Annotated in this window: 47 protein-coding genes and 7 pseudogenes (1 of these 54 running past the window's edge); 27 read left to right on the top strand and 27 right to left on the bottom strand. The window is 69.2% G+C overall.

The window, feature by feature from the left end:
- The 11 genes from JF597_RS18095 to JF597_RS18045 form a co-directional block, all read right to left on the bottom strand.
- A protein-coding gene (locus JF597_RS18095) for a radical SAM protein (protein ID WP_293995801.1) crosses the window boundary here: on the bottom strand, nt 1-900 show its 5' portion. The gene continues 276 nt to the left of window position 1, outside the view; only the first 900 of its 1,176 coding nucleotides appear in the window; the start codon lies at nt 898-900; the stop codon falls past the left edge of the window.
- Nucleotides 901-938: 38 nt separating this feature from the next.
- Nucleotides 939-1,820: a UTP--glucose-1-phosphate uridylyltransferase gene (locus JF597_RS18090; protein WP_293995799.1), complete on the bottom strand. Its 882-nt coding sequence runs from the start codon at nt 1,818-1,820 to the stop codon at nt 939-941.
- Nucleotides 1,821-1,832: 12 nt separating this feature from the next.
- Entirely contained in the window at nt 1,833-3,056 is a 1,224-nt protein-coding gene (locus tag JF597_RS18085) for a nitric oxide synthase oxygenase (protein WP_293995797.1), read from the bottom strand.
- A gap of 180 nt (nt 3,057-3,236) precedes the next feature.
- A complete protein-coding gene (locus tag JF597_RS18080; protein WP_293995795.1) occupies nt 3,237-3,911 on the bottom strand; it encodes a sterol desaturase family protein in 675 nt (224 codons plus the stop codon).
- Entirely contained in the window at nt 3,911-4,750 is an 840-nt protein-coding gene (locus JF597_RS18075) for an SDR family oxidoreductase (protein ID WP_293995793.1), read from the bottom strand. Before JF597_RS18075 ends, JF597_RS18080 begins: the two co-directional genes overlap by 1 nt.
- A 36-nt stretch (nt 4,751-4,786) precedes the next feature.
- The gene (locus JF597_RS18070) at nt 4,787-5,338 is read right to left on the bottom strand and encodes a flavin reductase family protein (protein WP_293995791.1); all 552 of its coding nucleotides are present in this window, start codon (nt 5,336-5,338) and stop codon (nt 4,787-4,789) included.
- The gene (locus JF597_RS18065; protein WP_293995788.1) at nt 5,335-5,832 is read right to left on the bottom strand and encodes an SRPBCC family protein; all 498 of its coding nucleotides are present in this window, start codon (nt 5,830-5,832) and stop codon (nt 5,335-5,337) included. Before JF597_RS18065 ends, JF597_RS18070 begins: the two co-directional genes overlap by 4 nt.
- Nucleotide 5,833: 1 nt before the next feature.
- The gene (locus tag JF597_RS18060; protein WP_293995786.1) at nt 5,834-7,096 is read right to left on the bottom strand and encodes an aminotransferase class III-fold pyridoxal phosphate-dependent enzyme; all 1,263 of its coding nucleotides are present in this window, start codon (nt 7,094-7,096) and stop codon (nt 5,834-5,836) included.
- Complete coding sequence (locus JF597_RS18055) at nt 7,093-8,187, bottom strand: SDR family oxidoreductase (RefSeq protein ID WP_293995784.1); 1,095 nt, start codon at nt 8,185-8,187, stop codon at nt 7,093-7,095. Before JF597_RS18055 ends, JF597_RS18060 begins: the two co-directional genes overlap by 4 nt.
- Before the next feature lie 126 nt (nt 8,188-8,313).
- Nucleotides 8,314-9,450 carry an acyl-CoA dehydrogenase family protein gene (locus JF597_RS18050; RefSeq protein WP_293995782.1) on the bottom strand — a complete coding sequence of 379 codons (1,137 nt, stop codon included), beginning with the start codon at nt 9,448-9,450 and terminating at the stop codon, nt 8,314-8,316.
- Between the two features lie 250 nt (nt 9,451-9,700).
- Nucleotides 9,701-10,171, bottom strand: a complete 471-nt coding sequence (locus JF597_RS18045) for an SRPBCC family protein (RefSeq protein WP_293995780.1) — start codon at nt 10,169-10,171, stop codon at nt 9,701-9,703.
- 346 nt (nt 10,172-10,517) lie between these two features.
- On the opposite strand from JF597_RS18045, the gene JF597_RS18040 reads away from it, so the two are divergent.
- Both JF597_RS18040 and JF597_RS18035 read left to right on the top strand, forming a co-directional pair.
- Nucleotides 10,518-11,222 (top strand): response regulator transcription factor, encoded by a 705-nt coding sequence (locus JF597_RS18040; protein ID WP_293995779.1) that lies wholly within the window; start codon nt 10,518-10,520, stop codon nt 11,220-11,222.
- A gap of 27 nt (nt 11,223-11,249) precedes the next feature.
- Nucleotides 11,250-12,734, top strand: coding sequence for a HAMP domain-containing sensor histidine kinase (locus JF597_RS18035; RefSeq protein WP_293995777.1), 1,485 nt, complete (start codon nt 11,250-11,252; stop codon nt 12,732-12,734).
- 1 nt (nt 12,735) lies between these two features.
- On the opposite strand, the gene JF597_RS18030 is transcribed toward JF597_RS18035, so the two are convergent.
- Together JF597_RS18030 and JF597_RS18025 are read right to left on the bottom strand one after the other, a co-directional pair.
- Nucleotides 12,736-13,968 (bottom strand): nucleotide disphospho-sugar-binding domain-containing protein, encoded by a 1,233-nt coding sequence (locus JF597_RS18030; protein WP_293995775.1) that lies wholly within the window; start codon nt 13,966-13,968, stop codon nt 12,736-12,738.
- 78 nt (nt 13,969-14,046) lie between these two features.
- Nucleotides 14,047-15,657 (bottom strand): MFS transporter, encoded by a 1,611-nt coding sequence (locus JF597_RS18025; RefSeq protein WP_293995773.1) that lies wholly within the window; start codon nt 15,655-15,657, stop codon nt 14,047-14,049.
- 448 nt (nt 15,658-16,105) lie between these two features.
- Here JF597_RS18025 and JF597_RS18020 point away from each other — a divergent pair, with 448 nt between their 5' ends.
- The 7 genes and pseudogenes from JF597_RS18020 to JF597_RS17990 all read left to right on the top strand — a co-directional run bounded on the left by JF597_RS18020 (nt 16,106) and on the right by JF597_RS17990 (nt 23,672).
- Complete coding sequence (locus JF597_RS18020) at nt 16,106-16,957, top strand: class I SAM-dependent methyltransferase (protein WP_293995771.1); 852 nt, start codon at nt 16,106-16,108, stop codon at nt 16,955-16,957.
- Between the two features lie 612 nt (nt 16,958-17,569).
- Nucleotides 17,570-18,034 (top strand): hypothetical protein, encoded by a 465-nt coding sequence (locus tag JF597_RS18015; protein WP_293995769.1) that lies wholly within the window; start codon nt 17,570-17,572, stop codon nt 18,032-18,034.
- A gap of 97 nt (nt 18,035-18,131) precedes the next feature.
- Nucleotides 18,132-19,262: a PLP-dependent cysteine synthase family protein gene (locus JF597_RS18010; RefSeq protein WP_293995767.1), complete on the top strand. Its 1,131-nt coding sequence runs from the start codon at nt 18,132-18,134 to the stop codon at nt 19,260-19,262.
- Nucleotides 19,259-20,539, top strand: coding sequence for an MFS transporter (locus tag JF597_RS18005; protein WP_293995765.1), 1,281 nt, complete (start codon nt 19,259-19,261; stop codon nt 20,537-20,539). Before JF597_RS18010 ends, JF597_RS18005 begins: the two co-directional genes overlap by 4 nt.
- Before the next feature lie 209 nt (nt 20,540-20,748).
- Nucleotides 20,749-21,321 carry a hypothetical protein gene (locus tag JF597_RS18000; protein WP_293995763.1) on the top strand — a complete coding sequence of 191 codons (573 nt, stop codon included), beginning with the start codon at nt 20,749-20,751 and terminating at the stop codon, nt 21,319-21,321.
- A 129-nt stretch (nt 21,322-21,450) separates the two neighbouring features.
- On the top strand, nt 21,451-21,900 hold the full coding sequence (locus JF597_RS17995; protein WP_293995761.1) for a hypothetical protein: 450 nt from the start codon (nt 21,451-21,453) through the stop codon (nt 21,898-21,900).
- Between the two features lie 108 nt (nt 21,901-22,008).
- Nucleotides 22,009-23,672 (top strand): annotated as a pseudogene (locus JF597_RS17990) (multicopper oxidase family protein).
- Between the two features lie 778 nt (nt 23,673-24,450).
- On the opposite strand, the gene JF597_RS17985 reads toward JF597_RS17990, so the two are convergent.
- Together JF597_RS17985 and JF597_RS17980 are read right to left on the bottom strand one after the other, a co-directional pair.
- Entirely contained in the window at nt 24,451-24,822 is a 372-nt protein-coding gene (locus JF597_RS17985) for a BlaI/MecI/CopY family transcriptional regulator (RefSeq protein WP_293995759.1), read from the bottom strand.
- A 611-nt stretch (nt 24,823-25,433) separates the two neighbouring features.
- The gene (locus JF597_RS17980) at nt 25,434-25,823 is read right to left on the bottom strand and encodes a metalloregulator ArsR/SmtB family transcription factor (protein WP_293995757.1); all 390 of its coding nucleotides are present in this window, start codon (nt 25,821-25,823) and stop codon (nt 25,434-25,436) included.
- 147 nt (nt 25,824-25,970) lie between these two features.
- Between JF597_RS17980 and JF597_RS17975 the strand changes: the two genes are divergently transcribed.
- Both JF597_RS17975 and JF597_RS17970 read left to right on the top strand, forming a co-directional pair.
- On the top strand, nt 25,971-27,950 hold the full coding sequence (locus JF597_RS17975; protein WP_293995755.1) for a heavy metal translocating P-type ATPase: 1,980 nt from the start codon (nt 25,971-25,973) through the stop codon (nt 27,948-27,950).
- Nucleotides 27,947-28,345: a (2Fe-2S) ferredoxin domain-containing protein gene (locus JF597_RS17970; RefSeq protein ID WP_293995753.1), complete on the top strand. Its 399-nt coding sequence runs from the start codon at nt 27,947-27,949 to the stop codon at nt 28,343-28,345. Before JF597_RS17975 ends, JF597_RS17970 begins: the two co-directional genes overlap by 4 nt.
- An 81-nt stretch (nt 28,346-28,426) precedes the next feature.
- On the opposite strand, the gene JF597_RS17965 is transcribed toward JF597_RS17970, so the two are convergent.
- Nucleotides 28,427-28,570, bottom strand: a complete 144-nt coding sequence (locus JF597_RS17965; RefSeq protein WP_293995751.1) for an undecaprenyl-diphosphate phosphatase — start codon at nt 28,568-28,570, stop codon at nt 28,427-28,429.
- Nucleotides 28,571-29,014: 444 nt separating this feature from the next.
- A pseudogene (locus JF597_RS17960) lies at nt 29,015-29,203 on the bottom strand (pirin family protein); the annotation flags it as partial.
- Between the two features lie 290 nt (nt 29,204-29,493).
- Between JF597_RS17960 and JF597_RS17955 the strand changes: the two are divergent.
- The 5 genes and pseudogenes from JF597_RS17955 to JF597_RS17935 form a co-directional block, all read left to right on the top strand.
- Nucleotides 29,494-29,616 (top strand): annotated as a pseudogene (locus JF597_RS17955) (ABC transporter permease); the annotation flags it as partial.
- Nucleotides 29,617-30,385: 769 nt separating this feature from the next.
- Complete coding sequence (locus JF597_RS17950; protein WP_293995749.1) at nt 30,386-31,213, top strand: ZIP family metal transporter; 828 nt, start codon at nt 30,386-30,388, stop codon at nt 31,211-31,213.
- A 104-nt stretch (nt 31,214-31,317) separates the two neighbouring features.
- Nucleotides 31,318-31,865: pseudogene (locus JF597_RS17945) on the top strand (2,3-dihydroxybenzoate-AMP ligase); the annotation flags it as partial.
- Nucleotides 31,862-32,242, top strand: coding sequence for a hypothetical protein (locus JF597_RS17940; RefSeq protein WP_293995747.1), 381 nt, complete (start codon nt 31,862-31,864; stop codon nt 32,240-32,242). The pseudogene JF597_RS17945 and the gene JF597_RS17940, both read left to right, overlap by 4 nt.
- Entirely contained in the window at nt 32,176-32,754 is a 579-nt protein-coding gene (locus JF597_RS17935) for an ABC transporter transmembrane domain-containing protein (RefSeq protein WP_293995745.1), read from the top strand. Before JF597_RS17940 ends, JF597_RS17935 begins: the two co-directional genes overlap by 67 nt.
- A gap of 163 nt (nt 32,755-32,917) precedes the next feature.
- Here JF597_RS17935 and JF597_RS17930 read toward each other — a convergent pair whose 3' ends face one another.
- Nucleotides 32,918-33,757 (bottom strand): AraC family transcriptional regulator, encoded by an 840-nt coding sequence (locus JF597_RS17930; protein ID WP_293995743.1) that lies wholly within the window; start codon nt 33,755-33,757, stop codon nt 32,918-32,920.
- 207 nt (nt 33,758-33,964) lie between these two features.
- On the opposite strand from JF597_RS17930, the gene JF597_RS17925 reads away from it, so the two are divergent.
- From JF597_RS17925 to JF597_RS17905, 5 genes are read left to right on the top strand one after another with little or no spacing between them, the layout of a single operon-like run.
- Nucleotides 33,965-34,975, top strand: a complete 1,011-nt coding sequence (locus JF597_RS17925; protein WP_293995741.1) for a nuclear transport factor 2 family protein — start codon at nt 33,965-33,967, stop codon at nt 34,973-34,975.
- A 60-nt stretch (nt 34,976-35,035) separates the two neighbouring features.
- A complete protein-coding gene (ygiD, locus tag JF597_RS17920; protein ID WP_293995739.1) occupies nt 35,036-35,842 on the top strand; it encodes a 4,5-DOPA dioxygenase extradiol in 807 nt (268 codons plus the stop codon).
- 8 nt (nt 35,843-35,850) lie between these two features.
- Nucleotides 35,851-36,789 carry a protein-ADP-ribose hydrolase gene (locus tag JF597_RS17915; RefSeq protein ID WP_293995737.1) on the top strand — a complete coding sequence of 313 codons (939 nt, stop codon included), beginning with the start codon at nt 35,851-35,853 and terminating at the stop codon, nt 36,787-36,789.
- Nucleotides 36,786-37,694 carry an NAD-dependent protein deacetylase of SIR2 family gene (locus JF597_RS17910; protein WP_293995735.1) on the top strand — a complete coding sequence of 303 codons (909 nt, stop codon included), beginning with the start codon at nt 36,786-36,788 and terminating at the stop codon, nt 37,692-37,694. Before JF597_RS17915 ends, JF597_RS17910 begins: the two co-directional genes overlap by 4 nt.
- Nucleotides 37,691-38,071 (top strand): nuclear transport factor 2 family protein, encoded by a 381-nt coding sequence (locus JF597_RS17905; RefSeq protein ID WP_293995733.1) that lies wholly within the window; start codon nt 37,691-37,693, stop codon nt 38,069-38,071. Before JF597_RS17910 ends, JF597_RS17905 begins: the two co-directional genes overlap by 4 nt.
- A 186-nt stretch (nt 38,072-38,257) precedes the next feature.
- Here JF597_RS17905 and JF597_RS17900 read toward each other — a convergent pair.
- Both JF597_RS17900 and JF597_RS17895 read right to left on the bottom strand, forming a co-directional pair.
- Nucleotides 38,258-38,464: pseudogene (locus JF597_RS17900) on the bottom strand (hypothetical protein); the annotation flags it as partial.
- Nucleotides 38,465-38,537: 73 nt separating this feature from the next.
- On the bottom strand, nt 38,538-39,002 hold the full coding sequence (locus tag JF597_RS17895) for a MarR family transcriptional regulator (protein WP_293995731.1): 465 nt from the start codon (nt 39,000-39,002) through the stop codon (nt 38,538-38,540).
- 120 nt (nt 39,003-39,122) lie between these two features.
- Between JF597_RS17895 and JF597_RS17890 the strand changes: the two genes are divergently transcribed.
- Nucleotides 39,123-40,274 (top strand): luciferase family protein, encoded by a 1,152-nt coding sequence (locus tag JF597_RS17890; protein ID WP_293995729.1) that lies wholly within the window; start codon nt 39,123-39,125, stop codon nt 40,272-40,274.
- A 178-nt stretch (nt 40,275-40,452) separates the two neighbouring features.
- Here JF597_RS17890 and JF597_RS55570 read toward each other — a convergent pair.
- The 5 genes and pseudogenes from JF597_RS55570 to JF597_RS17870 all read right to left on the bottom strand — a co-directional run.
- A pseudogene (locus JF597_RS55570) lies at nt 40,453-40,590 on the bottom strand (aldehyde dehydrogenase family protein); the annotation flags it as partial.
- Between the two features lie 113 nt (nt 40,591-40,703).
- Nucleotides 40,704-41,126: an aldehyde dehydrogenase family protein gene (locus JF597_RS17885; RefSeq protein WP_293995727.1), complete on the bottom strand. Its 423-nt coding sequence runs from the start codon at nt 41,124-41,126 to the stop codon at nt 40,704-40,706.
- Between the two features lie 476 nt (nt 41,127-41,602).
- Nucleotides 41,603-42,205 carry an ester cyclase gene (locus JF597_RS17880; RefSeq protein ID WP_293995725.1) on the bottom strand — a complete coding sequence of 201 codons (603 nt, stop codon included), beginning with the start codon at nt 42,203-42,205 and terminating at the stop codon, nt 41,603-41,605.
- A 126-nt stretch (nt 42,206-42,331) separates the two neighbouring features.
- Nucleotides 42,332-42,964 (bottom strand): prephenate dehydrogenase/arogenate dehydrogenase family protein, encoded by a 633-nt coding sequence (locus tag JF597_RS17875; protein WP_293995723.1) that lies wholly within the window; start codon nt 42,962-42,964, stop codon nt 42,332-42,334.
- A gap of 835 nt (nt 42,965-43,799) precedes the next feature.
- Nucleotides 43,800-44,573 (bottom strand): FadR/GntR family transcriptional regulator, encoded by a 774-nt coding sequence (locus JF597_RS17870; protein WP_293995721.1) that lies wholly within the window; start codon nt 44,571-44,573, stop codon nt 43,800-43,802.
- Between the two features lie 170 nt (nt 44,574-44,743).
- Here JF597_RS17870 and JF597_RS17865 point away from each other — a divergent pair, with 170 nt between their 5' ends.
- Nucleotides 44,744-47,911 (top strand): right-handed parallel beta-helix repeat-containing protein, encoded by a 3,168-nt coding sequence (locus tag JF597_RS17865; protein ID WP_366916415.1) that lies wholly within the window; start codon nt 44,744-44,746, stop codon nt 47,909-47,911.
- A gap of 1,760 nt (nt 47,912-49,671) precedes the next feature.
- Here JF597_RS17865 and JF597_RS17860 read toward each other — a convergent pair.
- Nucleotides 49,672-51,495: a glycoside hydrolase family 3 N-terminal domain-containing protein gene (locus JF597_RS17860; RefSeq protein WP_293995718.1), complete on the bottom strand. Its 1,824-nt coding sequence runs from the start codon at nt 51,493-51,495 to the stop codon at nt 49,672-49,674.
- A 69-nt stretch (nt 51,496-51,564) separates the two neighbouring features.
- Nucleotides 51,565-52,866: an MFS transporter gene (locus JF597_RS17855; RefSeq protein WP_293995716.1), complete on the bottom strand. Its 1,302-nt coding sequence runs from the start codon at nt 52,864-52,866 to the stop codon at nt 51,565-51,567.
- 91 nt (nt 52,867-52,957) lie between these two features.
- Between JF597_RS17855 and JF597_RS17850 the strand changes: the two genes are divergently transcribed.
- From JF597_RS17850 to JF597_RS17835, 4 genes and pseudogenes are all read left to right on the top strand, one after another.
- On the top strand, nt 52,958-53,650 hold the full coding sequence (locus JF597_RS17850) for a TetR/AcrR family transcriptional regulator (RefSeq protein WP_293995714.1): 693 nt from the start codon (nt 52,958-52,960) through the stop codon (nt 53,648-53,650).
- Nucleotides 53,637-55,199 (top strand): MFS transporter, encoded by a 1,563-nt coding sequence (locus JF597_RS17845; protein ID WP_293995712.1) that lies wholly within the window; start codon nt 53,637-53,639, stop codon nt 55,197-55,199. The genes JF597_RS17850 and JF597_RS17845 overlap by 14 nt, the downstream gene beginning before the upstream one ends.
- Before the next feature lie 181 nt (nt 55,200-55,380).
- Nucleotides 55,381-55,683, top strand: coding sequence for an MFS transporter (locus JF597_RS17840; RefSeq protein ID WP_293995710.1), 303 nt, complete (start codon nt 55,381-55,383; stop codon nt 55,681-55,683).
- A 129-nt stretch (nt 55,684-55,812) separates the two neighbouring features.
- Nucleotides 55,813-56,439: pseudogene (locus JF597_RS17835) on the top strand (IS5 family transposase); the annotation flags it as partial.
- Nucleotides 56,440-56,579 lie beyond the last annotated feature (140 nt).

The following is a 56,579-nucleotide window of genomic DNA, read 5'->3' as shown; positions in this document are numbered from 1 at the left end:
CTCCAGTTGCGGCTGGTAGCGGATACGCGCCCGCCAGACCCGTCCGGTCAGTCTTCTCATCGATTCCCTGAGCACGTCGATGAGTTCGGGCTTCAGCCGGTAGGTGTAGGAGTGCCAGGTCGGCCTGGTGCCCGCGGCGGGCGGGTTCAGCCAGGAGAAGGACTCCTCGTACAGCCGGTCCATGGACTGGGCCACCGCCGGGCTGATGTACCAGGGGAACTGGAAGTACACGCTGTTGACGCCGAGGTCCTCGGCCCACTCCATGAACTCGTACATCCCGGGCACGGTCTCGTTGCCGACCATGCAGGAGACGGAGATCTCCCCCTGGTACTCGCCCGCGCGCTGCAGGTCGAGCAGGGCGCGTATGTTGCGGACGGTGCGCGGGAAGGTGCCGCGGCCGCGCAGTGCCTCGTGGTCGGCGCCCAGGCCGTCCAGGCTGACCAGGAGGTTCAGGCCCGGTCCGAGGGTGAGCAGATGGGGCAGATTGCGCTCCAGCAGAAGGCCGTTGGTGCACATCACGACGGTCCGGGGAGTCCGGGCGAGCAGTTCCGCGACCTCGCCGAAACGGGTGTGCATGAGGGGCTCGCCGCCCCACAGGAACACCTTGGCCCGCTGGTCGTCGGTGGCCCGCAGGACCTTGTCGACGATGTCCAGGTCCAGTTCGGTGCGCTGTTTCTCCTTGCTGTAGTCGTGGAAGAAACCTTGGTCGTTCCACTGATAGCAGTGCTCGCAGCGCAGGTTGCACCGATAGGTGAGCTGCATGCTCACTTCACGCGGTACAGGGGTCGCGTAGCCCGCGTACCGAGCCGTGTGGCGGCGGCTCTCGGCCCGCACGGCGACGGTGTGGCGGAGGTCCTCGAACTCTTTGGCGTTCAGTGTTCGGGCTGTCCGTGGGTGCATGACTGTGTCTCTCGGTGCGGGGACGAATACGGCACGGTTCACGGTTCGCCGGCGAGCCGGCGCAGGTGGGGGCCGTACTCGGGGTCTGACAGGGCGGTCGCGAACTGGGCGGTCAGGTAGGCCAGCCGGTTGCCGGTGTCGTACCAGCGGCCCTGGAGGACCTGTCCGTAGACGGCGTGGCTGCCCGCGTGGGCGCTGATGGCGTCGGTCAGGTAGAGCTCGCCGGTGCGCCGCTCGTACCACCGCTCGGCCTGGTCGCGCAGTTCGTCGATGATGCCGGGGGTGATGACGTATCCGCCGATGGCCGCGTAGGCCGAGGGGGCGTCCTGCGGCTCGGGCTTCTCGACGAGACCGGTGATGCGCAGGAGTCCGCCGCCCAGGTCGTCCTTGACCATGGGCACTCCGTAGTGCCGGGAGTCGGCTGGGTCGATCGGCATGAGGGCGAGCACGGGGCAGCCGGTCTCCTCGTAGGCCTTGATCAGCTGCCGTGCGCGCGGCACCTCGGCGACGAAGACGTCGTCGGGCCACAGGACGAGCATCGGCTCGTCGCCGTGGTGCTGCGCGGCGTTGAGGACGGGGGTGCCGTTGCCGTACGGGCCGTCCTGGTCGAGGTAGGTGATGCGGCCGAGCCGGGACAGCTCGCCGACCTCCTCCACCGCGTCCGCGTAGGCGGATTTGCCGTCCGCCCGTAGCCTGGCGACGAGGGTGGGGGCGGGCCGGAAGTGCTCCCGGATCAGGTCCTGGCCGCCCGCGGTGACGATGGTGATGTCCGTGATGCCGGAGGCGACGAGCTCGCGGACGGTGTGCTCGATCACGGGTCTGTCGCCGACCGGCAGCATCTGCTTCGGCATCGCCTTCGTCAGCGGAAGGAGACGGGAGCCCAGGCCGGCGGCGGGAAGGACCGCCTTGCGGATCATCATGACACCTGCCGCTCATGGTTGCTGGTCGTGGCCGAACGGGCAGCGGCCCCTGCCTCGCGCCCGGGCGTCGTCGTCGAGGTAGAAGTTGGGGCGCTGGTCGGCCTGGTCGTAGTAGCGGTGGAAGACCGGTGTGATGCCCCCCGAGACCGGTGGGACGATCCAGGTCCAGTCGGCGGGCACCGTCCGGCCTGCTCGTTCTTCCCTGGCCAGGTGGATCAGGAAGCGGCTGGACTCGGTGTGGTGGTCACTGATGCGCGCGCCTGCCTCGGCGAACGAGTGCAGGACGGCGACGTTGAGTTCGACCAGGGCGCGGTCACGCCACAGGGTGGTCTCGTCGCCCGTGTCGAGGCCCAGGCGGGCGGCGACGAGGCCCAGCAGGTTGTAGCGGTCCTTGTCGACGAGGTTACGGGCGCCGATCTCGGTGCCCATGTACCAGCCGTTGAAGGGGGCGAGCGGGTAGTCGACGCCGCCGATGCGCAGGCGCATGTTGGATATGGCGGGCAACGCGTGCCAGCGCAGGCCGAGTTCGGCGAACCACGGGTGGTCCGGGTGGCGGAGGGGGACTTCCAGGACGGCGTCGGCGGGGAGGTCGAACAGCTGCGGCTTGGTGTCGTGGGTGTCGATGACCAGCGGCAGTACGTCGAAGGAGCCACCGGGGCCGTTCCAGCCCATCCGCTGGACCAGCTCTGTGAATTCGGCGTATGCGGCATCGCCGACGACGCCGCCGTCGGGCTGACGGTAGCCGGCGTACCGGATGAGCTGGTCGTTCCAGACCCGGGGGCCGGGGCGGTCGGGGGTGTCGGGGGCGAAGACGGAGATCGTGGGGCGGACGCGCCCGCCGTTGGTGCCGCGGCGCATATGGGTGATCAGGTGCTGGTGGATCTCCTCCGGCGTGCCGGCCTCCCGCCGGTCCACGACCTGCAGGCTGTTCCAGTACAGGCGGCCGATGCAGCGGCTGCTGTTGCGCCAGGCCACGCGGGCGCCGAAGGTCAGCTCGTCGGTGGTGTGGCGGTAGGTGCCGGTCTCCTCGATCTGCCGCTGGACCTGCCGCAGGCGCGTGTGGAGGGTGGTCTGCTGGTCGGGGTGTTCGAGGTGGTGCAAATGTACGAATTCCACTGCCTCGGCCAGGTCCGCCTGACGCGGCGGGGCGGAGGGGCCGCGGAGCGGGGCGGTCGGCTGCAGGGGGGCGTCCGGGGCGGGGGCGAGGCGTGCTGCGAGGGTGTCGGATGAGTTCATTGCCTGGTCCTCGGAGAGGGGGGCGGCGCGGCCCGTGACGACTGGGGCGGGAGGAGCGGCCGGTGGCCGTCCGCCGTACGGGCGTGGGCGCCCGCGCCGGCCACCGGGGCCGGGGCAGCGACGACGGGTCGTGGCCCCGGTGGAGGCGAAGGCGCCCACGCGGCTTGCGGGGACGGACGGTCAGGCGCCGCCGGATGCGGCGCCCGCGGGCTGCCCGGCCTTGGGGGTACGGGCGATGGAGGTGCCGAACAGCTCGTCCCAGTACGGGGCGCTGATGCCGAAGCCACGAGTGTCGTCGCGGAAGTGGTGGCGCATGTGGTACTCGCGCAAGGTGCGCAGCAGGCGGTTCTTCGGCCTGCCGTGGTGCAGGTAGAGGTGGAACAGGTCGTAGGCGAGGTAGCCGACGACGTAGCCGGTGCCGAAGACCGGCGGGACGTCCAGCAGGCCGGTGGAGATGTAGAGGGTCGCCGCGACCATGGGGATGCTCAGCAGCGGGCTGAGGATGGAGCGGCGCATGTCCTGGGGGTAGTCGTGGTGGATGCCGTGCAGGACGTAGTGCAGCTTGGCGCCGAAGCCGCGTTCGGGCTCGTAGTGCAGGACGATCCGGTGGCCCCAGTACTCGCTCAGGGTCCAGGTGACGTAGCCGGCCAGTGCCCAAGCGGCCAGTGCCCAGCCGCCGGTCCTGCCGACGGAGAGTGCCGCGGCAGCGGCCGCGACGGGGGTGAACATCGCGACGGTGGTGACGGGGTGCACGTGGATGAGCCGGTCCACCAGCGGGATGCCGGTCACGGACGGGGCGTTGCCGCGGCGGACGGCACCCTTGGTGGAGTATGACCGCTGGGTGGGGGTGGCCATCAGGCTGCCTCTCTCGGCAGCGTGTGGCCCAGCCGGGCCTCGTAGGAGGTGCGGGCCTGGAAGTCGGTGGTGCGCAGCAGTTGGTCGGCCTTGAGGAACCGGCCCATGGCGTCCCGCCACGCCTGGGGGAGCAGATAGAGCGAGCGGGTGACCGGGTTGGTCCAGCCGGGGACGTAGACGTTGTAGCGGGGGCGGCGCGCGGTGCGGAGCACGGCGGCGGCGATGTCCCGCGGGGTGAGCAGGGGCACGAAGCGGCCCTTGCCGACACCGGAGGTCAGCTCGGTCTGGGCTGGGATGGGCAGGATGATCGAAAGATCCACGCCCGAGCCGCGCAGTTCGGCGCGGGCCGCCTCGGACAGCCCGACCACGCCGTGCTTGGCGGCCGAGTAGGTGGCGCAGCCGGGCAGGCCGACCATGCCGACGGCGGACACCATGTTGATGATGTGCCCGTGGCCGCGCTCGCGCATCGAGCCCATCGCGGTCTTCATGCCGTGGATGGTGCCGAGGAGGTTCACCTCGACCTGGTGCAGGGTGGCGTCGTCGGTCTCGTACTCCAGCCGGCTGACGATCATTTCTCCGGCGTTGTTGACGAGGATGTCGACGGGGCCGAGTTCGGCCTCGACGAGCTTCCAGAACTGCTTGACCGACGTGGGGTCGGTGACGTCCAGCGGGTATGCGTGCGCGCCGATCTCGTCGGCCACCTTGGTGGCGAACTCGGTGTTCCGGGCGCCGATGGCGACCTTGGCGCCCTTGGCGATGAACATCTCGGCGGTGGCGCGGCCGATGCCTCGGCTGCCGCCGGTGATGGCGACGACCTGGTTGGTGAGATTCCTGGACATGTTTCCTCCAGCGGGGGCGGTACGGGGGCGGAGTCGTCAGGACAAAGCGCGGAAGCGGCGTCCGTGCCAGATCAGGGGGCGGACACGGGAAGCGCTGAGGGAGTGGATCCGGCCGGTGACGATCGTGTGGTCGCCGCCGGGGTAGGTGTCCTGGACGTCGCAGACGAGATAGGCCGCGCAGTTCTCCAGGAGGAGGGCGCCGGCCTCCCGGTGGCACGTTGCCGCGGCGAAGCGGTTGTGCTGGCCGGTGCCGGGATCGGCGAACGCCTTGGCGACTTCGGTCTGGTCCTCACGCAGCACGTTCACGGCGAAGGTCCCGTGACTGACGATGTAGTGGAGCGTGCGGCTGCGGTTGGCGATGCAGACCAGGATCAGCGGCGGATCCACGGACAGGGAACAGACGGCGCTCGCCGTCATGCCGGCCGGCCCGTGGGCACCGTCCGTGGTGATGACGCTCACCGCGGCCGGCAGATGAGCGAAGACCTCGCGGCACTTCCCGCCGGTCGTCGGGTTGGTCAGGGGCGGGCTGTCCGGGAGCCGTTCGGTGACGGTCACCGACAGCAGCGGGTAGCCGGCGGCGCTGGTCATGGCCGCGTGCTCCCGTCGGTGACAACGGCGCCGGCCGGGACGGTCTCCGGCTCGTCGAGCCGGACATGTGAGCCGAAGAGACCCGTGGCGATCAGACCCATGGTGTCGAGGAGCGTCCGGGCGGCGATGGGATCGATCAACGAGGCGAGGGTGGGGATGCCGAGGTCGAAGACCGCGGTGAAGCGGGCCGTGGTGCCGGGGGCGTCCTGCGTGACATACCACCCACCCTCGAAGCGTTCGAAGTCGCCGTCGAGTTGGGTGAACTCGATGGTGAGGGCGGCCGGATCGATGCGATCGCGTTCGGACCAGCACAGCACGCCGTTGCGGAAGTTGGCCTGCCAGTGCGAGTCGACGGTGTCGTGGTCGATCTCGGTGACCCGCACCTCGCGGATCGCGTCGGTGAACTTCGGGTAGGCGCTGAAGTCCCGCAGCCGCTCGAAGACGGTCAGCGGGTTGAGGTCGGGGATGCGGACGTCAAGGGTCACTTCGGGCATGTCAGTGGAGTTCCTTCGTCAGAGCGGTGACGGCAGTGGTGAAGGCGGTGGAGATCCAGTCCAGGTCGGAGGGCGTGAGCACGGCGGGCGGGGTCAGCCGTACGACCCGGTGGGCGTTGAGGGAGTGGTTGACCAGCACGCCCGCCTCCAGCAGATGCAGCACGAGCTCGCCGGCGAGCTGTTCGTCGCGCATCTCGATGCCGATCAGCAGGCCGCGTCCGCGCACCTCGCGGACCGCGTCGCCCAGGGGGGCGAGTGAATCGCGCAGCAGGGTGAGAAGGTCCTCGCCCGGCAGCCGGGCCCGGTGCACGAGGTCCTCGTCCGCGATCGTCCGAACGGCGGCCTGCGCGGCGGCCATGGCGACGGGGGCGCCGGCGAAGGTGGATGTGTGCAGGTACGGGTCGCGGTCGAACGGCGCGTACGCCTCGGCGGTGGCCACCGCCGCCGCCACGGGGATGACCCCGCCGCTGAGGTTCTTGCCGACGAGCAGGATGTCCGGGTGAATGTGCTCCTCGTCCGCGCCCCACCAACTGCCGAGCCGGCCGAGGCCGGTCTGGATCTCGTCTAGGACGAAGAAGGCCCCGTGGTCGGCGCACAGACGCTGGACGCTGCGGAGGTAGCCGGGCGGCGGCAGGACGACTCCGCCTTCGCCCTGTACGGGCTCGACGACCACGCAGGCGGGCGGTCCGTCGGCGAGGGCCGCGGCCAGCGCCTCGGTGTCGCCGTACGGCACGTGCTCGGCGGCCAGCAGCGGGCGGAACGGCGCCTGGTACAGCTCCTTGGCGGTCAGGGCCAGCGCGCCGGTGGTCTTGCCGTGGTACCCGCCGACGGTCGAGACCAGACGGTCCCTGCCATGGGCGCGAGCCAGCTTGACGGCTGTCTCGGTCGCCTCCGCACCGGAGTTGACGAAGTGCACGTAGTCCAGGCCGGGCGGCGTGACCTCCGCCAGCGCGGACGCGGCCTGGGCGGCCACCGGTTCGAGTAGCAGGCGGGTGGCCAGCGGGTGGCGGGTGACCTGGTCGATCACGGCCTCGACGACGCGGGGGTGGCAGTGCCCGAGCAGGAAGACGCCGTAGCCGCCGCAGTCCACGTACTCCTTGCCGTCGGCGCCGAAGACGCGGGAACCGTAGGAGGTGACCTCCATGGCGCCGCCGGTCAGGGAGGCGAGGCGGGCGCGGCCCCGGCCCAGGTGGCGCCGGTAGGCGGAGAGGACGTCGGACGCGGAGGGCTGTGCCGTGGCAGGGGAGACGGGCGGCGCGGTCATGCGGGGACCCCCGCGGCCATCGGCCGCGCGACCGCGGGCTCGGGAACGTTGCCCAGCTTCTTGGCCCGCGCGAGATGCAGCAGCGTCTGGCGCAGCGCCGCTTCCAGCTGGGGGCCGGTCAACGGCGGCTGTGCTAGGTGCCGTTGGCCGAGCGAGGTCGGAAAGACGGGAGCGTCGGAGAACAGTGCGGTCATGGCGAGCATGTCATCGAAGCGGCGCAGCGCGCGCTTGGGCAGTCCTCCGGCGAGGAACACCGGCCGGATCAGCCGGTCCACCATGTCGGCGCCGACGATGCGCGGCATCAGCGTGCTCAGGCCCAGCTCGGTGCAGACGCCGGACACGAGATCGAGTACCTGCTGGGCCCGTAGGGCCTCCCGCCCGGATGTGACCCATGTCTCGCCCTCGCGGCGGTCGTCGGCGATCAGTGCCGCGATGGTGCGGGCCACGACGTCCTGCGGCACGAAGTCGATCAACGACTCGGCGGGCAGCGGAACCAGCGGCATCAGGCCGCGCAGCAGCATCAGCAGGATGCCGTGCAGGCCCTGGAAAGCGGAGATCTCCCCGGTCCGCGAGTCGCCGATGACGATGGACGGCCGGACGATCACGGACGGCACACCGGAGTCGCGCACCACCTGTTCTCCGGCCCGCTTGGAGTCCAGGTAGTCCTCCGGACGGGCGCCGGCCTCGCCGGTCTCGCGGCCCAGACGGGAGCGGGTCAGTTCGTGACGGGCCACGAACGCGGTCGAGATGTGGTGGAGGACTGCGCCGGCGTCGGCCGCGAACTCGACCACCGCACGCGTTCCGGCCTCGTTCAGGGCGTGGGTGGCCTCGGGCCCCTTGGTGAAGTCGGTGACCGCCGCGCAGTGCACGACCACGTCGACACGGCGGGCGAGATCGGTGTACGTCGCCCGGTCCAGGCCAAGGTGGGGTGCAGTCAGGTCGCCGTGGATCTGCTGGGCGGCCGCGGGGCAGCGACACCGGTGGATCAGGGCGACGACGTCGCAGGACGAGGGAAGTTCGGCGAGCAGGGCGGTGCCGAGCACGCCCGAGGCTCCGGTGAGGAGAACGGTGGGACGGCTGGAGGAAGTCACGTCGGGTACCTCGCGGGGTCGGAGGGCGGGCAGGGCGGCGCAGGGCGGCGCCGCACCGGGGCAGCGCAGCACGCAGCGGCAGCCGTCGGGGGCCCGCGTCGTCGGAAGGGAGGGGTGAGCCTGGACTCAGGCGGGGATGCGCAGGGATTCGCCGGCGCCGAAGTACCCGGCCAGGGCCTCGTGCATCCGGGAGCGCGAGGGCGGGTGGAAGGCCAGGGCGCGGCAGGCCGAATTCAGGTATGCGATGTCGTCGCCGGAGACGAAGGCCATGCCGCCCAGGGCCTCGACGCACACGTCCAGAACCCGGCCGATGAGGTCCTGCGTCGTGTACCGGGACACCAGCGCCTGGGCGAGGACCTCGTCGTCGATCGGCGCGTCGGAGGCGCGGGCGGCCAGGCCGCGCAGCATGAGGGCCGCCGACTCGACGGCGGTGACCGCCTGCGCGCGGGCCGCGGCCGGCACCCCCGGCCTGGCCAGGGTCCGTTCGACCAGAGCCGAGGCCGCGCCGAGATAACTGGCGGTCATCAGGGCTTCGAACCAGACGAATCCGACCGTGTTGAGGTGGTCGAGCTCGCCGTCGACGGAGACGTCGGTGCGTACCAGCAGATCACCCGGGACCTCCACGTCCTCCAGGACGACCTCGTCGCTCTCCGTGCCGGCCAGCACGGGGCTCTTCCAGAAGGGGCGCACGGACAGTCCGGGCGTCTTCGCCGGGACGACGGCTACGGCCAGACGCGCTGTGCCGTCCTCGTCCGGGAACGGGAAGGAGGCGGTGAGCAGGTCCATGGACCAGGCGAGGCTGCAGGGCTTCTTCACGCCGTTCAGCCAGACCTTGTCTCCTTCCACTCGCGCGGTGATCGCGGGGTTGAGGATGCCCTGGCCCGTCCGGCCTTCGGCGAATCCCGAGGCGAGCAGCAGGTTCTCCTTGACGATGGCGGCCAGCAGCATCCACTCCATCCCGCTGCTGCGGGCGGCAGTCTCCACCAGGGAGGCGACGGAGAAGTGGTGCATGGTCGTGGCGATCGCCAGAGAGGGCGACCGGGACCCCACCGCGCGTTGCACGCGGACCGCGGCGAGCAGGTCGGCACCCTTGCCGCCGTGCTCGGCCGGCACCAGCAGGCCCGGACCACCGGCGGCGCGGAAGTGGTCGAGTCCTGGGTTGCCGGGCGTCTCCCACGTCGGCAACGGGGCGCCGGTGAGAGCGTCGTCCAGGCCGGGGAGGAGATCGGCGAGGGCGGCGCGTTCGTATTCCAGAAAGTGCATTTCCGCGAGCCTTACGTTGTCGAGGGAAGATCGCCGGAATGTCTGGAGCTCTACGGGACCAGGGCGCTTGTCCGTGGTCCCGGCGACCCACCCAACGTATGAGGCGGTGTTGCAAGAGGACTTCAGACAGCTGGCAGGATTGCGTAAGCGGTCTGTAGCTGACGGAGCATCAGAACTGCACCGTCTCCTTCAAGTTGTGAGAAGAACAGAACATGTCGGTCCCGGACGGGAACGCCGTCCGAGGGGTCGGTCAGCTCTGCTGCGCGGCTTCCGCCTGTGCCTTGAGCCGGGCCAGCGTGAGATCGATGTTGCGCCGGTTGCGCCTGGCCCGGTTCACGACACCGGTGGTGACGACAGAGATCAGCAGCATGGCAGTGCCGCGCAGGTCGCGAGTGCTCTCGGTGACGCGGCTTCCTCGTGAGGTCGGAACGATGTCGTAGCGCCAGACGGAGACCTGGTGACCGAGGGAGGTGACGCGGAACGCGAGCCGTTCGTGCGGTACCGCTTCCAGGACGGTTGTGGTCGTACGCCACCGCCACGGGCCGTTTCGGTTCCACGTGTGGAAGGTCGCACCAGGGGTGGGGGTGATCTCCTGGGCGTGGCCCGGGGTCCCGGTCTCGGCCATGAAGCTCTGCCAGCGGGACAGATCCGTGATGATTCCGTACACCGTGGTCGGGTAGGCGGCGATCTCGATGCTGCCCACCAAGGTAGCCTCGCGCACGTCGCTCCTTTCGATGCCGCCTGCTCGCGTCCGTTCGGCTCGGCCTCGGCGGAAGATCGTAGGAGGCCCGGGCCGAGTGGGCCGAAGGGGACTGTCGTGACCGCTCCTGACGTCTTCCCGAGGCCCGGCTTCGCCGACGGGCCAGGTGGTCCCGGTGGGGAGGGTGATGCCGACCGTGGTTGGGCAGGGGTCTGCGCCGAGGTTACCGGCCGGTGTTGCAGTCAACCGGCAAGTCATGTGCAAAAGATTCACAACTCATTGATACTGTCTACTGCTAAGCAGCTTAGTTAGACTCCCAACCGCACGTTTCAGTGGGCAATTTGAGCAGAGCCTGACGGGGAACCTTATGCGTGTTCTGCTGGTAGAAGACGACGAGCGTGTCGCCGATGCCTTGGATACGGCGCTGCGCCAGTGCGGCCACGACATCGTTCTCGCGCCGACCGCCTCCGAAGGACTAGTGCATCTGGAGGGCTGCGAGATGGTCCTGCTCGATCTCGGTCTGCCGGACCTGGACGGGGTGGAGGTCTGCAAGCGGATCCGCTTTCGGTCCGCGGTGCCGATCATCGTTCTCACCGCTCGTGCCGAGGAAATAGACAAGGTCCTGGCGCTGCAGGCCGGGGCCGACGACTACGTCGTCAAGCCGTACTCGGTCCATGAACTCAGGGCGCGTATGGAAGCCGTCCTGCGCCGGACCTGCCGCTGCGGAGTCGGCCCGTCGGAGCACGACCCGTCGTGCGCCACCCAGCGCCGGGAGGTCATCGGTGTCGGGTCGCTCCGACTGGACCTGCGCAGTCGCTCCGTCACCCTGAACGGAAAACCGCTGGAACTCACCCGTAAGGAATTCGAGTTACTTGTCATGCTGGTGGAAGAGCCGGGTGCCGTGCACACCCGGGAGGACATCATCAACCGGGTCTGGGACGAGAACTGGTTCGGTTCGACCCGCACGCTCGATGTCCACATCGGCGCGCTGCGTCGCAAGCTCGGGTCCTACGACTGGATCGAGACCCAGCGTGGGGTCGGATTCCGGCTGGGGTCCCCGTCGGCTCCGTGACAACGCCCGTCCGAGGAAGAGCGCACCATGCAGCGCCGCCTGATGATCGTTTATCTCTCCCTCACCGCCGTACTGCTGTTGGCGACGGAGATTCCACTCGGTTTCAACCTGGCCATGAACAACTACCACCATCTGGTGATTCACCAGGTCTCCAAGGCCTTCTCCCTCGCCTCGGCGGCAGAGGCGACCGCCGGCGCACCAGCTCCGGACGACGACTGGAAGACACAGGCGACGGTCTACGGGAAGCAGGAGAAGGCCGTTGTGATGCTCTTCGACGCCCAGGGGCGAGAGACCTTCACCACCCGTCCGAGGACTCGGATCAGCGATTCGGAGTGGCGGCGGACACTGGACAGCGCGCTTGCCGGAGAGAGCACTGTGCCGCTGGACTACTCCTTCAACATCAGCGCACGCCCGCTGTTCGTGGCCGAACCTGTTCTGAGACGGGGGAAGCCGGTCGGCGCGGTGGCGACCATCTCCCCGACGGCGTCCCTGCGTTCGCAGGTGGCCAAGGACGCGCTGATTCTCTTGGGGGTGGCCCTGGCCGGGCTGCTGGCCTCGGCAGTCGTAGGGATACCCCTGGTGCGCTGGAGCCTGGCCCCCGCCCGACGGCTGCAGGAGGTGGTTCGCCGAATCGCCCAGGGGCAGTACTCGGTCCGGGCGTCCGCGGACCGTGGGCCGACCGAGTTGAGGGAACTTGCCGAGGCCGTCAACGGTATGACAGACCGGTTGGTCTCGGTGCTGGAGGCCCAGCGCAGCTTCGTCGCGGACGCCTCGCACCAGATGCGCAACCCGCTCACGGCGCTGCGCGTGCGAGTCGAGGCGCTGGAGGCACTCGTGCCGGAGGACGGGCGGGAGGATCTGGCGATCGCGGTCTCCGAAGCGGACCGCCTCAGCCGAATCCTGGACGAACTCCTTGCCCTGGCGAACGCCGCCATTGCGGACGGCGCAAGCAATGCCGTCGACGTCCGGGCGGTCGTGGAGGCGCGCGCCAAGGCGCTGAGCAACCGGGCCGAAGAAGCGGACGTCACGATAGCGGTACAGGGACGTGGCACGCCCGCCACCTGCCTGCCGGGTGCGCTGGACCAGGTGCTGGACGTCCTGCTGGACAACGCGCTCGGCTTCTCCCCACGGGGGGGACGGGTGACCGTGCGGATCCGCTCCGATGACGCCTCGGTGTACGTGGAGGTCGTGGACGCGGGACCTGGGATGTCGGCCCATGAGAAGGAACGGGCGACCGACCGCTTCTGGCGGGGGCGCCAGCCGACCCGTCGCGGCGGTTCCGGACTGGGGCTGGCCATCGCGAAGGCGCTGCTCAATGCAAGCGGCGCCAGGCTGGAACTGGACGCCGAACCGCACGGCCTGGTGGCGCGGGTGGTCCTGCCGCGGATGGTGCCGGCAACGGCGCTGGCCGGCAGCGGCCGGACAGCCGTGCGCCCTGACGGGCTCGCGGGGGAGAGGAAGCCGGCCCGTCAGGGCAGCGCAGGGGCAGCTGCCGATCGGCCCGAGGCCTGAGTCAGACCCGTGAGGCGACCAGCTCTTCCAGTGCGGCTGCGGCCGCCGGGCCGCCACCGGCCGCGGCGAGCCGTTCCGCCACCTGCACGGTCTGCTGCTTTTTCGTCATCGCCTGCCGCACTGCCTCGCGCAGGCGCCCCGGATTCAGTCGTCCGGCGGGCAGACGCGTCCCCGCACCCGCGAGGTCGACCCGCCGCGCCACCTCGATCTGATCCCGGCCGAACGGCACGATGCACACGGGGACCCCGGCCAGCAGCGACTTCTGGGTGATGCCCATGCCACCGTGGCACACCACGCAGGCCGCCCGCCGCAGCACCAGGCTGTGGGGGACGAACCTGACCAGGTGGGCGTTGGCGGGGGCGTTGAAGCGGCTGGGATCGACGGACGCGGTCGTGACGACGACGTCGTACGGCTCGTCGGCCAGGGCGTCCAGGGCGGCCTGGATCAGCTTTGAGTCGTCCTGGAACACCGTGGAGACGGTGACCAGGACGATCGGGCGCTTGATCCTGGCGAGCCACTCGGGCTCCTCGTCGTCGGCGGCCGGGTCCCAGCTGCTGGGGCCGACGAAGCGGACGGACGGCGGGAGTTCGGTGCGCGGGTACTCAAGAGGCTGGGCCGTGTAGGACAGGACCAGCGGCGCCGTCATGTACAGGTCGGGCACGCTCCTGACCTTGGACAGGCCCAGCTCGCGCCGCAGCTTGTTCACCGGCGGCAGCGCGGAGTTGAACAGCGGGAGCGCACCCTGACGGAGTACCTCGTCGCGCAGGCGGCCCACCCAGTTCCTCGCCGGCTTGAGTCCGAGCCCGAAGGGTGGCGCGTCCCGGGTGGTCAGCGGCAGCAGGAAGGTGGCCACCTGGGCCCAGGGCAGGCCGGACGCCTCCGCGGCAGCCGCGGCACCCCAGCAGTTGTTGTCCAGCGCGATCACGTCAGGCTGCCACTGGGCCAGCGCGTTTCGGAGATCGGCGGCCTCGTACCGTGTCCGGTCGACGTACATGGCCACCGAGCGCCGCAGCGCGCCGATCGGTGTGCGCGCCTTCCATGTGTCGTCCTCACGCTTCTCGATCTCGGGGTGGATCGCCACGGCACCGAAGCCGAGCGTCCGCAGCGTGTCCAGGCTGGACTCCTCGGCGAAGACGACGATGTCGTGGCCGTCGTCGCGCAGTTCGAGCAGGGTCGGGATCAACGGGTAGACATGCCCGCTGCCCGGAGCGGTGTAGATGAGAAAACGGCTCATGACGGACTCCCTCTTCATCATGGTCGGTGGGCGGTGTGTTCACACGGGTGAGCACGTCCCGGCAGGCCGGCCGCCTGGTCAGGCGGCGGGCACGCGTACGGCGGTCTGTTCGGCGGCGGCGGACTGGTCGGGGAAGTCGCGCCGCCGCATCAGGGCGAAGCCGACGAGCCCGCCGACGACCGCGACGATGCCGCCGACCCGCATGACCAGGTCCATTCCGGCAATGAACGCGTCGTTGGCGGTACCGGCGACCAGCGCACGCTGTCCCGGCGGCACCGCGGCGGCCACCTCGGTCAGCCGACCGGCGGCGACCATGTCGGTGAGCTTGGCCGTCTCCTTGGCGGGCAACTGCCCCGAGGCACCGATGGCATTGGAGAAGTGGTCTGCCATCCGGCTGTGGGCCATGGAGCCGAAGGCCGCGATGCCCAGGGCGACGCCGCCCTGCTGGAAGGTCTCACTGATCCCGGACGCCATGCCGGCCCGCCGTAGCGGCACCAGGGCCACCGCGGAGGCCGCGCGCACGGGATTGAACACGCCCATGCCGAAACCTGCCAGCAGCATGCCGGGCAGCAGGTCGCTCCACTCGGAGTCGGCGGTGATGCCGCGTGCGGCCAGCATGCCCAGCCCGAGCGCGGCACAGCCGATCCCGACCAGCAGCCGGGCCGGCATCCGCTCCGAGAAGGTGCCCGCGACGGCCGCGGCGACGAACAGGGCAAGCGTGAGCGGCAGGTAGCGCACGCCGGTGCCGTACGCGGAGAAGCCGAGGACGTACTGCATGTACAGCACCTGGAGCAGGATGGCCACGTTCAGTGCCGCATTGGCCGCCACGGTCGCGAGGCCGAGCCCGTTGAAGGACCGGTTGCGGAGCAGGTCCAGATCCAGCATCGGCTCCGGCGTACGCCGTTCGATCAGGACGAACAGGGCCAGCAGGATCGCCGTCCCGACGAACAGGCTGACGATGAGCGGGTCCGTCCAGCCCTGGGACTCACCGCGGATGAGGGCGAAGACGAGCATGGTGAGGGCGACCGAGAAGACGACGAGACCCGGCCAGTCGATCCGCTTGCTCTCCGGGTCCCGGGACTCGGTGGCCCGGGTCAGCATGACCGCGATCACGAGGACTCCGATCGGCACGTTCAGCAGGAAGATCCACCGCCAACTGATGGCCGTGAGTGCTCCGCCGATCAGCGGGCCGAGCGCCACGGCCAGCCCGGTGACGCCGCCGGAGATGCCGAAGGCGATGCCGCGTTGCTTGCCATGGAAGTCGTTGGCGATCAGCGCGGGCGAGACGGCGTACATGACTGCGCCGCCCACACCCTGAACGGCCCGTGCGGCATTGAGCATCAGCGTGCCGGTGGCCAGTCCGCAGGTCAGCGAGGCCAGGGCGAAGATCGCCAGCCCGATCACGAAGACACGCCGCCGCCCCAGCCGGTCGGCCAGCGTGCCGGCCGCGAGGAGGAAGGCCGCCAGCGTCAGGGCGTAAGAGTCGATCACCCACTGCAGGTCGAAGAAGCTGGAGTCCAGGGAGCGTTGCATGTCGGGCAGGGCGACGTTCACGACCGTCACGTCGAGCAGCAGCATGAAGGTCGCCACGGAGACCGCACCGAGCATCCACCACTTGTTCGGGCGGGTAGGGGAGTTGCGGGGTGGGCGGTGCGGCGGCTGTGTCGTACCGGCGTTGCTGTCGGCCATCTCGGGCACTCCGGGGGGAGAAACGTGGAGGGGACGCGGACACGCGGAAGCGTGTTCACGTGGCCGACACTAGGGAGACGACTGACAGCGGCAGACCAGCCCTACTGCAGAGGAAGTTCAAGAATGTGTACGGGGCCGGTGTCTCAGGGCACGACCGGTGTCCCCTGCATGTTCGGGTGGTAGACGCCGATCTGCGTCAACGGCACCCGCGCCCGTCTCGGACGCCTTCTGCATCAAGGACTTCTTACTTGAATCGGGTGAGGCTTTTACCAGGAACCTGCACAGGATCTGCTAAGAATCTTAGTAGTCATGTTCCTGTCGGGGAGCCCTGCCACGTCCCGTGCTTCCACGCCGCCGCCCTGGCTGGGGCCTGATTGCATCCGCCATGGGCCCTGACCGGGTCCGCAACGTCCGACGGGACTCTGCGCAGCTCTGTGGGGGAGTAGTGATGGCGTCTTCCGAGACGGCACGGGCGAAACGTGATCCTGGAGGTGCGGCACGTGACGCCGCCGTAACCGCGCAGTATGCGACCGCCGCCGACGCGACCCGTTATGCCGAGTCATACGGGGGCCGGCGGCCGCAGGCGCGGTTTTTCTGGTCCCGGCTGCATGTGGTCGACGAGGCGCTTCGTGCCGTGCGGCGTGGCCGTCTGCTGGACGTGGGTTGCGGGCCTGGCATGCTGGTGCGACACCTTCTCGACACCCGCCCCGGAGCATTCCGGATCACCGGATGCGACCTGTCGCCGGCGATGATCGACGCGGCCGCCGCTCGAACGGCGGGGTCCGGCGACGTCGAGTTCAGCGTGGCGTGTGTCGAGGAGATGCCCTTTCCCGACCAGTACTTCGATGTCGTCGTCGCGATGGGCGTCCTGGAGTACGCCGACGCCGGTGACGCGCTGCGCGAGATCGCACGTGTGGTGCGGCCGGGGGGCCTGGTCGTGGTGACGATGCTCAACCCGCTCAGCCCGTACCGGCTGGTTGAGTGGTGCGTCTACTGGCCGTTGCTGCGTGTGCTCGGCCGCGTCGAAGGACTGTTCGGCGTGCCGCGGCATGCGGCGGACGTGTCCGGCATCCGAGCGATCCGGCCGGCCCGACTGCGCCGGATGATGCGCCAGAGCGGACTGACACCGCAGGACGCGGTCCACTTCGACGTGACGCCCCTGGTTCCGCCGCTGGACCGGCCGGTCCGCCGCTGGAGCCGGACATGGCGTGAGCATCCCGAAAGGACCGTGAGCCGAGGAGCCCGCCGCTGTTTGGGCACTGCCTATCTGGTGAGGGCGCGGCGCGACGACGAGGCGTAGCGGGACAGGGACCACGTCGGCCGTCCCGTGGTCAACGGCACCCGCGCCCACCTCGCACGCCAGGGAACCCCGCCCGACCCGGACGAGACCGCTACCAGAAAAGGGCTCAACGCCCCCTCGGCGCACGATCAGCGTTCCTTTCGTGCTGGCGTGGTACGTGCAGACGAAGGGGTAACCGCCGTGGCGGCTGCGGACGAGGCGGGGCTGTGGGGTGTGGCGGTGGTCGTCGCCCGGTCGGCGGCCCAGTGCGGCCGTGACGGTGCTCTGCTGGGAGGCCCACCTCAGCCCGCGTACGTCGAGCACAGCGGTACTGCGCTCCTTGGACGGATACGCGTGACCGCCGTGCGCCTCGTGAACTGAGTGGTCGGGCACCGTCACTTTTTTGAGCGAGGGGGCGGTGGAGTCGGGCGTCGTGGTGGTACGCCCCGGCCCGGGTGCAGGTGCACTCCCAGGGGCAGACGCGGCGGCCCGGCCAACACCTCGCGCACGGTGATCACCGCCTCGTCCGGGACGACGGCCGGACACATATACCCGCGCTTTGGTCTGCGGGCCACTTCACCCATACGTGGCGGAAAGCTGCCGGATCGTGACGATGTGCTTACGATCTGTCGCATGCCGCAGGAATCTGCCGGCTGCGCGAGGGTGCGCAGGCCGGCCCTCGCCCTCCTCGTGGGTCTGGTGCTGATGCTCCTGGCCCACGCTGTCGCGTGCGCCGCGGACCTGGATGACGGGCACCCGCACGCCACGACCGTGGCCGCGTCGGCGGTGCATCAGGAGGCCGGAGCGGACAGCTCGCGCTCCGTGTGGGTGGCAGCGGACTGTGCCTTGGATCACGGGGCGGACGAACACGACGGGCACTGCACCCTGTGCTGCGAGCCGGCTGACCGGCCCGCCGGCCCGCGTGTGCCCGCGGGGACCCTGGTTCTGGCGTTCACGCTCATCGCGCTGCTTTCCCTGCGACACCGCGTGGTGGATCCCGTGATGTCGGGCGGCCCGCAAGGGGGAGGGGATCCGGCGGCCGTGCCGACTCCCGGCGGCTCCCATCTGCTGAACCTGGTCTGCGTCAGCCGTACGTGACCGTGCCGCCCGGCGTGCACCGCCGGGCCCTCCGGCACACCCACCCGTACGGCAGACAGCGGCCTCAGCGCGAGCGGGGCCGCGAGAGGACCCCCACATGAGTACTGCCCTGCGCGGCGTCACGTCGCGTGACATCACCTCGTTCCTCGTGGCACACGAACTTCCTGAACCGGCTGGGGCGCCGCGGCGCTCACCGGCCGGCATGGTCGGCAACACCCCTGTCCTGTGGATCGGGGAGCCCTTCAACCCGGCGGGCCGCGGCTTCTGGGCGAAACTGGAGGGCGCCAACCCCGGCGGCATCAAGGACCGCCCGGCACTCCACATGGTGGCTGCGGCCCGGAAACGGGGTGTCCTCCGGCCAGGGGCGCCGATCGTCGAGTCCACCAGCGGCACCCTCGGCCTCGGCCTGGCCCTGGCCGGGATCACGAACGGCCATCCGGTCACCCTCGTCACCGATCCCGGCATGGAGCCGCTGATGGTGCACCAGCTGCGCGCGCTCGGAGCGCACGTCGACATGGTCACCGAGCCACATCCCGTGGGCGGCTGGCAGGAGGCACGCCGCGAGCGGGTGCGGGAACTGCTCGCCCGTACCCCAGCGGCCTGGTGCCCCGACCAGTACAACAACCCCGACAACGTTGCCGCCTACGCCCCGCTGGCCCTGGAACTCATCGTGCAGCTCGGACGGATCGACGTCCTGGTCGCGGCGGTCGGCACCGGCGGCCATTCGGCGGGCATCGCCCGCACCCTGCGTAGCTTCACCCCGGAACTCAAGCTCGTCGGTGTCGACTCGGTGAACTCCACCGTCTTCGGCCAGCCCGCCGGACCTCGTCTCATGCGCGGCCTGGGCAGCAGCATCCATCCCGGCAACGTCGATCATGCGGCCTTCGACGAGGTTCACTGGGTGGCCCCGGGGGAGGCGGTGTGGGCCTGCCGCCAACTGGCCCGCGGCCACTACGCCAGCGGCGGCTGGAGCGTGGGCGCCGTCGCACTCGTCGCGAACTGGCTGGCCCGGACCGAACCGGAGCGGACCCTGATCGCGGCGATCTTCCCCGACGGCGTGCACCGCTACTGGAACACCGTCTACAGCGAACAGTACTGCCGCACCCACGACCTCCTCCGCAGCCTCCCCGCCGCCGAGCCGGACGAGATCGCGCACCCGGGCGTGCGCACGGTGGAGCGATGGACCCGCTGCACCGACGTCACCGCGCCGGAAGGGGCACGGCGATGAAGTCCCCTGCCACGCAGTTCCGTTCGTTCAACGGATGCAGCCGTCTGCTGATGATCCAGCAGTTCACCATCAACACCGCCTTCTACATGCTCATGCCCTACCTCGCCGTCCACCTCGCGGACGGCCTGGGGATGGCCGCCTGGGCGGTCGGCCTCGTCCTCGGGGTGCGCAACTTCGCCCAGCAGGGCATGTTCCTCGTCGGCGGCACGCTCGCCGACCGGCTCGGCTACAAACCCGTGATCGTGACAGGGCTTGTGCTGCGAACCGCCGGCTTCGGCCTGCTCGGCTTCGTCAGCTCACTGCCGGCTCTGGTCGTAGCGTCGCTGGCGACCGGGTTCGCGGGTGCTCTGTTCAATCCGGCCGTCCGCGCGTATCTGGCGCAGGAGGCGGGGGAGCGGCGCGTGGAGGCGTTCGCCGCCTTCAACGTCTTCTACCAGGCGGGGATGTTTGTCGGCCCGCTGGTCGGACTCGCCCTCCTGACTGCCGATTTCCGGCTCGTCTGCTCTGCTGCAGCCCTGCTGTTCCTAGCCTTGACGGTGATTCAGCTGCGCATGCTGCCCACCCACAGGGGCACATCGCGGGCCGAACCCGGCGGTGTGCTGGCCGACTGGCGCACGGTCGTCGCCAACCGCCCGTTCCTTCTCTTCGCCCTGGCCATGATCGGCTCGTACGTCCTGTCCTTCCAGATCTACCTGGCACTGCCGTTGCAGGCGCACCGCATCGGCCCGGACCGGGGCGACGCGGTGACCACGGCCCTGTTCGCGGTCTCGGCCGCGGTCGCCGTGGCCGGCCAGCTGAAGATCACCGCATGGGCCCGGGCGCGCTGGTCGTCCCTGCGCGCCATCGTCTACGGCATCGCACTCATGGGTACGGCCTTCCTCCTTCCACTCATCGACACCGGCACGGCGACCCGTACCTCCGGCCCGGCCGCCTGGACCGTGACACTGGCACCCCTGTTCGCGGCGGTGGTCCTGCTGGGACTGGGCACAGCGATGGTCTACCCGTTCGAGATGGACACCGTCGTCTCCCTGGCCGGCGGACGCCTCGTAGCCACCCACTACGGGCTGTACAACACCGTGGCCGGCCTGGGCATCACGCTGGGCAACCTGACCACCGGCGCCGTCTGGGACGCCGCCGACCGTCTCGGGCGCCCGGAACTGACCTGGTGGGTGCTCGCGGCGACGGGCGCGTTCTGCGCCGGCTGCGTCGCACTGCTGGCGCGTTCGGGCCGGTTGACCGCGGGCCCCGAACCGAAGCTCACGGCCGTGGCGTCGTGACCGTGCCGACGCGCCGGGGGCGACCTTCGGCCCGGACATCGGCTGCCGCATCGGCGGCGCCGTTGCCCCCTGGCATCGGCGCCCCATCTCACCGACGCCGGACAAGGACCTCGCCGCACGCTCCGGGTAAAGGTCTCGTCATGTGTGTCTCGTGTGCCTGAACGGTCGACTGTCCACGAACGTACTAAGGGCATCAGTAGATAACCCGTATGACAACAAGGGAGAACTCCGTGTCCCGGCACCGCATTGCCCTCGTCATGGCCTCGGGCGTCGCCTCGGCGTTGCTGCTCACCGCGTGTGGATCGTCCAGCGACAACTCCGCCAACACCGGCGCGGCCGCACCGGTGGCCTCCGCATCCGCAGAGGCCACGACGCCCGCCGACGGTGGCACGTCCACCTCAAGCAGCGGCGCGGGCCACATGGTCAGCACGAACATGCTGATGTCCAAGACGATGTCCGGCATGGGGGCGGTGATCACCGACGCCAAGGGCTTCACGCTCTACCGCTATGACAAGGACCAGGTGAACATGTCGATGTGCACCGGCAGCTGTGCGCAGACCTGGATGCCGGTCATGGCCGACGGCACCCCTCAGGGGATGGGTGTGCAGGCCAAGGTCGGTGTCCTCACCCGCGACGACGGCATGAAGCAGATCACTCTCGCCGGCTGGCCGCTGTACCGCTACATGGGCGACACCAAGGCCGGTGAGATGAACGGCCAGGGCAAGGAGGGCGCGTGGTTCGCCGTCACGCCGGCGGGCAAGAAGATGGCCGCCTCGGGGTGACGGGCGCTGCGTGCACCGCGGCGGCCGGTCATCGGCCGATGTTGTGTTCGCAGCCCGATTAGTAGAAGGCGATACCCCCGGTGGGTATAGTGGGCGGGTCGTGTCGGACAAGACAGGGTGGGGAAAGCGATGACGACAGCCACAGACCGGCGGGCCGGCCCCCGCGGCAGTGCGGTGCGCTGCGCGCGGGCCGTGGTCGTCGCGCTGCTCGCCGCGCTCGCCGTCCTCGTCCATCACGACACGATGTCCGTGGTCATGCCCGTCCACTCCACGAGTGCGATGGCCGGCATGGACCACACCTCCGCCGCCATGACCCCGACGGCCGCCCCGGCCGCGCACGGTACGGCCCTCAAGGTCGCGAACACGGCGATGGGCGATGACGGCGGAGCCTGCCCGGGTCCCGGCATGCAGCACTGCTCGGCCGGGGACGTAGGCACGGCGAAACTCCTGCCATCGCCTGCCGCTGTCACCATCGTCCGTTCGGACGCCTTGCGTGGCATGCCTGCCCGGCGCGATCCGACCGGGACGTCACACCGTGCGCCACCCGATCTCTCCGTCCTCTCCCGGCTGCTGATCTAGGCCGGATCCCGCGAGCCGCCCCCGCGTCCCCCCTGGTACGCGAGCGGTGCTGCCCGCGCGCGGTCCGGCCAACGGCACATCGAGGAGAGGACTCCCCACGTGAACCACATGAACAGCATCAACCGCCGCTCCGTCCTGCTGGCCGGGCTCGGCGTCGCGGGCGCGGGCGCGCTCGCCGCGTGCAGCAGCGGCTCCGGCAGCTCCACCGCGTCCCTGGTCAGCCCCAACGGCGAGGCAGTCGCCGCAGCCGAGAAGAAGCGCAAGAGCACCGGCAGGACGCAGCAGGTGACCCTGACCGCCGCGCGCGCCATGCTCGACCTCGGCGGCGGGGTCATGGCGGACAGCTGGGCCTTCAGTGGCCGGACCCCGGGCAAGGAACTGCGCCTGTCCGTGGGTGACACGCTCGCCGCCGAGCTGTCCAACCAGCTGCCGGACAAGACCACCACCTCCATCCACTGGCACGGCATAGCCCTGCGCGCCGACATGGACGGCGTACCCCCGGCCACCCAGGCCGCCGTACGCCCCGGCAGCAACTTCACCTACCGCTTCGTCACCGACGCCCCCGGCACCTACTTCTTCCACCCGCACGTCGGCGTCCAGCTCGACCGGGGCCTCTACGCCCCGCTGATCGTGGAAGACCCCAAGGAACCGCTCCCGTACGACGACGAGTGGGTCGTCGTCCTCGACGACTGGGTCGACGGAGTCACCGGCACCCCCGACGAGGTCTTCGCCGAGCTCAAGCAGGGCATGGGCGGCATGGACATGGGGGGCATGGACATGAGCGGCGGCTCCAGCGCCAGCCCCAGCAGCTCGTCCTCCGACAGCATGGGCGACATGGGCGACATGGGCGACATGGGCGCGATGGACATGATCGGCGGGAGCACGGCCGGCATGAGTGCTTCGCCGTCCGCGTCCGCCTCCGGCGGCATGTCGACGAAGTTCTTGCTCATGGGTGCCGAGAGCAAGCTGCTCGGCGGTGACGCCGGAGACGTCAAGTACCCGTACCACCTGGTCAACGGCCGCGTCCCGACCGACCCCGACGTCTACACCAGCAAGCCCGGCAAGCGCATCCGGCTGCGCATCATCAACGCGGCCGGCGACACCGCGTACCGGGTGGCGCTGGGCGGTCACAAGATGACGATCACCCACACCGACGGCTTCCCGGTCAAGCCGACATCTGTCGACACTCTGCTGGTCGGTATGGGGGAGCGGTACGACGTCACAATCACCCTCGACGACGGTGTCTTCCCGCTGGTCGCCCTCGCCGATGCAAGAACGCCAACGCCATGGCAGTGGTGCGTACCGGATCCGGCAGTACGCCGAAGCCAGGCGTCCGCCCCTCGCAGCTGGACGGCATGATCATGTCCGCCTCCCAGCTCAAGGCAGCGGACGACGTCCGTCTCGACTCGAAGAGGACCGACCGGGTGCACCGCATCGAACTGACCGGCGGCATGGGCAAGTACAACTGGGGCATCAACGGCAAGCGGTTCGACATGAACAACCCGACCGCGAACCCCATCCTGGTCAAGCAGGGCGAGCGGGTCCGCCTGGACTTCGTCAACAAGACCACCATGTGGCACCCGATGCACCTGCACGGCCACACCTACCAGCTCGGCACCGACGGCCCGCGCAAGGACACCACCATCGTGCTGCCGAAGAAGACGGTGTCCGTGTTCTTCGACGCCGACAACCCGGGGCAGTGGATGCTGCACTGCCACAACGCCTACCACGGCGAGGCAGGGATGATGGCGCTGGTGGCCTACCAGGCTTGACGAACGTCCGGGCCGGCTCCTCCGTCCGCACTTCGGTGCGGACGGAGGAGCCGGCGACCTCGGTCGTCTGCAGGCGGCAACGACGGCTTCTACAACTCCGCCGCATGCAGAAGCGCCTCGGCTGCCTGAGCCCCAACGAGTTCGAGGAGATGCACTTACGCGGCAGATCATCGGAGACGCCCTCGCCGAGGCGGGGCGCGGCGAGACCGACCGGCTGCTCATCCTGACCCCGCTCCAGGTCGGCAAGTCCGCGCTCCCGGCGGCGCCGCAGCCGTCCGGGGGGACGGGCGGCGCGGCGTCCGTGTACGGCTGCAGGATCGGGCTACGCGGGAAGCAGGGCCCCGGACCCTCTGAGCGACGGTCGGGTCTTCGAGCAGGCGTCGTAGTGCGTCCAGTTTCTGGGGGGCGACCGCCTGGCCGTCCCCCGCGGGCGGGAGCGTGTCGTAGCGCGGCAGTGTGACGATGCTCGGGTCCAGGTAGTCCTTCTCCATGCTCTCGAACTCCGGTGCCACCCATGGACGTGCCCGTCCGGCGCCGTCCCACGGGTTGAGTGTGCGCCCGTACCAGAACGGGTGGTCGGGGTCGACGCCGTACAGGGTGGGCGACGTACTGCCACAGGAACTTGTCGGCGACCTGCCCGAACTCGGCCTTGCTCAACGGCGGGAGCGGCGAACTTCGCAGTCTGGTGAGTCGAGGGTCTTCGCTGTACGGGGCGAACAGGAGTCGCGTCTCCGTCGCGCATCCGGCCTTCGCGACCCTGTCCACCCAGCAGTGCCAGTCACGTGTCCGCGCGTTTTCCCGCATTCCGAAGGGCTTTGCGGAGCGCGGAGATCTCGGCGGAAGACATCTGGTCCACGAAGTGGGTCAGCGCCACCGGGCGGTCCTCGCTGGCGCTCAGGGCGTCCTCCATAAGGGCGGCCGCGTACTCCTCCCGCGTGCGGACCGGCTCGTACAGCCAGGCCCGGCCGTCTTTCTGCTCGCGCACCAGCCAGCCCTTGCTGTGGAGGATGTTGGCCACGGTCATCACGGTGGTGTAGGCGACGGTCCGGGTCCGGTTGATGTCGTCGACGACCTCGCGCACGGTCGCCGGGCGCCGCCACCTCCACAGACGGTCCATGATCTCCGCCTCCAGATCACCCAGCCGTCGCATGCCCAGCATCTCCTTCTGCACCGCGGTAGTAGGAGTCATCGTAAAGGCTGCGGGCGACCGGTGGCCTGGCCCGAGTGCGGACGGGTCCGACACGGTCGCCTCAAGCCCGTCGACGGGGCGACGCGCTGTCGCCGGCCGTCGACCCGCGACGTCCGGAACGTGCGCTGCCTTCCCGGCCGGTGCCGTACAGATCCTCGTTGAGGCGGCCGAAGACCTGCTGGCCATGGCCCAACTGCCGTCGAATGCCTTGAGGCCGTGGGTCATCGTGGTACGCAGTGCGCTCGGCATGCCGATGAGGGATCGGCCGGAGAGGGGCAATTCGGACCAACCACTGTGTTCTTGAGTGAAGCGCTGACCCGCTGTATGGCGCTTAGTCGGGATTGCCGCCCGCTGTTCGGTTGCTTCGGTCACGGCCTGCTTCGAGTTGGCCGCGCTGGTGATCCTCCAAGGCGCAGCCTGGGCGTCGGCGCGTTGTTCGGCCCAGGGGTGCGCTGGCTGTCGTGGGCGGTGCTGGTGCCACGGGATTCGGGTGCGCGGCGCTGGCGGCCCCACTGCATCGTGCCGGGCGTCTCACGCCGTAGCGGGCCGCGGTGGCTGTGCCCGTGTGAGGCTCAGCGTGCCCCGGCCACCTCGCTCTCGGGCGGGGCGTCGCGCAGGCCGAGGCGCAGGTGCTCGACGTGGTGGAGGGCCTGCTCCAGGAGCTCGGCGACGTGGTTGTCGTAGAGGGCGTAGATGACCGAGCGGCCGCGCCGCTCGCCGGTGACCAGGCCGAGGTTGCGCAGCAGGCGCAGTTGGTGGGAGCAGGCGGACTGTTCCATGCCGACGGCGTCGGCGAGTTCGGTCGCCGCGCACGGACCCTCCTGCAGGCGGGCCAGGATCCGCAGCCGGGACGGGGTGGCCAGCGCCTGCAGCGTGGTGGCCACGTCGGTGGCGCCGACGGTCTCCAGGCGCTCGCGCACGGTGGCGGCGGTGGTGTTCTCGGCGTCAGCTCCATGGCCCATGGGCTTCATCCTACGGACCGGCGGACATGAACACATGAATGAGTCTTCATGTAGTCCTGTACGGTGGGGCGCGCGGAACCGGTGCATCCCGTGCGCTGGGTGTCCGCAGCCGCGCCGTACCGTCCGTCGTGAAGGACTTCCGTTCCGATGACCTCCTCCACCCTCGTCTCGCCCTTCCCGGGCCAGCGCACGCCCGCGCGTGAGGGCACCGCGCCCCGCCGCACCCACGTCCTCGCGCTGCCCGAGGCCCGCTGGGCCGCCACCGCTCTGGTGCTCTTCCTGGTGGCACTGCCCCTGCAGCTGACCGGCGCCCCGGCCTGGACCTGGGGCCCGCTGTACGCGCTGACCTACGCGGCCGGCGGCTGGGAACCGGGCTGGGCCGGGCTCCGGGCGTTGCGGGAGAAGACCCTCGACGTCGACCTGCTGATGGTGGTGGCGGCCCTCGGGGCGGCGGCGATCGGGCAGGTGATGGACGGCGCGCTGCTGATCGTCATCTTCGCCACCTCCGGCGCCCTGGAGGCGTTGGCCACCGCCCGCACCGCCGACTCGGTGCGCGGTCTGCTCGACCTGGCCCCGGCCACGGCTACACGGCAGACGGCGACCGGGGAAGAGGAGACCGTCGCAGTCGGGGCGTTGACGGTCGGCGACCTGGTCCTCGTACGGCCCGGTGAGCGGGTCGGCGCCGACGGACGTGTCCTGGACGGTGCGAGCGATGTCGACCAGGCGACCATCACAGGCGAGCCGTTGCCGGTCGCCAAGGAGGTGGGCGACGAGGTCTTCGCGGGCACCCTCAACGGCACCGGCGCGCTGCGTGTACGGGTGGAGCGCGACGCCGCCGACTCGGTGATCGCCCGGATCGTGCGCATGGTGGAGGCCGCGTCCGAAACCAAGGCGCCCACCCAGCTGTTCATCGAGAAGGTCGAACAGCGCTACTCGCTCGGCATGGTCGCCGCGACCCTCGCGGTCTTCCTTGTCCCGATCGCCTTCGGCGCCGCGCTGACCGGCTCACTGCTGCGGGCGATGACCTTCATGATCGTGGCCTCGCCGTGCGCGGTCGTCCTCGCCACCATGCCGCCGCTGCTGTCCGCGATCGCCAACGCCGGACGCCACGGTGTGCTGGTCAAGTCCGCCGTGGTCATGGAGCGCCTCGGCGAGACCGACGCGGTCGCGCTCGACAAGACCGGCACCCTGACCGAGGGCACCCCGCGCGTCACCGACATCCGGCCGCTCGCCGGATCCGGGCTGGACGAGAAGGACCTGCTGAGGCTCGCCGCGGCGGCCGAGCATCCGAGCGAGCACCCGCGGGCCCGCGCGGCGGTCGACGCGGCCCGGGACAAGGGCCTCGCCCTGCCGGCCGCAGAGGACTTCGCCTCCACCCCCGGTGTCGGGGTCACCGCGACCGTCGACGGCCGGGAGATCTCCGTCGGGGCGCCGGTACGGCTGCTGGCCGGGGCCGGGGACCCGCGATCCGCGCGGGCCCTGGTGGTCGCCGGTGAGCTGGAGGACGACGGCCGGACCGCCGTTGTGGTCACCGTCGACGGCGCTCCGGCCGGGCTGCTGGCCATCGCCGACCGGCTGCGCGCCGACGCCGGCGCGACCGTGTCCGCGCTGACCGCACTCATCGGAGCGGCGCCCCTTCTGGTGACCGGCGACAACCAGCGTGCCGCCGCCCGCCTCGCCGCCGAGGTCGGTATCGACTATGTGCGGGCCGGCCTGCTGCCCGAGCACAAGGTGGCCGCCGTTCGCGAACTGCAAGAGGTCGGCCGCAAGGTGCTGGTCGTCGGCGACGGCGTCAACGACGCCCCGGCGCTCGCCGCCGCCCACACCGGTGTCGCCATGGGCCGGGCCGGCTCCGACCTCGCGCTGGAGACCGCCGACGCCGTGATCGTGCGCGACGAACTCCGCACGGTCCCGTCCGTGATCGCGCTGTCCCGGCGCGCCCGCAAGCTGGTCGTGCAGAACCTGGTGATCGCGGGCCTGTTCATCGCCGGCCTGGTCGCCTGGGACCTGATCGGCACCCTGCCGCTGCCACTCGGCGTGGCCGGCCACGAGGGCTCCACCGTCATCGTCGGCCTCAACGGACTGCGCCTGCTGCGCGAGACGGCCTGGCAGCGGGCCGCCGAATGAGCCGCCGCAAAGCACCCGCCGCACAGGGCGAGCCACGGTGCATGGTCACCGTGTGCCGGGGCTGCTGCTGCGGTACCGACAAGATTCCCGGTGTCGATCACACCGCGCAGTTCGCCACGCTCAAGTCCGAACTGGGCACTCTCGCCCGGGTCCGGGCCGTGAACTGCCTGGACGCCTGTGAGCAGGCGAACGTCATCGTCGTCCAGCCGTCCTCCGCCGGCCGCGCCGCAGGCGGACGGCCGGTCTGGCTCGGACTGGTCAACGACCCTGACGCGACGGCGGACATCGCCGCCTGGGTCGAGGCCGGGGGCCCCGGCCTCGCCGACCCGCCCGACATCCTGGACCTGTACGAGTTCGCCCCGTCGCGGCGCGTGCGACGGGGCGTGGAGAACTGACAGCCCCCACATGAGAGGAGGGCTGTCTCCTCGGTAAGCGGATGTGCAAGCTGTCGGCAGGCCGTCGTACAGATCGGTGTGTCAGGCGAAGTGGACGGCGCCGGCCGCGCCCGCCACCAGGCAGTAGACGGCGAACGGCGTGGGGGTGCGGGTGGCGAACCAACGGGACAGGAAACGGACCGCGATGTACGCGGCGACTGCGGCGGTGAAGAAGCCGACGATCACTGGCCGGGGCTCCGGGAGGTGGGGCGAGGGCGTGGGCGGCGGTGCGCCATGCCGCCCGGTTGTAGCCGGTTCGCGGGCGTCGTAGGCGACGTCCTGGTCGGCAACTGGGAGTGTGGTTGGTCCGGTTCCGAAGAGGGCGAAGATCGGCCGTGGCCCGAAGGGCGATCCGGTGGCGACTCGCGGCGCGAGTTCGGAAGCGCGGCAGTGCGGGGCGCCGGGGTAATGCGGGAGGAGCCCCTGGCAAGGACCCGACTACTCGTCAGTGAAGTCAGCAGTGGGTCAGCATCAGTCCGACCGAAGCTGACCACGGCTGGCGAAACCTGCACTTCGAGGTGGGGCGGAACGGGTGGTGGGAAGGGGCTTTGCTCGTGCAGTCTGAGCCAACCGGGCGGAGCCTGTTCCGCCTCGCCCGGCCTGATGCTTGCCAGGCTTGAAACGCCCAGTTCAGCGTACTCGGCCCCGTGGTTTCAGTGGCGTCGGCGGCAGTTCGGGGGCGGGTAGGGGTGCTCCGTCATACCCCTTCACTTCCCCAAATCTCGACCCGCTCATCCAGTCCTCGCGGGCCTGTTTGATTTCGTCCTGGGTGCGTCCGACGAAGTTCCCCACATACCACGCGATCTACGGTTCTTCCCAGGTCAGGGGTATCGAGCACCCTCGGGCGTCAGCAAAAGGTCAGCATCGGACGCCGAGGAGGCCGGTCAAGGGGATGCCCGGGCTGGTGGGGACGCGCACGGATGTCTCCGACACGCGTCCTGCAGCCAGTCATTCTCACCTTCCACCCCTGGAGATTCCCATGAACAAAGCGACAATCCAGAAGGAGTTCCTCGACGAGGACCACATCCCGCTGATGGTCGTCAACATCGGCAAGCCCGCTGCCATGGGCCAGGTCGATGTCGCGGGCTATCCGGAAGGGCATCCGAAGCGGCCTGCTCCTGGGGACCGGGATCGGCCACAACGGCTGGCTCGCGGTCGCCTGGTGCGTGGGCCTCGCGGTGCTCGGCTACTTCTGGTCGACCTCGAAGTTCAGCAGCACCGCCGGGCGCTGAGAGCCGGTCCTTCGGCTCCGGTCGATCTCGTACACACTGCACGGCGGAGGGCCGACACACGCGGGCCCTCCGCTCGCAGAGGTTCGGCGTCCGGCTCCATCCGTCATTCGGCGCTGAGTGTCGCGTCGATTCGAGGAGTTCGCGCGCGGTGGCGCCGCTGCTGCTCGGCGGGCAGCGTGACTGACATGAACGACCCTTGCCGGCTGTAGTGAGACCCGACCGGGCAGACCCGAGCAGTTCGCCATGCGCGGCGCGGGTGGTCTCCTCGACTTCGAACGTCTTTGCGCAATAGCCGCAGGTGCCCCCCACTGTGCGCGGTGCTCGGCGTCGGACAGGACGCCGGGCCACTGGGCTCTGGCGCCCTCGAAGACGATCCGGACTCATCGCCGCCTCCCTTGAACTCCTTTGCGGTGACCAGGGCATCAACGACCCTGCCAAGGTCGGCGTGGCTTTCGGCGTTGGCGAGGACGATGAGGGCGACGCTACGGCTCAACGTCTCCCGTCAACGTCTCCCGTCCGTGCCCGTCCTGCTGATCTCGCCCGCCGTGCGCGGCCAGGGTTGGCGCCCGCGCCGACTGGTGTCGCGGCGGCGGAGCATCGCCGCGAAGCTCCGCCGCCACGCCGGATGAGAGCAGAGGGGCCCGCTTTGCCGGAGCGCAACGAATTCGCCAAGCCTTCTCAAAATCGACCCACAGCGATCTATTAGGCAAGGCTAGCCTCATCTAGTTTCAGGGTGCACTTCTCCGCTCATCCCACTGGAGTCCCCCTCATGTCCGGTTCCCAGGTAGTCCTGCTCGGCGCCATCGCAGGATTCACCATTTACCTCGGCCTGCCCCTCGGCCGTCTGCGCAACCCGAACCCGCGGCTGCGCGCAGGTCTGAACGCCGTCGCCATCGGCATCCTGATCTTCCTGGTCTGGGACGTCCTGACACACGCCTGGGAGCCGGTCGATGGCGCGCTGGGCAAGCACGACTGGGGGACCGTGGCCTGCGGGGGCCTCACCCTGGCCGTGGGCCTCGGAGCCGGGCTGATGGGCCTGGTGTACTACGACGGCTGGATCGCCCGCCGTGCGGCCTCGGCTGCGCGGCCCGCCGGCCCCGGTGCAGCCGCATCCGCCGAGCTGGCCCCCAGAGTCCGCAGCCAGGCCGGCTCGCTCGCGCTGATGATCGCCACCGGCATCGGCCTGCACAACTTCGCCGAGGGCCTGGCCATCGGCAACTCCGCCGCACAGGGCGAACTCTCCCTCGCCGTACTCCTCATCATCGGCTTCGGTCTGCACAACGCCACCGAAGGGTTCGGCATCGTCGCCCCGCTGGCCGCCGAGGGCGAACGCCCCTCATGGGCCACGCTGCTCCTACTCGGCCTGATCGGCGGCGGTCCGACCTTCCTCGGCACCGTGGTCGGCCAGCACCTCGTCAACGACACCGTGTCGATCGCCTTCCTGGGTCTGGCCGCAGGGTCGATCCTCTACGTGGTCATCGAACTGCTGGCCGTTGCCCGCAAGGCCGCACTGAAGACCCTGACCACCTGGTGCGTCCTGCTGGGCCTCGTCCTCGGCTTCGCCACCGACGCCGTCGTCACGGCCGCCGGGGCCTGAAGCTCCCGCCCCGCCTGCCGACAGCTGCCCTCGAGAAGAGTCGCGGGCGGCTGACGTGCGTGATCCCGGTGAAGCTCTGCGCGTTGAGCTGACCACTCCGGCTCACCCCAGGCCGCCCCCTCTGCGCGGACGACGAGAGCCGCACCGTCGGACCCGACGACCGCGACCTGCCGGATGGCGAGGTGGGCGAGTTGGTGGTCCGCGGCCCGTACACCCTGCGCGGCTACTACAAGGCCGACGAGCACAACACCCGGGCCTTCACCGCGGACGGCTTCTACCGCAGCGGCGACCTGGTCCGCCGCCTGCCGAGCGGCCACCTCGTCGTGGAGGGTCGTACCAAGGACGTCATCAACCGCGGCGGCGAGAAGGTCCCGGTTGAGGAGGTCGAGAACCACCTGCTCGCCCACCCGGCCGTCCACGACGCCGCTTTGATCGGCCTGCCCGACGAGCGGCTGGGGGAGAGGACCTGTGCTTGCGTCATCCCGCGCGGCGCCCCGCCCACGCGCACCGACCTCGCCACCCATCTCACCGCCCGCGGACCGGCCGCCTACAAATTCCCCGACGAGGTCTGTGTGTTGCCGTCCTTCCCCCCCCCCGCACCGCCCTCGGCAAGGTCGACAAGACCGCACTCGCCCGGCAGGTGAGCGCATGAGCGGCCTGAGCACGGTCCTGGATCTGGCCAAGAGCTCGGACCGGGTACGGCGGCTGCTCCAACGGGCAGCGGCACTCGCCCTGTTGAGCGGGGTGCTCAAAGTCGTGGGTCTGGTGTGTGTGGCCTACGCCGTTGGGGAACTACTCGCCGACGACCCGTCCGGTGCCGTCGTCACCCGCTGGGCCGTGGGCGCGCTCGCCGGACTCCTCGGCGGCTTCGGCGCCCGCTGCCTCGCCGACATCTGGCGCACGAGGCGAGTTACGAGCTGGAGGTCGTCCTGCGCCGCCGCCTCGCCGACAGCCTGGCGCACATGCCGCTCGGCGAGGTGCAGGGGCTCGGGGCCGGGCGCATCAACAAGATCGTCCAGGACGACGTGAAGTCCCTGCACAACGTGGTCGCCGACGCCCTGCCGTTCCTCGGCTCCGGCGTCGCCCAGCCCGTCGTCGCGCTGCTGGCGCTCGGGGTGGTGCAGTGGCGGATGCTGCTCGCCGTCCTGCTCATCGTCCCCGTTGCGTTCGTCTGCTTCTCCCTCATGGCTCGTGACTACGGCACCCAGCGCGAGCGCTACAACGCGGCGAACGAGAACGTGAACGCGGCCGTCGTCGAGTTCGTCCAGGGCATGCCGGTCGTCCGTGCCTTCGATGACGGTCGGGCGTCCTTCGGGCGCTTCGCCACCGCCGTCGAGGAGTTCACCGAGGCTGTCGGAGACTGGATGGCCACGACCCGGTCCTCGGGCCTGCTGCGCTGGCTGTTCATCGTGCCGCTGCCCACCCTGATCATCGTCGCCGCTGCCGGCGTTCCGATACTCACCGCCGGCTGGATCTCCCTCACCGACCTCCTCCTCGCCCTGCTCATCGGCACGATGCCCATGAGGCCGTCTCACCCCTAATGCACCTGACCGACCACATCAACGACGCCAAGGCCGGCGCGGTCCGCGTGCGGGGGACTCCCAGTCACGGACAGTGACTCTCCTCCTATCCGCAGCCCGATAGTCGGGAAGCGACAGCACGTGACGGCCTGTCGAGGCCCTGCGTGAGCGTGCGGTGAAGTCCTCAGATCGCCTGGGCCTCCCGGAACGCTCCCGGAGTCTGTCCGGAGGCTCGGGTGAAGAACTTGCTGAAGTTGGTGGGTTCGGTGAAACCGAGGCGATGGCTGATAGCGGCGACCGGAAGGCCGGTATGGGCCAGGAGGCGCTTGGCCTCCAAGGCGATGCGGTCGTCGATGAGCTGCTTGGCGCTGCGGCCGGTGGCACGGGTGCAGGCCCGGTTGAGGGTTTTGAGGGAGTAGCCGAGGCCGGTGGCGTAGTCCTGGGCCTGGTGGCGCACGGCGAAGGAGCGCTCCAGTTCGTGGCGGAAGAGCCGGTAGGGCTCGTTCTCGGCGACCGGGCCCTCCCGCCCGCCGCCAGGGCTGTTGTCGGCGGCGGGAAGTAGGGCGACGCGCAGCAGGATGGCGGTGAGCTGGTGGCGCAGGAGCTCGCGGACGGTGTCGGGGGCGTGGTCGGGCGGCAGGGTGTAGGCGTCGGTGAGGTCGGCCAGGGCGCGGCGGAAGAGGGTGTGGTCGGCGGGGGTGAGTTGCCAGTGGACGCGGCCGAAGGGGGCATCGGTGAGGGGCGTGGTGGCGGGCTGCCGGGCGGGGAAGTCGGGTGTGAACAGGATCAGGGTGCCGTCGTGGTCGCCGGGCTCGCCGTCGGCGGTGTGGGGCAGGCGCTGGACCTGGCCGGGGCGGACGTGGAGGAGGGTGCCGGGTTGGCAGGGGTGATCGACGAAGTCGATGGTGGTGGTGGATTCGCCGCGGTCGATCAGGGTGAGGTGATGGAAGTCCAGGGCGTGCAGGCGGGTGAAGCCGGGCTGGGGGACACGGCGGCGCAGTTGCGCATAGGAGAGAACCTCCATGCGCAGACCGGGGCGGGAGGGGTTCCGGAAGCACCGCTGCTCAATCGCATCAACCACTGAAGTCTTTCCCAGAAGTCTGTCCCATTTCGACCATGGTAGATCCAAGATGCATCGTGATTCTGCGGTCTGGCTCACGCAGAGTGAAGTACAGGCCGGTCCACACGGGTGGAACCGGAGGAATCTGGCAAACCAGAACGGAGCATTGCCGTGAGCAGCAAGGAAATCGTCCTGAAGGCTGCGGGGGGACTGTTCGGGGACAAGGACCCGAGCGCGGTGGACCGCTGGGTCGCCGCCGACTACACCCAGCACAGCACCCTGGCCGCCGACGGCCCCGAGGCTCTGCGCGGGCTGGTGGCCGCACTGCCCGAGGGCTTCCGCTACGAGGGCGCCCGGGTGATCGCCGACGGTGACCTGGTGGCTCTGCACGGCATGTACCACGGTTTCGGTCCGGACCCGCTGGTCGCCTTCGATCTGTTCCGCGTGGACGCCGACGGCAAGCTGGCCGAGCACTGGGACGCCCTGACCCCGGTGGTCTCCCCGACCGCGTCGGGCCGTTCCCAGACCGACGGCCAGAGCGAGCCGCGTGACCTGGGCAAGACGGAGGCCAACCGCGCTCTGGTAGTGGAGTTCGCCGAGAAGGTCCTCAAGGGCGCCGACTACTCGGTGCTGACCGACTACATCTCCACCGAGACCTACCTCCAGCACAACCCGGAGGCCGCCGATGGCTTGGACGGCTTCGGCGCCGCCGCGGCCAAGTGGGCCGAGCAGGGCAAGAACCTCGTCTACAAGACCGTGCACAAGGTGGTCGCCGAGGGCGACCTGGTGCTGCTCCAGTCCGAGGGCGAGTTCGGTGTACCGGTGGCGTACTGGGACCTGTTCCGGGTCGCCGACGGCACCGCGACCTACACCTACGCCGGGAAGACGTTCCGGTTCACCGTGGACAACGGCATCGTCTTCCACAACACCTATGCCGCTGACGGCACCAAGCTGCACTGGGAGGCGGTGGCCGGGTCGATGAAGGGCGCTTCGGAAGACGTCGACCTGCACGCTGCCGAGATCGTCCCCGGGGTGTTCCTGGTCGGCTGGACGGAGAAGTCCGGTATGACCGTCACCCACGCGATGAACATGAACAGCAACACCGTCCACGCCTTTTGGACGTATGAGACCGAGAACGGCCGGGTGGGCGAACTGCACACCGGCACGCTCGAAGAGCTCTGATCCCACCCCGGCCCCGTCCACGCCCGTGCACGGGGCCGGGCCCGTACCCGAGGAGTCCTGGTGAACGCCGCCTCCATAACCATGCCGGCCGTCTTCGTCGGCCATGGCAGCCCCATGAACGCGATCGAGTCCAACGATTGGACCCGTGGCTGGGCGGAGCTGGCCCGCTCCATGCCGCGACCCCGGGCGATCCTGGCGGTCTCGGCCCACTGGTACGTTCCCGGCGTCCGGGTCACTGCGGGCGAGCGTCCACGCACCATCCACGACTTCGGCGGCTTCCCGCCCGAGCTGTACCAGATGCGCTATCCGGCCCCCGGCTCGGCGGAGCTGTGCCGTCGGGTCACCGAACTGATCGGCACCGAGCCGGCCGTCGCTGCCGATGAGCGCTGGGGCCTGGACCACGGCACCTGGTCGCTCCTGGTCCACATGTACCCCGAGGCCGACATCCCCGTCGTCCAGCTCTCCGTGGACGAGAACCTCACCCCGCGCGCACACTACGACCTGGCCAAGCGCCTGCGCCCGCTGCGTGACGAGGGTGTGCTGATCCTCGGCTCGGGCAACGTGGTCCACAACCTGCACACCTATGCCTGGGGCCTGACCCGCGACGAACTCTTCGACTGGGGTGTCCGCTTCAACCAGCGCATCCGCGAGGCCGTCCCCGCCGGACGCGTCGACGAACTGATCGACTACGAGGAGTGCGGCCAGGACGGACAGCTGTCCGTCCCCACCCCCGAGCACTATCTGCCGTTCCTCTACGTGATCGCCCAGTGCCGCCACGACGAAGGCGTCGCCGAGCCGGTCGCCTTCCCTGTCGACGGCTACGACGGCGGCGGATCGATCTCCATGCTCTCGGTCCAGATCGGCTGATCCCTGCGATGTCCGAGCCTTCCGCCCTGTCCCTTCCCGCCTACCGGGATGCGATCGCCCTGCACGGCCCCTCCCGGCCGCTCGCCCCGCCCGCCTCCCCCGGGGAACTGCCCACCCTGACGCGCCAGACCCTGAGTCTGCTCGCCGACGACCCGGCGACCCGTCGCCTCGGCCTGTCCGCCGCGGACATCGCGTCGGCCGACGACGCCCGTGCCCGGTTTCTGCTGCGCACCGTGCTGACTGTCCGCGCCCCGGGCCCCCTGCCCGAGCGGGCTGTCGAGGCCCTGGACGCGTTGCTGGGCGGCGAACGTCTCGCCCGTACGATGAGCGACCCGGCCCGCCTGCCCCTGATCGCCGATGCCTTTCCGCACACCGGTTACCGGGCGCCGGACCGTACCGTGCTGTGGCAGGGCGACATCACCACCCTCGCCGCCGACGCGATCGTGAATGCCGCCAACAGCGCGATGCTCGGCTGCTTCGTCCCGATGCACCCGTGCATCGACAACGCCATCCACAGCGCCGCAGGCCCCGCCCTGCGCGACGACTGCCACACGATCATGGAACTCCAGGGACATCCGGAACCCACCGGCGCCGCCAAGATCACAGCAGGTCACCGGCTGCCCGCCCGCTACGTCCTGCACACCGTCGGCCCCATCGTGCACGGCCCCCTCCAGACCGACCACGAAAGGGCGCTGGCGTCCTCGTACCGGGCCTGCCTGGACCTGGCCGCCGAGGCCGGGAACATCCGCACGGTGGCGTTCTGCTCGATCAGCACCGGGGTCTTCGGCTTCCCGAAGCAACCCGCCGCCCGGATCGCCCTGGACACCGTCGCCGACTGGCTCGACACCCACCCCGGCATCGTCGACCGCGTCATCTTCAACGTGTTCGCGGACGACGACCACGCCACCTACATGCAGGCCCTGACCGAAGGAACCCGGCCCCGATGAGCGCCACGCCCACCCCACACGTCCCCGTAACCGACCCGGACGCCGCCGCCGAGACCGTACGCGACTGGCTCAAGTCGGCCGACCGTGTCCTGGTCACGGCCGGTGCCGGGCTGAGCGCCGCCGCCGGATACGACTACGGCGACACCGTACGGCTGAAGGAGCTCTTCCCCGCCCTGTACGGGATGGGTCTGCGCTCGCGCTACATCGTCGGCGTCCAGCTGCCACCCGCCCTCTGGTGGGGCTACTGGGCCGTCCACATCGACGACATCCGCTACTCACCCCACCCCAACCCCCTCTACCGAAAGCTGCGCGAGCTGATCGGGGACAAGGACCACTGGGTGATGACCTCCAACGTCGACGCCCTGTTCGCCCGCAACGGCTTCGCCCCCGAGCGGATCTTCACCCCGCAAGGCAACTACGGCCGCTACCAGTGCACCGTCCCCTGCACCCGCACCACCTGGGACAGTCGGCCCCTCGTGAGGGACCTGCTCGCGGCGTACGACCCGGCCACCGGCGCAGTGACCGATCCGGCCGTGCTGCCCCACTGCCCGAACTGCGGCGAGGACGTCGAGATCAATGTGCGGATCGGCCCCGAGTTCATCGACGACCCCTACCTCCCCGCGGGCCACCACCTCCAGCAGTGGCTGGGCGAGGCCGGCACCGACACCCGGTTGCTGATACTGGAGTTCGGCGCCGGATTCAACACCCCCACCGTCATCCGCGCCCCCGGCGAGCATCTCACCCGTCACCTCCCCAACGCCCGCCTCGTCCGGGTCAATCCCACTCACCCAGACATCCCCTCCGACCTGATGGGACGGGCTCTGCCAGTCGCCGCCGGCGCCGATCACCTGCTCGACGCACTCACCGCGCCGCAGGCCCCGGCCGGTCCTACGGTGACCTCATGAGCGATCCGGAGAAGAACAAGGCCACGGCCAAGGCGTTCTACGACCTGATGTTCAACGACTGCCGCCCCGCCGAGGCCGTCGATCGCTTCGTCGGCGACACCTACATCCAGCACAACCCGCACGTCGGCGACGGCAAACAGGCATTCATCGACTACTTCGAGCGCATGGCCGCCGAATACCCCGGCAAACACGTCGAGTACAAACGCGCCTTCGCCGAGGGCGACCACGTCATCCTCCACTGCCACCAGACCTGGCCCGACGAGGAATACGCCGGCATTGACATCTTCCGCTTCGACGCCGCCGGAAAGATCGTCGAGCACTGGGACGTCCTCCGGGTCATCTCGGCCACCTCCAAGAACGACAACACCATGTTCTGACCAGGCCCGTTCCTCGGCTCTCAGGTCCAACTCGTCGACGTACTGACATGCGCGGCTTCGTGGTGCTGCCCAAGCGGTGGATCGTCGAGCGTCTCTTCGGCCACCTGATGTGAAGCCGCTTGGTGCGCGACTTCGAGCGGCGCACCACCAGCGCCGAGGCGATGATCTACTGGTCGATGACCCTGCTCATGACCCGCCGCCTGGCCCGCTCACACCGCAGGCGAGCGTGAAGCGGCCCGGTGCCGACTCGGCCAGCCAGCCGCGCGCGACCAGGCGTTTCGCCTTCGGCCTCAGCGCCTCCACCCGCGCCGGAACCGCGTCCATACCGAACAAGGCGGCCATCTCGTGGCAGGTCATCGGCCCCTGCCCGAGTCGGCCCGGGTCCGCGAGTGCGGTGCGAGGCCCTGCTGTCTGCCCGCCGTCGCCACGGGCCTCTGCATCCTGGTCGCGGCCCGGCCCTCGAACGCTAGAGGGTCACGTTGCCCGACGCCGCCTTGCGCAAGCGGTCCAGCAAGGCGTCCAGCGTGGCGAGATCGGCCTCGTCGAAGTCGGAGAAGACGCCCCGCAGATTGCGTGCATGTGCGACGGCCGCCTGGTCGAGGATGTCACGGCCGGCGCCGGTGATGGCTGCGTAGGAGACGCGGCGGTCTGTGGGCTGGGGGCGGCGCTCGACGTATCCGGCAGCCTGCATCCGGTCGATCAGCCGGGTGATGCCACTGGTCGTGAACACGACCTGGTTCGCCAGGGCACTCATGGTCAGCTGGCCTCCCTCGGAACGGGCGAGCCGGATCAGCACTTCGAACCAGACGTGCGGCAGCCCGGTCTCCGCCTCCATGGCCGCTCCGAGGCGTTGTTCGAGTCTGGTGGACGCCTCCAAAAGCCGTCCGAACGTGGTGATCAGGCGGTCGTCGATCGGGTGCGAGGAAGACATGAAGAGATTGTAGACCGAAATAGTTGCACCGTCAGGCATCGATGGCTATCTTGTCAATATCTGCTTCAACAACTATTTAGAGGTGTTTGCCGTGCACGTGTCCGCTGTGGGAAGTGCGTCGTGACCACGTTCGGTGCACCGGTGGTGATGACCCGGGGAGACGCGGAGGCGCCGCTGGTCGTGTTGTTGCATGGCCGGGGTTCGCATGAGAGCGAGATCATCGGGCTGTCCGAGGCCCTGCCGTCGGAGCTGGCCTATGCGGCGATTCGTGCGCCCATCGCCGAGCATGGCGGGTACGCCTGGTTCGCCAACCACGGCATAGGACGGCCGGTCGCTGAGTCATTGCGCGCCTCGATGGACTGGTTCCGTGACTGGCTCGACGAGGTGGCACCATCCGGTCGTCCGGTGTTCCTCGTCGGCTTCAGCGGCGGGGCGGCCTTCGCGGGCGGTTTGCTGCTCGACGATCCGGGACGGTTCGCCGGTGCGGCGATCCTCTACGGCACGCTGCCGTTCGACGCGGGCGTGCCGACCAACCCCGCGAGGTTGGCCGGTGTGCCCGTGTTCGTCGCGCAGGGTGAGTACGACCAGGTCATTCCACGTGACCTGCTCAACAAGACCTGGCGTTATCTGACCGTGGACTCGGGGTCTCCCGCGGTCGCTCGGCGCGATCCGGTGGGCCATGGCATCGCCCCGCAGGCGCTCGCGGTCCTGGCGGGCTGGCTCTCCGCGCGTGCCGAGTTCCTGGCCCGGCAGGGGAACGCCGCTGCGGAGCCGGCGCAGTGGGAGGAGTTGCCCGACGGTCTTCCGCATCGCCCCGGCCCGCGACCCGAGGTCAGCACGAGGATTCCGCAGCAGCAACTCAGCGACAACGCGCTGGCGGAGCTGCAGGAGAAGCTGTTCGCCCGGCTGAGCTCACTTCCAGGGGTGCACAGCAGCGAGTCCGCCATCTCCGTTCCGGGCGCACGCGGATTCGTGTTGGCGGGAACGCCGGCCGGCCCGGCCGAGGCGTTCCTCGTACCGGAGGCGGGGGAGTTCGCCCACCTGCACCCCGAAGGTGACGGTTCGCTGCACGTGGCACTGCCGGTGCACCTGGCAGCCGAGGCGGTAGAGCAGGGCTGGGCCGTGGCTCACCCGCTTGCCGGAATCCAGCTCGCTCCGGGCATGGTGCTTGTGTACGGCCCTCGTGACGAGGCGGAACTCGACGTGGTGACCGCGATCGTCACCACGAGCCATGCGTGGGCGACCGGGAACACCGGCCGGGCCGCGGGATGAGCTGAGCACCACCCACATCGAGAACCACGCATCACCAGGAGGGGGGATCGCCCGGCCGGTATCGACTCCGGGGATCCCTCCTCCCTTCTGTGCGGCTACTTGAGCACCCGGATGGCGTGTTCTTCGACGCACTCCTTTATTCCCAGCTCGCCGACCTCCGCGCCGTTACCTTTCCGCTTCAGCCTCCGAAGGGCATGCGCAGGTCGAGCGACTCCAAGGAGTGTGTGTTCATGAACGTGCTGCCGGCTTCGATGCAACGAGCCATCGCCAGACCTGGCTCGAAGTCGGTGGTCCGCACCGACGAGCCCAGGCCGTACTCGGAGTCGTTGGTTCAGCGCACGACCGGGTCCTCGTCGTAGGGGATGAGAGGCGCGATTGGTCCGAACTGCTCGCCGCTGGTGATGGCCGCGCCCTGATCGGCGTCCCGGACTACATGGGCTGCATGTAGTAGCCGTTGCCGCAGGACTCCAGCCTGCTGCCGAACTCGACGACCTGCGCGCCGGAGTTCTTCGTGGCCTCGATGAGGACGGTGACCTTGTCGAACTGCGCCCTGTTGTTGAGCGGTCCGCACCTGGCCTTCTGGTCCAGGCCGTGGCCGACCGCGGACTCCGCCACGCGCGCAGAAGGCGTTGGGGAAGGTGTCGAGGCGGGAGCGCGGCACGTAGTGCGCTTGACCGCGAAGCAGATCTGCCCAGTGCGGGTGAACACACCGCTGAACATGCGATCGAGGGTCGCGTTGATGTCGGCGTCGTCGAGGACGATGGCCGGATCGTTGCCGCCGAGTTCGAGGGTCATGTTCTTGATAGCCGATCTTGCGCCCCAGCGGATAAGACACCAGGACCTGTCCGACATCGGCGTTGCCCTGCACGACGTTGAGGACACCCTGCGGCAGGATCTGCGCAATGCACTGCAGCAGGAGGGGGAGGGCCGCCGGTGCGAACGGAGGCGGACGGCGTCGACTTCACCGCGCCGGACGTCCCGGACCACCTCGCCGACGACCCCCACACGATAGTTGTCGCGAGCTCGCCCCACTGCTGGCCCGCGAGCACGGCGGCGTGTTGTGGGAGGCTCAGACCGACTTCGCATCGGGCCTGGTGTGCTCCAGCACACCGGGCCCGGTGGACGGCTTCTTCACGCCGGCCCAGCACGACGGCGAAGCGGGCTTCATCAGTGTCGAGCGCGGTCCGCGTGGCGTCGCGGCCGCGATCGTGCCGTGGAAACATGCCGGTCGTACTGACCATGATGAAGCCCGCCCCCGCGCTCGCCACGGGCAACACCATGGTGCTCAAGCGCCGTTCAACGCTGCCGTCTTCAACGACGTTGCGACGTCAGGCGAGACCGATCTGCTGATAGAAGGTCTGGTTGTCCCAGAACAGGAACTCCTCGTCCATCGTGCCCCTCCGGTTCCATATGCCTACCGTGACCATGCTGATCGCATACTTCTTGCCGGTCGGCTGGATGAAGCCGCCCTTGCCGTCCGGCATGGGGCGGGTGAAGGTGCCCTTCATGACGCCGGTGACAGCGGTGAGCTCGTTCTTGGCCACGCGCAGGGGGTGGGATTCGATGCGGGTGTCGGGAGCCCACACGAACATCGCGGACAGGTCCTCGATGTGCTTGTCGATGCCGTCGGTGTAGTGCCCGTCGGGCCAGTGCACGCGGATGTTCTGAGCGTGGCTCTCGCCCAGGCGCGCCCAGTCGGCGTGGGTGAAGACCTGAAAGTCCAGCTCGTCGAAGGTTTCCAGGTGCTTGCGCTCGGTGTGCGTCAGGTTGTGCGGGAACGGCGGGTTCGGCACCGGAGTCGTGGCCGGGTCCGGGAGCAGACCCGGATAGGGCTGCGCGGCCTGTGCCAGGCTGGTGCCGTTGGAGACCGCGGTGATGGCGAGCGCGCCGAGCGCGGCGGCTCCGCCGGTGAGTACGGAACGGCGATCCATGGTCGCTCCTTGATTCGTGATGTCGTGATTCCGCGCGCCGACCGCACGGACGTGGTTGGCGGCTGTGGGGTGGATGTCCCTCAGCCGAAGGGCCCGTGGTGAGCGGAACGTGGCAACCGCCGGTCTTCAGCCGGTGGGGCCGAGGAGTGCCCAGCCGCTCTGCCAGGGCCAGTTGTTTGCGGCGTTGAGCGAGATGTTGAGGAAGGCCATCTCTTCGAGAGCCCTGGCCATGCGCAGCCCGCCGACGTCGACGGGGCGGAAGCCGAGGGAGGACAGGACCTCGGCGACGCTCTGCTTGGCGGTGGCGTCATCGCCGGCGTAGAAGGCGTTGAGGCGAACGTCGCCTTCCGTGGGGGAGTTGAGGCGCCCCGCGAAGATGGTGTTGAAGGCCTTGACCACCGGCACCCCCGGCAGGCTGGCCTGGAGCGCCTGTGCGGCAGCCACGGTCTGGCCGAATTCGAGATCCGTGAAAGTGGCGTTGAGGGGGTTGGTGGCATCGACGACGACCTTGCCCGACAGAACCGGGGTGAGTTCCTTGGCCACCACCTTGAGCGCGCTGCTGGGGACGGCGAGGACGACGAGCTCGGCATCGGTGACGGCGGCAGTGTTGCTTTCGGCGGGGCGGGCACCGGTTGCTGCGGCAACCTGTGATGCCTTGTCCGGGCTGGTGGCGGAAAGGGTCACGCTGTGGCCCGCGGCGGTGGCGGCCCGACTCAGGGCGGAGCCGACGCTACCGGCCCCGATGATTGCGATGCGCATGGCAGTAGCTCCCGATTGTTGTCGCGGCAGATATTGACACAGTAACCATCGATCTCTGACTTCGCAAATATTGTTGCCTCAAGCATCTCTGTCGCTATCGGCGGTGTGGGCTGACGATCAGGGAGGGGTCAGGGGTCCGGCGTCGAGCGCACGGGCGGCAAGGGGCCTCACGAGCGGAACACGTAGGGGGTCTGAACCGGAGCGAGAGGTTCCAGCCGGGCTTCTCGCCGGGCATGACGCACGGGCTCCTGACCCGGGGGCCGTCCCTCGGCGAGGTCGACCGCTCGCTCGACTTCTTCGTGAAGGCGATCGTGCGCTGACCGTCCGGTCATCCCGCCGCCGACTCGACGCGACACTGCCCCGCGGCGTCGTCACACTCGCCGACGCGTGGTCGAGACCGACCGGGATCACCGGTGCGAAGCGGATGGTGGCCTAGCCGGGCGAGGACGGATGGACACCCGCCAGATGCTGGAACACCAGTCTTCGACGGTGCCTAGGAATGGGTGGTCGAAGGTCTGCTAGGCCCCCTTGCGGCTCCACGGCTCCCACGACGCGGTCGCCCTGCTTCACCCAGTGCCCCCAACTCGGTTACTCAGCTTGACGTTTGACTCGTTGGTCACTCGACTGGCTGAGATCCACGAGATCCGCGGGCACCCAACGCGGCCGTTCTCCCCGCTTCGAGATGTTGAGTAACGAAGCCCGAGAGAACGGCCGCCGCCCATGCTTTCAGTCGCCGCGCTCGCGCGCGGATTGACGCCGCCCTGTGGCGATCGGCCGGCGGCATGAACGGATGTCAACCTGTCAGTTCCGGCGGACGTGGGGCCCGTCGGCGACGTCACGGCTGCGGGGTCGGTCGGCGGCTCGCCCACGCCCGCGCGATGTGCTCGCGCATCGCCCGGGCGGCTCCCGCGGCGTCACGTTGGCGGAGCAGCTCCAGCATCGCCTCGTGCTCGGCCAGTGACACGGTCAAACCTTCGCGGGTCGAGTGACCGTGGTAGAGGCGTGACAGGCGAGCCTTGCCGTGAATGCTGCGGATGATCGCTTGCCCCAGGAGGTTCCCGGAAGCCCTCATGATGATCTCGTGGAAGGCGGCGTCTTCCTCGGCGTAGCGCACCGGGTCGTCCAGTGCCTCCCGCAAAGCGGCGGCCTGCTCCTCCAGTTCGGAGACTTCGAGGTCGGTGATGCGGCCGGCCGCGTCGGCGGCCATCTCGGCCTCCAGGGCGATCCGCACACTGACCAGCTGGTCGAGGGTCGTCAGCGTCCGGTCGTGGCGGAGCCGGGCCTCCAGAACGACAGGGTCCAGCAGATTCCAGTCCTGTTGCTCACGTACCCGTGTACCGCGCCCGGGTGCGGCCCTGACGAGGCCTTTTTCTTCGAGTACTTTCACCGACTCGCGCACGACGGTGCGGCTGACGGCGAACTCCTCGCACAGCACCGGCTCGATGGGCAGCGCGGAGTGCGGCGGATAGGTCCCGCCCACGATCCGGTCGACGAGATAGGTGACCACGGTGTCGCTGAGGCGGCCGGTCGGCCGCCGGGGAACGGCTCCCAGAGATCCCTCCGAGGGCGCAGGCGTTGGTCGTTGACGGTCGGCCGGGGTACGGGGCACGTGCGGCTCCTTGCGATCAGTAAATAGCACAGCATACATCTTGCGTCTTACGTCATTCGTATGATGAAGTTCCTCCCGCCCCGGCGAAACGCCGGTGAAACGTGGCCGACTTCCCGCCAGATCGCGACCGGGATGGGCCAGGCACGGTGCGCATCACCGAAGGAGCCGTCTTGCTGTCACTCCGAAGAACGACCCCACCCCGCCGCCCCCGGATACGCGCCGCGACTGCGGCGACGGCGCTCGTCGGCGCTCTGCTCTCCGCCGTCGCCTCCGCCGCAACAGCGCAGGCGGCGACCATGACGACGCTGTACGCGGCACCGAACGGCACCGGCACCGCCTGCTCCGTGAGCCAGCCGTGTTCGATCACCCAGGCCAAAGCAAATGTGCGTGCGGTCAACTCCGGCATGACCGGCGACATCGTCGTGCAACTGGCGGACGGCACTTACCGCCTCTCCGCCCCGCTCTCCTTCACCGCCGCCGACTCGGGCAACAACGGCCATACGGTGGTGTGGAAGGCTGCCCCCGGCGCGAACCCGGTCATCTCGGGGGCACAGAAGATAACCGGCTGGTCGCAGTTCGACGCGAGCAAGAACATCTGGCGCGCCAACGTCGGCACAGGCTTCGACACCCGCCAGCTCTACGTCGACGGCCTGCTCGCCACCCGGGCGCGCACTCAGGTCAACCGCTCCGACCTGACGTTCAACCCGACCGGGTTCACCTTCACCAATTCCACGTTGAGCTACCTGAACTCGTTGGCCAATCAGAGCCGGGTGGAGCTCGAGACGGTCAACAGCTGGACCGACCGCTACATGCCGGTCCAGAGCATCAGCAACAACACGTTCACCATGAAGCAGCCCGCCTGGGACAACAACACCTGGGGCTGGGACGTCGTCCAGAACCCGTTCCGCCAGGGACCGGTGTACCTGGAGAACGCCTACGAGTTCCTCGACTCCGCAGGGGAGTGGTATCTGAACACCGCCACCGGCTACCTCTACTACAAGCCGCTGGCGGGGCAGGACATCACCACTGCTGACGTGGAGCTGCCGCGACTGGAGTCGCTCATCAGCGTCGGCGGCACCTACGATGCGCCGGCACACGACCTGTCCTTCACCGGTGTGCAGTTCTCCCACACGAGCTGGCTGCACCCGAGCAGCAACGAGGGCTTTGCCGACCAGCAGACCGGCGGGTACATCCAAGGCAACTGGAACAGGCCCTCGGACGCCTTCACCTCCTGCAGCGCGGGATGCAGCCTGTTCGAGGCGACCCGGCCGAACTGGCTGCAGATGCCTGCGGCCGTACAGGTGTCCGCCGCCAACCACGTGACGTTCAGCGCCGACAAGTTCACCGGCATCGGCCAGTACGGCATCGGCATCGGCCAGGACGCCAATGCGAACACCTCAGGCGTCGGCCTGGGGGCCAGCGACATCACCGTCGTCGGCTCGGACTTCAACCAGATCGCAGCGGGCGCCCTCATCGTCGGCGGACTCCGGCAAGACGCGCACCACCCCAGTGACGCCCGGATGACGAACAAGAACATCACCATCAGGGACAACCTCATCCACGACGTCGGCATCGACTACCGCGACAACCACGCGATTCTCGCCACCTACACCACCAACTCGGAGATCAGCCACAACGAGGCGTACAACCTCCCCTACGGCGGCATCAGCATCGGCTACGGATGGGGAGTCAACGACCCGGGCGGAAGCCCGGAGTACCAGCGCCGCGGCCTGTACAACTACCAGCCGATCTTCAACACTCCGACGACAGCCACGGGGAACAAGGTCGTCGCCAACTACGTGCACGACTTCCTGGAGTCGATGAACGACGCCGGCTGCATCTACACCCTGTCGGCGAACCCCTCCAGTGCGATCGACCGGAACTACTGCGCCGTCGGCGGCAACGGCGGCATCTATTTCGGCATGTATTTCGACGAGGGATCGCGATACCTGTCCGCCACCAACAACGTCTTCGACCGGGTGGGCGCCTACGCCCACCAGAACATCGCCGGCGACGGCAACTTCACCCTGACCGACAACTGGGCCACGGCGGACGGTGACATCACTGACGGCAATCGTGGCAACGTGGTCAGAGGCACGCAGATCGTCACAAACGGTGACTGGCCGTCAGGCGCCCAGACGGTCATGAACGCGGCCGGTCTGGAACCCGCGTACCAGTACCTCAAGTATGCGGTGACCGCTCCCTACTCCACCTTCGCGGTGAACTCGCCGGCCACCTTCAGCCAGGCGAACGGCCAGTTCGCGATCAGCGGTGCCGGGGCCGATGTCTGGGGTGCCGGCGGACAGCACGACGACCAGTACGGGGCCATCTACCAGCGCCAGGCGTTCACCAACGGCACCACCGTGACCGTCAAGGTGAACCAGTTGGACAACACCAACCCCTGGGCGAAAGCGGGCATCATGGTGCGTAACAGCATCGACGGTGCCGGCAGTTCAGCGGGGTACGCGGTCATGGCCGTGACGCCGGGCAACGGTGTCGTTCTCGGGTCCGACTCCGACGGCGACGGATACCTCGACACCAACGCGCAGACCGCGGACGTCAAGGCGCCGGTCTGGCTGCGGCTCACCCGCACGGGCAGCCAGGTCAGCGGGTCCTACTCCACCAACGGCACCACCTTCACCCAGGTCGGCTCCGCCGTGAACCTGTCCGGGGCCAACGCGACCCAGGACGCGGGCGTCTTCCACACCTCCCACGACGTCAACGTCCCGGGCACGGCCACCTTCAGCGGCCTGAGCATCACCACGCCCCCGTTCGCCGGATACGCGAGCATCCCGGCCCTCCTCAACCAGCACCAGAACCAGATCGCGATCACCGGCGCCGGAGCCGACGTCTGGGGTGCCGGCGGACAGCACGACGACGAGTACGGGGCCGTCTACCAGCGCCAAGCGTTCGCCAGCGGCACCACCGTGACCGTCAAGGTGGATCAGTTGGACGACGCCAACTCCTGGGCGAAGGCCGGGATCATGGTGCGTAACGACATGACGGCCGCAGGCAGTTCAGCGGGGTACGCGGTCATGGCCGTGACGCCGGGCAACGGCGTCGTTCTCGAGTACGACTCCAACGGCGACGGATACCTCGACACCGAGGCGAAGACCACGGACGTCAAGGCACCGGTCTGGGTGCGGCTCACCCGCACGGGCAGCCAGGTCAGCGGCTACTACTCCACCGACGGCACCACCTTCACCCGGGTCGGCTCGGCGGTGAACCTGTCCGGGGCGAACGCGAGCGAGGACGTGGGTGTCTTCCACACCTCCCATGACAACAAGAGCTCGGGCACGGCCAACTTCAGCGGCCTGAGTATCACCACGTCTCCGTAGCCGGTTCTCCATCAGTCGGGCAGAGGGTGTTCAAGATCATCTTGCATGCAAGACTTGAACACCCTCTCGTCCACGCCGTACGCAAACTTGGCGTTTGAGTGCGCCACGAGCGCAGAGAGTGAGGTTGATGTAGGTAGGCCCACTTGATGCGGTGCTGTACAGATGATGAAGGTTTTGTGGTCCTTCGGGGGATCGGAAAGGCGAGCGAGAGCGAACCCCATGCCTTTGCTTCCGCAACAACCATCACCGCTCTCATGTCAGCAGTGCGGCCGATGGGAGCCTCCCGTTCCTCTGAAGCTGGCCCGGGTCGCCAGTCGGCCCCGGTCTCGCCCGCTTGCCGGTGCTCAGCAAGTAGACCGACTCCTGAGTCCAAGGTCAGCTCCTTCAACTGTCCGTGATCGCCAGCGACATCCTGGCAAAGACACGCCTCATCCAGAGCGACGTCAAGAAGCTCGCCGTAAATAACGGTACTCATGGCGTGTGGCATGCAATGGAGCAGCCCGGGCTGAGGCGGACCATCATAACCCCTCTCTGTACTCCAGGATTCTCAATGGTGAAGAGAACATTTCTGAAAAGTTCTGCATACGAATCGCCTGGTTCGGCATCGTGCGGAAAATGCCGACTCATCGATCAGGCGATGACTCTCTGGCTGAATGGATGGTCCGACCGTAGTCTGCATACCGCTGAACTAGCCCTCTCGATTGCACCGGCTGACACTTCATGCGCCTGTGAACTGCGTACCAGAATGTGGTTGGCTTTCATGCTGACGAGAAGAGGGGAATTCGACCGGGTAAGAAAAATTCTTGACCGTTCAGAGGATCCGAATACCGGCCCCTTCGGTCCGGTGGTCTACCACCCCGGACTGTCACTAGCCCGGGCGCACCTGGCTCTCGTGGCCGGAGACCTGGACGCCGCAGTAGCCCTGAGCGAGCAGGTGTTTACGCATGCCGGGGTTGACGATCAACTCCGCAACGTTCCGGCCACACTCTGCGGCGGGCCGTCACTGGCACGTCCGTAAGAGGAAACCGCAAAAGCAGGCTGCCGAAGACTCAAGGCTCACAACGATCCGTCAGGTCACCTACGAGCGAGGCGGAGATGCCCGCGTCCAGTGGCGCAGGCCCGCCGTCGGCGCAGCCCGTTCCCGACGGCCGCCGACCTGCCCAGGGACTATGCTCCAGCGTGCGGCGGCGACGGGCCCTGCCGCATCGCCGGCTCCTTCGCCCGCGAGCATGGTCTGCGCCAGGTCTTGTCAAAGCCGACTGCACCTAGTAGTCCCACACGTCACCCCAGCCCTCGCGACACCCCACTCCTACGTACGTCTCCGCCCGCCGATTCCTGGGTGCCGCGAGCCAAGGCCGTGGCCCGGTACACGGTGCTCACTACTGCGGAGCCGGGCTTGCGGGGGCCTCCCTGACGCCCCCTATCGCTGTCGGTACCGGCTCCCTGACCGCCATCATGGAAATGGAATGGGTCGGGACCGACACCCGCCTCGGAGGCGTCGTCGTCAGTTGCCTCGCCGCCGCGGTCACCCCCCGCGCCCCCGGGCTGTTGGCCGACGAACCCGTCTGGCGCCACTCCAGCGCCATTCGCCTCCTGGCCACACCAAGTGGTTCGCCCGGGGCCCGCGCCTCGAAAGCGAGCGTCCGTGGGGCGGGTGACCGATCCCAGGGAATGCGTGTGTCCCCGGGCCGTTCGGTCCGGGGACGGCGCACGCCGCCGGTGGTGCGGTGCCTTGCCGGCCGCTCTCCCAGCGGGCCGTGTCAGCCCTTGTGCCCGGTCCCGTATCGCAGCCCGTGGCCGAAGCCGAACAACGGGTCGACGCTCTCGTGCGGCACGTCCGGCCGGCCGGACGTCACCTCTGCCATGGTGCGTGGCAGTTGGAAGGGCAGCCTGCCCTCGGGAGCCGTGCGACCGACAAGTACGTCGAGTACGGCGTCGTCGCTCGCGCCGAACGCGCCGAGCAGGGCGGCGCAGCGTTCGGCGATCTCGGGGATGACGGCCGGGCGCTCCAGATGCATGACGACAACGGTGGGAACGGCGTCGAGCAGGGCGAGGATCTCCCTCAGCCGCTCCGAGGGGAAGTCGAGCCTGCCCCGGTGGAAGCCGCTCTCGTAGACGGAGGTCGCGCCCGGGCGCGGCTCGTACGGCGTGTCCAGACGCAGTACCGCGTAGTCGGCCTCGCCCGGGGCGTCGACAGGGATGACGCCGTCGACGCGCATGGAGGCGATGTCCATGCCCGGCGCGTACAGGCGTACGGGCCTGGGCAGCGGCAGCGTGTCCCGGTTGACCAGCAGAGTGAGGGCGCGGCGCTGGGCGACGGCGCCTTGGGCCCGGAAGTCCGCGGCGCCGACGGTCTGTTCGGCCATGTCCGGGTCGACGAAGGGATTCTCGAACAGGCCGAGGCGGAACTTCTCGCGCAGCAGCCGCGCGACGGAGACGTCGATGCGGGCCTCGTCGAGGCGCCCGGAGCGGACGAGTTCGACGACGAGTTCGGGGCACGCCTCGCCGCCGAACTGGTCGGCGCCGGCGTCGAGCACCTTCAGCACCCGCTCCATCGGGTCGAGGTGTTCCACGCCCCAGGCACGGGCGGGGAAGACCTGGCCCATGATAGGGGCGTCGTAGATCAGGGCCCAGTCGGTGCAGACGATGCCGTCGAAGCCGAGCCGTTCGCGCAGCAGCCCGGTGATGATGCCGCGGTTGAAGCCGAAGCCGACCTCCTCGTACTCGGTACCGACGGGCATGCCGTAGTACGGCATCATCTGCGTGACTCCGGCAGAGATGGCGGCGCGGAACGGCCGCAGGTGGTATTCGAAGAAGCCACCGGGGTAGACCTGCTCGCGGCCGTAGGTGAAGTGCGGGTCCTCGCCGTCCCGCTGCGGGCCGCCGCCGGGGAAGTGCTTGACCATCGCGGACACGCTGTGCGGGCCGAGTCCGCCGCCGCCGCGCAGCCCTTCGAGGAAGGGGACGACGAGCCGCGAGGTCAGGTCCGCGTCGGCTCCGAAGGTGCCGTTGTTGCGCGCCCAGCGGGGCTCGGTGGCGAGGTCGATCTGCGGGTGCAGAGCGAGCCGGATGCCGACGGCGAGATACTCGCGGCGCACCGTGTCCGCGTACTCGCGGATCAGCTCCGGGTCGCCGATCGCGGCGAGACCGAGGGGCTCGGGCCACTGCGAGAACGGGCCGGAGCGCATGGCGGTGGCCGGGTTGTCGGTGAAGGAGTGCCGGGGGTCGCTGGCCAGGGTGACCGGGATGCCGAGCCGGGTGTCGGCGGCGAGTTCCTGCAGGCGGTTGTGCCACTCGGCCATGGCCCTCGGGCTGCCGGAGCCCATCAGGTTGAAGTGGTTCATGAGCCGCCCGGAGATCAGCGTGCCGGCGGGAGCGCCGCCGGGCACGTCCGTGCTCTCCACGAGGGTGCCGTCCGGGTTCATGGTGAGGATGGTCTGGAAGAGCAGGCCCGCCTTCTCTTCCAGAGTCATCCGGTTGAGCAGGTCTGCCACCCGCCGCTCCACGGGTTGTGCGGGGTCCTCGTACGGCTCGATGGTGCCGTTGTGATTGAGGTCGCGGGGCGGTCGGGTGGCCAAGGCCATGGCAGTTCTCTCCGAATCGGCGGGGGAGTGGTAGGGACAACGGGTGGTCGTGCGGCGACGGGGAACGCGTCAGCGGACCGTGCGGACGCGCATGACGGCCAGGGCGCCGCCGACACCGCACAGCGCGCCGAACAGGAAGAGCTTTCCGAACTCGCTTCCGCCGCCGGCGTCCAGGGTCAGGAACAGCGGAGCGATCATCGGCACGAGTGACTGCGGCAGGGCGTTGGCGATGTTGAGTACGCCCATGTCCTTGGCCGCCTGGCGCCGGTCGGGGAGCACGCTGATCGCGAGGGCCACGTCGACGGCCATGTAGAGGCCGAACCCGCAGGCGTACACGGCGATGGCGGTGTAGAAGGCGGCCTCGCTGTGCGCGGCGTACAGCAGCCCGAGGCTGAGGGCGACGAGGACCGAGGCGACGGCCACGAAGGGCTTACGGCGCCGGATGTGGTCGGAGACCCAGCCGCCGGACAGGGAGCAGACGACGCCGACGGCGGTGAGCACGAGGGTCGAGGTGGCGACGACCTTCACGGCGTCGTCGACGCTGCGGCCCAACTGGTCGGTGACGAAGAAGAACTGATAACTCGTCACGCAGGACATGCCGACGAACACCAGGAACCGGCCGAGGAAGTTCCATGCGAAGTCGGGATTCCGGCGCGGGTCGAACCAGAAACTGCGGCCGAACTCGGCGAGTTTGAACGGCGGGAGCACGCCCGGCGCGGCGGGAGTGTCCCGGCGCAGAACCGTCACCAGGAGGAGCACGGCCGCGAGACCGGCCAGCGCGGGAAGACCGAACAGCAGCAGGCTGTCGTGCTTGAACTGGGTGGCGCCGTAGGCGCCGGTCAGCATGGCCAGGTTGGGGGTAAGGCCGAGGGCGCCGGAGACCTTGCCGCGCTGGCGGTCGGGCACGAAGTCGACGATGGCCGCGCTGAGCGAGGCGAGCGTGGCGTGGATGCCGAACTGGGTCAGCGCCCAGCCGGCCGTGAGCGTCATGACGTCGCCCGCCGAGCCGACGAGCGAGAGCCCGAGGGTGCCGACCACCATGCCGCCGATCAGCCAGGGGCGCCGTTTGCCGAACCGGCTGGTGGTGCGGTCGGACAGCGCTCCGGTGAGCGGGTTGGAAATGAGGGCGAACAGCGATCCGATGCCCAGGACCAGGCTCAGGGTGGACGCCTTGTCATGGGGTGAGAGTTGGGTGACGCGCAGGGAGAGCGAGACCGCCACAGGGGTGAGCAGCGCCAGGTAGGCGCCGTACTGGGCCAGCACGAGACAGGTGATGAGTCCGAGCGATGCGGGCTCGGCGTCGGCGTCCTCGGGGGGCGGGAACGGTGACGGTGCGAGTCGGCTGGGGATCACCGAATCACGATGCGCCATGGGGAGTCCTCCAGGCTCTGGCCGTCCACATCGACGGCAGGTACGCTGCACCGTAGGTTAAAAACCGAATGGCGAGTAGGTGTTTAAGTAAGTGACAAGCATCACATCACAGGGCAAACAGGGTGATTCGCCGGATGGAACCCGGCCTCGGCGTCGGCGTAAGACCGGCACGTACGCCGCTGCCGACGAGCGGCGCAAGCTGATCATCGAATCCGCCATCGGGCACTTCGCGCAGTGGGGTTACCACAACTCGTCCCTGCCGAAGATCGCCGCCGATGTCGGCATCTCCCCGGCCGGCCTGCTGCACCACTTCGGCAACAAGAGGGAACTGCTGATGGCCGTGCTCCAGGCCCGCGCCGAGCACGCCACGAGAACCTTCTACGAGGGCATGGGCGACCCCGACGGTATGGACGCCCTTGACATGCTCAGGCGCATGGCCGCGCAGACCGAGTTCAACCTCACCCAGCCCGGCCTGGTGCAGATGTACAGCGTTCTGTCCGCCGAGGCCGCCAACCCCGAGCACCCCGCCCACGCGTACTTCCGCGAGCGCTACGACACCCTCCTGGGACGGATCGAACGCACCCTGCGGCACGGCGTCGCCTCCGGCCTGCTGCGTGAGGACGTCGACTGCGCAGCCGTCGCCCGCGAACTCATCGGTGTCAGTGACGGCTTCCAGGTGCAGTGGGCCTTGTCCGGTGGCCGCTGGGACATGCTCGGTGCCTTCCACGCGTACCTGGACCGGCTCGCCCGCACCCTCACCCGGAGCGGGCATGGCCTCAGCTGACCAGCTGGGCGGGCGGACTCCCGTCCGCGCGTACGACGCACGTGATGCGCGGGGATCCCGCGGCGTCCTGCTGGTGATGTGCGCCTCTGTAATGGTCGCGCAGTCCTTGGTCGCCGCGATCAACCTGGCGATACCGAAGCTGTCCGCCGGCAGCCTGCACCCCACGCCGACCGAGGTGCTGTGGGTCGTCGACTCCTACGTCATCGTCTTTGCCGGCCTGCTCATCCCGGCCGGCGCTCTTGGCGACCGGTTCGGTTGCAAGGGCGTGTTGCTGACCGGTCACGGGCTGTTCGCCGTGGGCGCCGCCGGATGCGCGCTGGCGCCGTCCGTCGTACTGCTGCTGGCCGGCCGGGCCCTGTGCGGTGCCGGAGCCGCCCTGCTGATGCCGGCCTCGATGTCGCTGCTGCTGCACTCCGTCACCGACGGGCGGCGACCCACGGCCATTGCGACCTGGAGCGCCTCGCTCGCCGTGGGCGGAGTGCTGGGCAACACCGGCGGGGCGCTGATCCTGCAGTACCTGCCCTGGCAGGCGCTGTTCTGGGCATATGCCCCCCTCGCCGCCACCCTGTTGCTGTGGGCGGCACGTGTCGCCCCGCGCCCTCAGCGCCACACCACCGTGCTCGACGTCCCTGGTTCGGCGCTGCTGATACTGGGTCTCACGGCCCTGCTGTTCGGGATCATCGAAGGCCCCTTGCGCGGCTGGCTGTCCGTCCCCGTTCTGGCCGGGTTCGCGACGGCTGCGGTGGTCCTCGCCGGGTTCGTCCTGCACGAACTGCGCACCGCCCACCCGGTCCTGGACCCACGGCTGCTGCGGGTACGGTCCGTGCGCTCCGGCACTATCGGGGTCGGCGCCGTCTTCTTCGGCATGTTCGCGCTGTTCTACGTCAACGCCCAGTTCCTCCAGTATGTCAAGGGCTTCTCCCCGCTCCAGGCGGGGCTCGGTGTGGTCCCGGTCGCGGCCGGCATCATGATCGTCACCCGGCTCAGTCCCCGCTGGTCCGCATGGCTTGGCGCCCTGCCCACGGCCGCCGCCGGACTTCTGCTGGTCGCCGCCGGGCTCATGCTGATGTCCACCACGACCGCCGCCACGCCGTACCCGCTGTACGCCATGTATCTCCTGGTCATGGCCTTCGGCAACGGACTGGCCACGCCCGTCCTCTCGCATGCAGTGGTCTCCGGGCTTCCGCCGCACCGCCTGGGCGTGGGCTCCGGTCTGAACAGCGCGGCTCGCGAGTTCGGCAGCGCGCTCGGCATCGCGGTGGTCGGCACCGCCCTCACGAGCGGCTTCTCCGGCCGGCTCCCGGCCGCGGTCACCATCCACGGCGACTCTCCCGCCCGCGCGTTCTCCGCCGCGGCCGACCTCGGGGCCCGCACCCATGCGGAGGTGGTGGCGGCCTTTACCCACGCGGTTGCCGTCGGCTACCGGATTGCGGCCGCGACCCTGCTGGCCACGGCCGTCGTTGTCGTCATAGGTATGAGACGGGACGCCGACCGGCCGCCACAGCGGCCCCACAGGAAGCTGTCAACAGGCACACGCGATTCACGCTGATGCCCACGATCACCAGGTTCCGGTCACTGCTGAGCGCCGTTACCCCGCGCCCTCGGGATGTCCTGACCGGTCCGATCCCAACGGGATGACCTCGCGGAGCCCGTTTTCGGGTCGCCTCTACAAAGGATTCTTCATAGGCTGAAAGTACGGTTCCCTGAGGGCTCAGCGAGAGGCTGTCGTCATGGACGGAAGGGACTGGCGAGTGGCGACCTTCTTCGACGCCCTCGACAGCGTGTCCATCGGGACCGTCCTCGCTGCCCTGTCCGCCACCTACGGACTCACCTCGAGCCAGGCTGGCCTCCTGATCAGCGCCGGTTTCCTGGGCCAGGCAATAGGTGCGATCGGCTTCGGTATGGTCAGCGAACGCCTCGGACGGCGGCCCGTCTTCCTGGCCTCACTTGTCGTGATCGGGGCATTCGCACTGGCCTACGCACTGTCCTGGAACAGCGGCAGTCTGGCGGCCTTCAGATTCGCTCAGGGCTAACTGGCCCTAACAAAAGCGGGTTGATCATGTGACTGTCGGCTTGATCGCTCGTTGATGAGGACATGGGGAAAGTGTCAGTCGCGGCCGTGGATCGTGTCCGACGAACTGTGGTCACTCATCGAACCCTAACTGCCCGAACCGCTGCCCAAGCAGGTCGAGGGACGGCCACGAGTCCCCGACCGGCAGGCCATGTGCGGCATCCTCTTCGTCCTGCACACCGGAATCCAGTGGGAGTACCTGCCCCAGGAGCTCGGCTTCGGCTCGGGCATGACCTGCTGGCGACGTCTTGCAGCCTGGAACGAGGCCGGCGTCTGGGACCGTCTGCACCAACTCCTACTGAACAAGCTGCGGTCGAAGAATCAACTGGACTGGTCGAGGGCGGTGATCGACTCCTCCCACGTCCGGGCCGCACGCAGGGGCCCAAAAAGCGGACCCAGCCCGGTCGACCGCGCACGCCCGGGCAGCAAACACCACATCATCACCGACGGCCAGGGCATCCCGCTCGCGGTCTCACTGACCGGTGGCAACCGCAACGACGTCACCCAACTGCTGCCCCTGCTGGACAAGATCCCGGCTGTCGCGGGAGCGGTCGGCAGACCGCGTCGGCGGCCCGACATGCTCTTCGCCGACCGCGGCTACGACCACGACAAGTACCGCCGGCTCCTGCGCCGGCGCGGCATCCGGCCCGCGATCGCCGAACGTGGCCAGCCACACGGCACCGGCCTGGGCACCTTTCGCTGGGTCGTCGAGCGGACGATGTGCGCCACGAGGCGCTCTGTTTGTATCCCCGGCTCAGCCGGGAGGGACTCGGGAGGAGGTTCCTGGGCCGGATGACTTACCTGGATCCGAAAGGTGAAGGGGACAACAGCATGTCAGGAAACCAGTGACCGGGCTCA

Origin of the sequence: Streptomyces sp. (assembly GCF_019510245.1) — a bacterium.
Lineage (GTDB): Bacteria > Actinomycetota > Actinomycetes > Streptomycetales > Streptomycetaceae > Streptomyces.
The sequence above is the reverse complement of the archived record's forward strand: the minus strand, read 5'-3'. Positions and strand labels throughout refer to the sequence as shown.

What these genes read in the sequence shown, in the direction of transcription:
- JF597_RS18090 (WP_293995799.1), bottom strand. Translation starts at nt 1,820, where the DNA reads ATGATGATCCGCAAGGCGGTCCTTCCCGCCGCCGGCCTGGGCTCCCGT.
- JF597_RS18085 (WP_293995797.1), bottom strand. Translation starts at nt 3,056, where the DNA reads ATGAACTCATCCGACACCCTCGCAGCACGCCTCGCCCCCGCCCCGGAC.
- JF597_RS18080 (WP_293995795.1), bottom strand. Translation starts at nt 3,911, where the DNA reads ATGGCCACCCCCACCCAGCGGTCATACTCCACCAAGGGTGCCGTCCGC.
- JF597_RS18075 (WP_293995793.1), bottom strand. Translation starts at nt 4,750, where the DNA reads ATGTCCAGGAATCTCACCAACCAGGTCGTCGCCATCACCGGCGGCAGC.
- JF597_RS18070 (WP_293995791.1), bottom strand. Translation starts at nt 5,338, where the DNA reads ATGACCAGCGCCGCCGGCTACCCGCTGCTGTCGGTGACCGTCACCGAA.
- JF597_RS18065 (WP_293995788.1), bottom strand. Translation starts at nt 5,832, where the DNA reads ATGCCCGAAGTGACCCTTGACGTCCGCATCCCCGACCTCAACCCGCTG.
- JF597_RS18060 (WP_293995786.1), bottom strand. Translation starts at nt 7,096, where the DNA reads ATGACCGCGCCGCCCGTCTCCCCTGCCACGGCACAGCCCTCCGCGTCC.
- JF597_RS18050 (WP_293995782.1), bottom strand. Translation starts at nt 9,450, where the DNA reads ATGCACTTTCTGGAATACGAACGCGCCGCCCTCGCCGATCTCCTCCCC.
- JF597_RS18040 (WP_293995779.1), top strand. Translation starts at nt 10,518, where the DNA reads ATGCGTGTTCTGCTGGTAGAAGACGACGAGCGTGTCGCCGATGCCTTG.
- JF597_RS18035 (WP_293995777.1), top strand. Translation starts at nt 11,250, where the DNA reads ATGCAGCGCCGCCTGATGATCGTTTATCTCTCCCTCACCGCCGTACTG.
- JF597_RS18030 (WP_293995775.1), bottom strand. Translation starts at nt 13,968, where the DNA reads ATGAGCCGTTTTCTCATCTACACCGCTCCGGGCAGCGGGCATGTCTAC.
- JF597_RS18025 (WP_293995773.1), bottom strand. Translation starts at nt 15,657, where the DNA reads ATGGCCGACAGCAACGCCGGTACGACACAGCCGCCGCACCGCCCACCC.
- JF597_RS18020 (WP_293995771.1), top strand. Translation starts at nt 16,106, where the DNA reads ATGGCGTCTTCCGAGACGGCACGGGCGAAACGTGATCCTGGAGGTGCG.
- JF597_RS18015 (WP_293995769.1), top strand. Translation starts at nt 17,570, where the DNA reads ATGCCGCAGGAATCTGCCGGCTGCGCGAGGGTGCGCAGGCCGGCCCTC.
- JF597_RS18010 (WP_293995767.1), top strand. Translation starts at nt 18,132, where the DNA reads ATGAGTACTGCCCTGCGCGGCGTCACGTCGCGTGACATCACCTCGTTC.
- JF597_RS18005 (WP_293995765.1), top strand. Translation starts at nt 19,259, where the DNA reads ATGAAGTCCCCTGCCACGCAGTTCCGTTCGTTCAACGGATGCAGCCGT.
- JF597_RS18000 (WP_293995763.1), top strand. Translation starts at nt 20,749, where the DNA reads ATGACAACAAGGGAGAACTCCGTGTCCCGGCACCGCATTGCCCTCGTC.
- JF597_RS17995 (WP_293995761.1), top strand. Translation starts at nt 21,451, where the DNA reads ATGACGACAGCCACAGACCGGCGGGCCGGCCCCCGCGGCAGTGCGGTG.
- JF597_RS17985 (WP_293995759.1), bottom strand. Translation starts at nt 24,822, where the DNA reads ATGCGACGGCTGGGTGATCTGGAGGCGGAGATCATGGACCGTCTGTGG.
- JF597_RS17980 (WP_293995757.1), bottom strand. Translation starts at nt 25,823, where the DNA reads ATGGGCCATGGAGCTGACGCCGAGAACACCACCGCCGCCACCGTGCGC.
- JF597_RS17975 (WP_293995755.1), top strand. Translation starts at nt 25,971, where the DNA reads ATGACCTCCTCCACCCTCGTCTCGCCCTTCCCGGGCCAGCGCACGCCC.
- JF597_RS17970 (WP_293995753.1), top strand. Translation starts at nt 27,947, where the DNA reads ATGAGCCGCCGCAAAGCACCCGCCGCACAGGGCGAGCCACGGTGCATG.
- JF597_RS17950 (WP_293995749.1), top strand. Translation starts at nt 30,386, where the DNA reads ATGTCCGGTTCCCAGGTAGTCCTGCTCGGCGCCATCGCAGGATTCACC.
- JF597_RS17940 (WP_293995747.1), top strand. Translation starts at nt 31,862, where the DNA reads ATGAGCGGCCTGAGCACGGTCCTGGATCTGGCCAAGAGCTCGGACCGG.
- JF597_RS17935 (WP_293995745.1), top strand. Translation starts at nt 32,176, where the DNA reads ATGCCGCTCGGCGAGGTGCAGGGGCTCGGGGCCGGGCGCATCAACAAG.
- JF597_RS17930 (WP_293995743.1), bottom strand. Translation starts at nt 33,757, where the DNA reads ATGGAGGTTCTCTCCTATGCGCAACTGCGCCGCCGTGTCCCCCAGCCC.
- JF597_RS17915 (WP_293995737.1), top strand. Translation starts at nt 35,851, where the DNA reads ATGTCCGAGCCTTCCGCCCTGTCCCTTCCCGCCTACCGGGATGCGATC.
- JF597_RS17910 (WP_293995735.1), top strand. Translation starts at nt 36,786, where the DNA reads ATGAGCGCCACGCCCACCCCACACGTCCCCGTAACCGACCCGGACGCC.
- JF597_RS17905 (WP_293995733.1), top strand. Translation starts at nt 37,691, where the DNA reads ATGAGCGATCCGGAGAAGAACAAGGCCACGGCCAAGGCGTTCTACGAC.
- JF597_RS17895 (WP_293995731.1), bottom strand. Translation starts at nt 39,002, where the DNA reads ATGTCTTCCTCGCACCCGATCGACGACCGCCTGATCACCACGTTCGGA.
- JF597_RS17885 (WP_293995727.1), bottom strand. Translation starts at nt 41,126, where the DNA reads ATGTCGGACAGGTCCTGGTGTCTTATCCGCTGGGGCGCAAGATCGGCT.
- JF597_RS17880 (WP_293995725.1), bottom strand. Translation starts at nt 42,205, where the DNA reads ATGGATCGCCGTTCCGTACTCACCGGCGGAGCCGCCGCGCTCGGCGCG.
- JF597_RS17875 (WP_293995723.1), bottom strand. Translation starts at nt 42,964, where the DNA reads ATGCGCATCGCAATCATCGGGGCCGGTAGCGTCGGCTCCGCCCTGAGT.
- JF597_RS17860 (WP_293995718.1), bottom strand. Translation starts at nt 51,495, where the DNA reads ATGGCCTTGGCCACCCGACCGCCCCGCGACCTCAATCACAACGGCACC.
- JF597_RS17855 (WP_293995716.1), bottom strand. Translation starts at nt 52,866, where the DNA reads ATGGCGCATCGTGATTCGGTGATCCCCAGCCGACTCGCACCGTCACCG.
- JF597_RS17845 (WP_293995712.1), top strand. Translation starts at nt 53,637, where the DNA reads ATGGCCTCAGCTGACCAGCTGGGCGGGCGGACTCCCGTCCGCGCGTAC.
- JF597_RS17840 (WP_293995710.1), top strand. Translation starts at nt 55,381, where the DNA reads ATGGACGGAAGGGACTGGCGAGTGGCGACCTTCTTCGACGCCCTCGAC.